Below are 57,495 nucleotides of genomic sequence, written 5' to 3'. Positions count from 1 at the left end.
CGTGAAATCGGATGATGTGAATGGCCGTACTAAGATGTATAAGAACATCGTAGATGGCAACCACAGCATGGAACCTGGCATGCCAGAATCGTTCAACGTATTGTTGAAAGAGATTCGCTCGCTAGGTATCAACATCGAGCTAGAAGACGAAGAGTAATCCCTTTCACTCTTGGCGCAGCGCCAAGAGTGAGCCAAAGAGGTTATTTGGTAGAAGGTGCTCATCGAGAGGTGGGCTCCTTTTAACTCCTTACAGGAGCTGATTGTGAAAGACTTATTAAACTTTCTAAAAGCACAGCATAAGACCGAAGAATTTGATGCAATCAAAATCGGTCTATCTTCACCAGACATGATCCGTTCATGGTCTTTCGGTGAAGTTAAAAAACCTGAAACGATCAACTATCGTACGTTCAAACCTGAGCGCGATGGTCTGTTCTGTGCGCGTATTTTTGGTCCAGTTAAAGACTACGAATGTCTTTGTGGTAAATACAAGCGCCTGAAGCACCGTGGTGTTATCTGTGAGAAGTGTGGCGTTGAAGTTACACAAACTAAAGTTCGTCGTGACCGTATGGGCCACATCGAGCTTGCATCACCAGTTGCTCACATCTGGTTCCTAAAATCACTACCGTCTCGTATCGGTCTACTAATGGATATCCCTCTACGTGATATCGAACGTGTTCTTTACTTCGAAATGTACGTAGTAACAGAGCCGGGTATGACTGATCTAGAGAAGTCTCAGATGCTTACTGAAGAAGAGTATCTAGACCGTCTAGAAGAGTGGGGTGATGAATTCACTGCGAAGATGGGTGCAGAAGCAATTAAAGATCTATTGAGCACAATGGATCTGCCTTCTGAAATCGAGCAGATGCGCGAAGAGCTAGAAACAACTAACTCTGAAACTAAGCGTAAGAAAATCACTAAGCGCTTGAAGCTAGTTGAAGCGTTCGTTCAATCGGGTAACAACCCAGAGTGGATGATCCTAACTGTGCTTCCAGTTCTTCCGCCAGATCTACGTCCTCTAGTACCACTAGATGGCGGTCGCTTTGCGACTTCAGATCTGAACGACCTATACCGTCGTGTGATTAACCGTAACAACCGTTTGAAGCGTCTTCTAGAGCTAGCTGCTCCGGACATTATCGTACGTAACGAAAAGCGTATGCTGCAAGAGTCTGTTGATGCACTTCTAGATAACGGTCGTCGTGGTCGTGCGATCACAGGTTCTAACAAGCGTCCTCTGAAATCTCTTGCTGATATGATCAAGGGTAAGCAAGGTCGTTTCCGTCAGAACCTTCTAGGTAAGCGTGTAGACTACTCTGGCCGTTCTGTAATCACAGTAGGTCCATACCTTCGTCTGCACCAGTGTGGTCTTCCTAAGAAGATGGCACTAGAGCTATTCAAACCATTCATCTACAGCAAGCTAGAAACTCGTGGCATGGCGACGACAATCAAAGCTGCTAAGAAGATGGTAGAGCGTGAAGAAGCGATCGTTTGGGATATCCTAGACGAAGTTATCCGCGAACACCCAGTACTGCTTAACCGTGCACCTACACTTCACCGTCTAGGTATCCAGGCGTTTGAACCAGTACTAATCGAAGGTAAAGCGATTCAGCTACACCCACTAGTGTGTGCGGCGTACAACGCGGACTTCGATGGTGACCAAATGGCGGTACACGTGCCTCTAACTCTAGAAGCACAGCTTGAAGCTCGTACTCTGATGATGTCGACAAACAACATTCTGTCGCCAGCGTCAGGTGATCCGATCATCGTACCTTCTCAGGACGTTGTATTGGGTCTTTACTACATGACGCGTGACAAGATCAACGTGAAAGGTGAAGGCATGTACCTTGCTGGCCCAGAAGAGGCTGAGAAGGCATACCGCACTAAGACCGCTGAACTACACGCACGCGTTAAAGTACGTATTACAGAAACAGTTGTTGATGAAGACGGCAACAGCACAACTAGCACTCAGATGGTTGATACAACTATCGGTCGTGCAATGCTGTGGCAAATCGTTCCATCGGGTCTACCGTTCAGCCTAGTTAACCAAAAACTAGGTAAGAAACAGATCTCGAACCTATTGAACGAGGCTTACCGTAAGCTAGGTCTGAAAGACACTGTCATCTTCGCTGACCAAATCATGTACGCTGGTTTCGCATACGCGGCACTATCTGGTGTATCTGTTGGTATCGATGACATGGTTGTACCTCAAGCGAAGTACGACGAAATCGAATCAGCTGAAGAAGAAGTTCGCGATATCCAAGAACAGTACCAATCTGGTCTTGTAACTGCGGGTGAGCGCTACAACAAAGTGATCGATATTTGGGCATCGACCAACGATCGCGTAGCGAAAGCGATGATGGACAACCTGAAAACTGAAACGGTTATCAACCGTGACGGTGAAGAAGAACAGCAAGAGTCGTTTAACAGCATCTACATGATGGCTGACTCGGGCGCTCGTGGTTCTGCAGCTCAGATTCGTCAGCTAGCGGGTATGCGTGGTCTGATGGCACGTCCAGATGGCTCAATCATCGAAACGCCAATCACAGCGAACTTTAAAGAAGGTCTAAACGTACTTCAGTACTTTATCTCAACGCACGGTGCTCGTAAGGGTCTTGCGGATACGGCACTGAAAACTGCGAACTCGGGTTACCTAACTCGTCGTCTAGTAGACGTAGCGCAGGACGTTGTTGTACACGAACACGATTGTGGCACTCACGAAGGTATCGACATGATGCCTCACATCGAGGGTGGTGATGTTAAGGTAGCCCTAACAGAACTTGCGCTTGGTCGTGTCGTTGCTGAAGACGTACTGAAACCTGGTACAGAAGATGTTCTGATCCCACGTAACACTCTAATTGATGAGAAGTGGTGTCAGATCATGGAAGAAAACTCTGTAGACAGAATGAAAGTACGTTCGGTTGTAACGTGTGATTCTGACTTCGGTTGTTGTGCACAGTGTTACGGTCGTGACCTAGCACGCGGTCACCTAGTGAACCAAGGTGAAGCAGTGGGCGTTATCGCTGCTCAGTCTATCGGTGAGCCAGGTACACAGCTTACGATGCGTACGTTCCACATCGGTGGTGCGGCATCTACTGCAGCAGCAGAGAACAGCATCCAAGCGAAGACAACAGGTACCGTTAAGCTTCACAACGCTAAGTTTGTAACGAACAAAGACGGCAAGCTTGTCATTACTTCTCGTGCTTCTGAAATGACTATCATTGATGAATTCGGTCGTACGAAAGAGAAACACAAACTGCCATACGGTTCTATCTTGTCGAAAGCAGACAACGATGCAGTTACTGCTGGTGATACAGTGGCTAACTGGGAAGCGCACACCATGCCAATCATCACTGAAGTGGCAGGTCGCATCCAATTCGTTGACATGATCGACGGCGTAACAGTTTCTCGCCAAACAGATGACCTAACAGGCCTATCTTCAAGCGAAGTGACTGACGCTGCAGCTCGCCCAGCAGCAGGTAAAGATATGCGTCCAGCTATCAAACTTGTTGATGAGCAAGGTAACGATGTAATGATCCCTGGTACTGATATGCCAGCTCACTACTTCCTACCTGGCAAAGCGATCGTGAACATGGAAGACGGCGCAGAAGTAGGTATCGGTGATACACTTTCTCGTATTCCACAGAAGTCTGGCGGTAACAAAGATATCACCGGTGGTCTTCCACGCGTTGCTGACCTATTCGAAGCTCGTAAGCCTAAAGAGCCTGCGATCCTTGCTGAACACACAGGTACTGTGTCATTCGGTAAAGAGACGAAAGGTAAGCGTCGTCTAATCATCACTCGTGAGGGTGGCGATACGTACGAAGAGATGATTCCTAAGCACCGTCAGCTAAACGTGTTTGAAGGTGAGAAGGTTGAACGTGGTGATGTAATTGCAGATGGTCCAGAGACTCCGCATGACATCCTACGCCTACGTGGTATCCACGCAGTGACTCAGTACATCGCGAACGAAGTACAAGAAGTTTACCGTCTACAAGGCGTTAAGATTAACGATAAGCACATTGAGACTATCGTTCGTCAAATGCTTCGTAAGTGTACTATCACACACGCAGGTGACTCTGAGTTCCTACCTGGTGAACAAGTTGAGTACGCGAACGTTAAGATTGCTAACCGCGAACTTGAAGCTGACGGCAAAGAGCCAGCACGCTTCGAACGTGACCTACTAGGTATCACGAAAGCGTCGCTAGCAACTGAGTCGTTCATCTCAGCAGCATCGTTCCAGGAAACAACTCGCGTTCTAACCGAAGCTGCGGTTTCTGGTAAGAAAGATGACCTACGTGGTCTGAAAGAAAACGTAATCGTTGGTCGTCTAATTCCAGCGGGTACCGGTTTCGCTTACCACCAAGACCGTCAAGCTAAGCGTGCTGAAGAGCAAGAAGGCCCATCAGCAGAGCAAGCTACGGATAACCTAGCAGCACTACTGAATGCTGGTTTTTCTTCAGACGAGTAATCGCTAGTTTGAGTAAATAGATAAAAGGCACCCTCGGGTGCCTTTTTTACGTCTTGCGCTTACAAAAGAAAGCCAATTCTTTAGACAATGTTCTTTGGACAATAAAAAAGCCTGTCACGAAGACAAGCTTTTATCATTACTTGAGTTTAGGCTTAAGCACCAGGTGGAATGGCCAAGCTATCGGCTATCAACTGGATAAGCTGGTCTTCTTTCTCAAACCTCAAAGTCATGATCTCACCTACCTTAGATAAGTCGTCGTCAAGATTATCCAAGTTCGTCTCTTCATTGGTGTCTGCATAGAGATCAGTAAAGCCCAAAAGAGGTTCGGTGGTTAGGACAATCTTGGCATAAGACTCATCGATCTCTTCGGTGGCCTCAAAACCGGTCGCTCGCCACTTATCCATGACCATATCGTAGATTTTGAAATGGCCCTCAGAGATGTAGTCAACAAGGTGTTGACAGAAGTTCTGCAACTCATCAGAGGTGGGGAGTTGTGACAACCCTGGGGTGTTTGAAGACGGTTGTAGGTTAGCGAGCTTGCAATACTCGACGATAAGCGACTGTCGCGTCTCTAACCAGTGGTCGATGACTTCGCTTGAGCCACCCCATTGTGCTTGTGTTTGTTTGAATTTGTTTAGCATACGCTTGCCCTCTAGCTTGGATCACCAACAAGGAGACCGATTTCCTTTGTTCCAACAGGCATCTTGTTATCGATACCGATGCTATTTCTTGTTGAGTCAAAGACCCTAGCAACAACTGAGTTTTATATATTTGGTATGAATTTAGATTGCCAGTAAAATGGTGATTCTGCAAGCGATGAGGTGCACGGATGTTAAAAAATCGTGATATAAATGAAGCAAGTTTCGTCAGTTGGATTGTGGTGAAAGACAGCACAATCTGGCTGCAAGATGGCAAGTTGCCAGAAGGTACAGCTAGTGAATTTAACTTACCCATAGAAAATGCACGACATTTGGGGGATTTTCAGGGTAAACCTTACTATTGGCTAAATGAAGTAGATGTTAGTGAATCATTGGATATGGTTTCACTAAGGGATTGTTTAGATTTTCCTGAGCCCTTATTTCTTCTTATGAGTAAGGCTATTCAGTTTGGGCACATGACTCAATCCATGCGTTATTGTCCAATCTGTGGTGGTCGAAACCATCTTAACAATAATCAGTTGGCGATGCAGTGTGGTGATTGTCGTACCTTACATTATCCACGAATATTCCCCTGTATTATTGTTGCCGTGAGAAAAGACAACCAAATTCTATTGGCGCAGCACCCAAGACATCGCAATGGCATGTATACCGTGATTGCGGGGTTCTTAGAGGTAGGGGAAACGCTAGAACAGTGTGTGGCTCGAGAAATTAAGGAAGAAACTGGCATAGATGTGACCAACATTCGCTACTTCGGCAGTCAGCCTTGGGCGTTCCCATCAAGTATGATGATGGCGTTTCTCGCTGATTATGCGGGAGGAGTGGTTAAGCCTGATTATCAAGAGTTGTCAGACGCCAACTGGTTTGGGGTCGATGACATGCCTGAGGTAGCTCCACAGGGAACGATTGCTCGCGCTCTGATTGAGAAAACACTTGATGACATCAAATCCACATCTCATGGCTAAAAAAAACCCTCCGAGAAGGAGGGGGTAAGTAAGATGTCGTTATGAGATACCGAGTTTCATAAACTCTTTATAATTGTAATTTTCGCTAGCAAACAAATATTTAACACTGATCGGAACTGGGTGCAAATTAAGCAATGTGTTAAAAGTAAATAACTTGATCCAGGGCGCAAAGCGTTGCGCTTTTTTGAACTGAACAGTGTTAAAATAACTTGGATAAAAACAGTCTATATTGGGAAGAAGTAATGACAGAATTAAAGAACGATCGTTATCTACGTGCGCTACTTAAAGAGCCTGTAGATTACACACCTGTGTGGATGATGCGACAGGCGGGTCGTTATCTACCAGAATATAAAGCGACTCGCGCTCAAGCGGGCGACTTTATGTCGTTGTGTAAGAACGCAGAGTTAGCTTCTGAAGTCACTCTTCAGCCTCTACGTCGCTTCCCACTAGACGCTGCGATTCTATTTTCAGATATCCTAACCATTCCTGATGCAATGGGTTTAGAGCTGCGCTTTGCCGCGGGTGAGGGCCCAGTCTTTGATAAGCCGATTGCATGCAAAGCGGATGTGGAGAAGATTGGCCTGCCAGATCCAGAGGGTGAGTTGCAATATGTCATGAACGCGGTGCGCCAGATTCGTAAAGACTTGAATGGTGATGTGCCGCTGATCGGTTTTTCAGGTAGCCCTTGGACGCTAGCTACCTATATGGTTGAAGGTGGCAGCTCAAAAGCATTCACTAAGATCAAGAAGATGATGTACGCAGAGCCACAAACCCTGCATCTGTTGCTTGATAAGTTGGCTGACAGTGTTATCGAGTATCTTAATGCACAGATCAAAGCCGGTGCTCAGTCTGTGATGGTCTTTGATACCTGGGGTGGTGTACTGACTCCGCGTGACTACAACCTATTCTCGCTGCAATACATGCACAAGATTGTGGATGGTTTGATTCGTGAGAATGATGGTCGTCGCGTACCGGTAACGCTGTTTACTAAAAACGGTGGCATGTGGCTTGAGCAGATTGCAGCGACAGGTTGTGACGCAGTAGGCCTAGATTGGACCATCAATATTGCTGACGCAAAAGCACGTATCGGCGATAAAGTGGCACTGCAAGGCAACATGGATCCATCTATGCTGTATGCTTCTCCAGAGCGCATCCGTGAAGAGGTCGCGGGCATTCTAGAAGGGTTCGGTGATACAGGTACAGGTCATGTGTTCAACCTTGGTCATGGCATTCACCTAGATGTACCACCTGAAAATGCGGGTGTATTCGTGGAAGCGGTTCACGAACTATCAAAGCCTTACCACAAGTAATTTCTTTTACGCCCGACGTTGCTCGGGCGTTTTTATATTTGATTTTCAAACGGTTTGTTCCTAGAGAAAAGATAACGACCGAGAAAACACTCTTGGTTAAGATTCGACATAGACTAATACCCCCATTAAATGCGGATAAAGAGAATGAAAACACGGGACAAAATTGTACTTGCTGCCCTTGAGCTATTTAATGAACATGGTGAGCGCACCATTACCACTAACCACATTGCTGCCCATATTGATATCAGTCCAGGTAACCTCTACTACCATTTCCGCAACAAGCAAGAAATCGTGCGTGAAATATTCCTGAACTATTCCCATGAACTACTAGAGCGCTTTGAGCCAGTTCAAGAGCAATCTGAGAGCCTTGTACTACTTAAGCAATACCTGGACTCTATTTTTACCTTAATGTGGAAGTACCGCTTCTTTTACGCCAACCTTCCAGACATTCTTCAGCGTGACAGTTCGCTGCATGGGGACTACATCGCCGTGCAAGCAAAGCTTCAAGCGAACTTGAAGAACATTATGCGCACGTTTCTATCATTAGGACTTATTGATGTAACAGAGGAAGAAATACCCAACTTTGTAACCTCTTTGCATTTGATCGCGAGCAGTTGGTTAGCGTACCGTTCAGCTATGAATGCTGATGAGAAGATCACAGAGCAAGTGGTGCATCAAGGTATGTTGCAGATGATTTTTATTGTTAAGCCAGTAGCTACAACTTTAGGTAAAGAACAGCTGCAAATGCTCGAAGACGGTATTCTTGCTAAGCACAGTGATTAGGCTAGTGCTCACGGGGTGGTTTACAGATAAGAACATGGTAAAGCACCGAGGCAGGTTCTTTGCCATGCATGAAGAGGTTATAGTGAACAACTGGCTAATTTAGCCAGCTTGTTGGGTTGTAGGTCTTACTATTGCGGCGTAGCTCAAAGTAGACCGACGCCTGGCTTTGTCCGCCAGTGTCGCCAGCAAGGGCAATCGCTTCTCCGGCGGCCACTTTATCCCCTTCCTTTTTCAACAGCGTTTGGTTAAAGCCGTATAGCGTCATATCTCCCTTGCCGTGGTCAAGTAATATCACGAGTCCATAGCCACGTAAGTAATCCGCAAAGACGATCGTCCCCGGATAGACAGCATTAACCTTTTGTCCATAATTGGCGTCGATGACAACACCCTTCCAGTCGATTTGCCCCGCTTGTTTACTGCCGTAGCGATGTAACACTTTGCCTTTGACTGGCCAAGGGAGTTTGCCTTTTTGTTTGGCTAGTCCATCCATAGGCACTGCTGCGCGTTTTGCTGCTTTAGCGATCTCGGCCTGAAGGCGAGTTTCATTGCGCTGGAGCTCAGCAAGATAGAGTTGATCTGACGAGATGCTTTTTTGAATCTTGCCGATGGTACCTTTACGCTGCTTTTGGCTACTTGCCAGTGTTTGCTGCTCTTTTTTCTGCTGCTCAAGTAGGGCGGTGATCTGATTTTTTTCAGCTGACAGTAGCTGTTTCGATTGGTTGAGCTCTTGGTAGGTTGTTTCGAGCTCAGCAATCGCGGCTGAACGTGCTTTCGCGATATGCTGAAAATACTGACTGATGCGATCTTCATCGGCATCGGTGCCAAGAATACTGGCGGGCGCTTTGCCTTTTTGTGTCATGTAGTAGAGTTTAAGTAACTCTGCTAACTGGGCACTTTGTGCTTCTCTTTGCTGATCGAGTTGAGCAATACGCTGATTAAGCGCCGTGATCTTCTGGTTCGTTGCCGTGAGAGATTGCTGTGTTTGACGAATCTTTTGCTCACTGGCGTTAATCGCAAGCTCTTGCTGTCTCAGTGATTGCTGGAGTTTGTCGAGCTCTTTTTGTTGATTTCCTAGGGATTTTTGCTGGCGACTGATCTCTGATTTCACCCCTTTTAGCGCATCCTGAGAGTTGGCAAGCGTCTGAGGTGAGTTGATAAGAGCAAGGGTAGCCATAGCTAAGCCTAGCCAAGTTGAGCGCAATTTGACTCGAAGAGAGACGGTCATACAGACAGCAATCCTTACTAAATGAACGAGAAGTGAGTATACCTAAAGACAGCTAATATTGGCGTCAAAGTGCTGAAAAAAGCAATAAAAAACCCTAGCACAGAGGCTAGGGTTTGAAGTCAGTCGTTGGTTAAGTTGAGATTACTTAACGAGAACGTCACCCGACATTTCTGCTGGGATCTCTAGACCGGTTAGTGACAGCATCGTTGGTGCTAGGTCAGACAGTTTACCGCCTTCTTTGAACTCAACTTCTTTGTCACCGATGTAGATTAGAGGTACAGGTAGGTTCGTGTGCGCAGTGTGCGTGCCGCCTGTTGCAGGATCTACCATCATCTCAGCGTTACCGTGGTCAGCAGTGATCAGCATTTGGCCGCCAACTTCTTTGATCGCATCAACGATTTGACCAACGCTTGCATCTAGAGCTTCGATTGCCTGCTCAGCCGCTTCGTAAACGCCAGTGTGACCAACCATATCTGCGTTCGGGTAGTTACAGATGATCGTATCGTACTTGCCTGATTTGATCGCTGCGATCATTTTTTCAGTCAGTTCAGCAGAGCTCATCTCTGGTTGTAGGTCGTATGTCGCCACTTTTGGAGAAGCAACAAGCTGACGCTCTTCACCTTCAAATTCGTTTTCAACACCACCGTTGAAGAAGAAGGTCACGTGTGCGTATTTCTCTGTTTCAGAAATACGTAGCTGAGTTTGACCTTGCTTAGATAGCCACTCACCGTATGTGTTTTCTAGCGATGCTGGTGGGAATGCCGTTGCTAGTGGGATGTCAGCAGCGTATTGCGTTAGCATCACGAAGTTGATTGCTGGGAATACAGCACGCTCGAAGCCATCAAATGCTGGAACGAATGCACGAGTGATTTGACGCGCGCGATCAGCACGGTAGTTCATGAAGATAACTGCATCGCCATCAACGATAGCTGCGTCTTCTTGACCTTCTGCTTTGATTGCTGTTGCTTTAACAAACTCATCGTTTTCGTCACGAGAGTACGCCGCTTCTAGACCGGCTACTGCTGAATCGAAAGTGAACTCTGCTTTGCCTTGAGTTAGAAGGTCGTAAGCAACTTCAACGCGATCCCAGTTGTTGTCACGGTCCATCGCGTAGTAACGGCCTACAAGAGAAGCCACACGGCCTTTGCCCAGTTTAGCGAATAGGTCTTGGAAGCGTTGTAGAGAGTTCTCTGCGCTGCGTGGTGGCGTGTCACGGCCGTCAAGGAAGCAGTGTAGGTAAATCTTCTCAGCACCGCGCGCAGCAGCCATTTCAACCGCAGCGTAGATGTGATCTTCGTGAGAGTGTACGCCACCTGGAGACATTAGACCCATGATGTGTACCGCTTTTTCAGCTTTTACTGCAGCGTCGATTGCTTCAACTAGCGCTGGAGTTTGTGCAAACTCGCCATCAGCGATAGATTTAGTAATACGAGTTAGGTCTTGGTATACAACACGGCCTGCACCGATGTTTGTGTGACCTACTTCTGAGTTACCCATTTGACCGTCAGGTAGACCTACGTCCATGCCCGAAGCAGAAATTAGAGTGTTTGGATTGTTTGCCAGTAGCGCGTCCATTACAGGTGTTTTCGCGTTAGCAATTGCATTGCTTGCGGTATCTTCACGGTGACCGTAACCGTCAAGAATAACTAGAGCCATAGGCTTCTTAGCAGACATAGTATTGACCTCGTCAAATAGTAAAAATTTTCAGTCGGATGACCTTGAAATAAATTAGCGTAATTTTACTACACTTTTAACCCAAAACTGTAGGCTAAGATCAAATTATCGCCGCCTCTTGAGCGAGAAATTTCTCTATATAACAACATTTTTGGTGAGTCTATCCAGGTTGTTACCGCCATCATTGATGATAAACCGTAAGATATAAAGCATATTGTAGCTATTGATTTGATAGGTCGTAGTTATATGTTCCAAATTAGTAGACCAAAAGTGCCGTGCCACTAACGGCAAGCAATGCCCCTATCCACGCGTAGCGATTTGGTCGTTGTTTGGTATAAATCCATAACAGAGGCAAGAGCATCACAGGGGTAGTGGACGACAGTAGTGCAACCATGCCGACATGACCATCTTTTAGGGCATAGAGAATAAGGGTCATTCCCACTGCCATGGCGATGAATCCGTTGACCGCAGTGATCACGAAGATACGACGATTCATCGGCTGAGTCGCTTTGGCAATTTTAGCTCCAGTTAAGCGAAACAGTGAGTGGGCGACAAAGGCCGAAATCATACGCATCGCTGAGGAGGCGACAGGGTCAATGTCCGTCATCATCACAGGTTTAGCGATAATACCCCCCAGGGCCTGACACAAGGCGGCAAGGAGCCCCAATCCAATGCCAAGGCTAAGCGACCCAGAAATTTGCTCCAGTTTCGAGTTGGAAGGTTTTTTACGTCCAAAGAAGATGGCACCGGCAACGCCAAAAAATACCAACAATGAGCCAGCGAGCTCAAGGCTGGTCATGGTCTCGCTGAAAATGAAATAACCTAAGATGACCGAAAACACGGCGTGACATGAGAATAACAGACCAGCCTGACGCGGCCCCATGCGATTAAGGCAAGCAAACAAAGCGGTATCGCCGATGAAGATCCCGATGAGTCCCGAGAGCACCATAGGAGTCACTGCCTCTGTAGTGACGGTAGCCCAACCGCCGGTATAGAGCGCCATGGACGTAAGAATGATGGACGTACAGCCCATTCTCCAACGGCTGTAGGCGAAAGTGCCTAAATGTGCTGCTGGAGTGACAGACATTAAGCTTGCCACTGCCCAAAGAAAGGCGGCGGCAAGTGCTAACCATTCGTATCCCATCTCTACCTCTAGAGCGATGAATTAAGAGGGGGATACTATGCCCGAGATTATTCGAGGGATAAATAGTTTAGGTGAATATCCATACTGCTAGATAGACAATCGCTAAACCAATGACACCCATGATTAATCCCGTTTTCGCCATATCTTTACTCTCAATGAGGCCAGTTGAATAGGCCAGTGAGTTTGGCGGGGTGGATACTGGAAGAATCATACCGAGAGAGGCGGAGAAGGCGACAACCACAAGCAGCCCTTGGATACCACCAACCGCAACGATGCTGTCCATTGATGCGCCAATCGCGGCAGCAATGGGCATGAGCAGGTTAGCCGTCGCTGTATTGGACATGAAGTTCGCCATCAACCAGCATACAATAGAGAGTGAAATCAGCACTGCTGCAGGTGATAAACTGTCATAAGGAATCGTATGCGCTAAAGATTCCGCCAGTCCGGTTCTGTCTAACCCAAGGCCAATGGCGATACCACCCGCAACCAACCACAGCACATCCCAGTTGATAAGTTTGAGCTCTTCTTTGCCCATAATGCCTGTCAGGGTAAAAACGGCCAATGGGATCACTGAAACCACATAGGTGTTCATGCCATGCAGTTGAGTCGTCATCCACAGCAAGATGGTCACGGCGAAGGTGGCGTAAACCACCCATGCGCGCCAGCTTTGTTCGAACTTACCACTTAGGTTGAGAACCAGCTTATCTTTCGAGCTAGGGAAGAGTTTTTGTAGCAAGAACCAAGCAATCGTGAGCTGAATGATCACGAAGGGTAAGCCCATCATCATCCAGGACAAAAAGTTTATCGTGTTTTCACCGGTAAGGTACTGAAGTGCGATGGCATTAGGTGGGGTACCAATCGGCGTAGCAATACCACCGGTGTTTGCGGCTATGGGAATACACAATACCAATGCTTTGATGCCGAGGTCGCCTTTGGGTGCAGCCGCGACAATAGGGCCGAGTAGGGCAAGCATCATCACCGTTGTTGCGGTATTGGACATGAACATGGAGAACACTGCAGTGATCAGCATCAGTCCAAGCATGATAAAGGCGGGTTTGGTGCCGAAGGGTTTTAGCAGTACGCGCGCTAAGTTGTTATCAAGATTGTACTTAGAGGCGGCAATCGCCAGGGAAAAACCACCCATAAATAGGATGATGATTGGGGAAGAGAACGCACTGAATATGTCGGTGTACGACATCAGTTCACCAAGTTCTACTGTACTGTTGTCGGCTCGAAATAGATGCAATCCCTTGTCTGATATCATGACCAGCTGCAGGGCAATAATGAGAATGGAAGTGGCGAATACTGGAACGGGCTCAAAGACCCATAGTAGGGCAGCAAGGAGGAAAATTGCTAGCAATCGGTGTTGAATAATAGTCAGCTCGGCAATCGGAATTACCTCGGTGGGTAATAGCAAAATAAAGAGAGGAATTGCCAAACAAATGAGCAGCTTAATCATTGAAGCAGAAAAACGAACAACCATGTTACCTATCCACTGAAATCAAAATCTTTGATTAGATTACAGTAGGTTAGATGAAGGTTCATCGAGCCGGATTTAATTATGAGAAGCCTATAATTACAATCAATCGATACTTTGTTTTAGGTCAAAATATCAACAGGCTGTAATGATTTTGTCCAGGGTTGAGTATTCGATCGACCAATAACAAAAAACCTCGCCGAAGCGAGGTTTATCTATTCGTTTAACAGCTCACGCTATTTCTTGTGTGCGTACGCTGTGCCCATCACGGTTGGCACCGTGTTTTGCATAGATTCATCAAACTTAATCGCGTCTTTTGCAAACAAGTTGATCACTGTTGAGCCTAGCTTAAAACGTCCCATTTCTTCGCCTTTTTCAAATGAGACCGCATTTTCACCTTCGGCAGGATAATCCCAGCGGTAAACCGTGTTACCACGCGGCGGAGTCACTGTACCTGCCCAAGTCAGTTCGATGCTGCCGACAATGGTTGCACCAACAAGTACTTGCGCCATAGGGCCAAATTCCGTGTCAAAAATACACACAACGCGCTCGTTACGTGCAAACAAGTTTGGCACGTTTTCCGCGGTGAGTGGGTTTACTGAAAACAGATCCCCTGGTACGTAGATCATTTGGCGCAATGACCCTTTGCATGGCATGTGTACACGGTGATAGTCACGCGGAGAAAGGTAGAGCGTTGCAAACTCACCATCCGTAAACTCTTGAGCCAGCGCCTCGTCACCACCAAGCAACTCTAACGCAGAGTAGTTGTGGTTTTTGGCTTGGATCAATTGACCATTTTCGATTGGACCAAACTGGCTAACACAAGCATCCGCTGGGTGTGTGATGACGTTGTCACCCTCAACAACAGGTCGCATGCCTGGTTTAAGCTCGCGAACAAAGAACTCATTGAAGGTCTTAAAGTGTTTTGGATCAGAGTGCAGCGCCTCGTCCATGTTGACTTTGTATTGCTTGATGAACCAGTTGATGATCGTGGTGGTCAAGCTGCCTGCTTTTGCTGAAGCGAGTTTACCGACTAGACGCGTCAATGCGTGTTGTGGAAGCCAGTACTGCAATCCAACTTTAAGTTTATCCATCATGGTAATCCAATCTCGTTAATTTTAATCATGTTTTGGGCGCGAGATGTTACTCAAACTCCGCTCAATTGTCAGCCACAAAAGTGTGTCGATTGTGACTGAGTTCGTTTTATAGGTCGGCTTTTTTGTTACGCGAATACTGACGATTCGCTTTGCCTTCCGCCATACTTTCGAGAATACGATGGTAGTTATCAAAGCGCACTCGGTTAATGTGCCCATCTTGAACCGCTTGCTGCAAGATACAGCCTGGGTCGTCTTGGTGCTTACAGTCTCTAAATTTGCATCCACCTAAGTATGGACGAAATTCAACAAAGGCTTTGGTGATCTCTTCGGCTTCAAGGTGCCATAGACCGAACTCACGAACACCTGGAGAGTCAATAAGGTCGCCGCCACTTGGAATATGGTAAAGGCGAGCCGCTGTCGTGGTGTGTTGACCTAAACCTGAATTCTCTGATACCGCCCCTTCTTCTACTTCCAAACCTGGCATCAGTGCGTTGACTAGGCTAGATTTTCCTACGCCAGATTGTCCGACAAAGATATTAATGCGATCAGTAAGCTCGGCTTCAAGCTCTTTGATCCCTTCGCCTGTTTGCTTACTCACAAACATCACTTTGTAGCCGATGCGCGAGTACTCATTGAGGAGTTCGGTATATTTCTCACGATCTTCTGCTTCTAGTAGGTCGATTTTGTTGAGGACGATCAGTGGCGCGATCTGCAGTGTTTCAGCAGCGACAAGGTAACGGTCGATGATATTGAGAGACAGCTCGGGAAGAACAGATGACACAATGATCATCTGGTTGACGTTTGCAGCGACTGGTTTTAAGCCGTCGTAATAGTCAGGACGAGTCAATACTGACGTTCGAGGCTCCACGGCTTCTACGACACCTGAAATACCGTCCATCGATTCTAGTCCGGCACGCCAAAGAACCTGATCGCCAGATACGAGACTCTCGATACCACGACGCAGGTTACAACGATGCACTTTTTTAGTTTCACTATCTTCAATGTCGGCATGCTGACCAAAGCGAGTAATGACTAAACCGGTTTTAACGCTGCCCAGCATGGTCTCATCCCACTGGACGGTATCTTGTTGCTTGAGCTTACGTTTCTGGTTGCTTCTTACACGTCTCACCTGACCTTTTGTCAGCTTTTTCTTTTTCGCCACTTTAACTCTCTAAATATCATGTGACCAAGTTAGAGTCGCTTTGGCGCTCTATCTTGAGGATCTTAATTTGGGTATAGTACCTTTTTTACGTGCAAACAAATAGGCAGCAGAACTATGTCTTTCAGTGATCAGAACTTAATTTGGGTTGATCTGGAGATGACAGGGCTCGATCCTGAAACTCACAAAATCATCGAAATCGCTTCAATCGTTACAGACAGTGAACTCAACATCTTGGCAGAAGGTCCTGTTTTAGCAGTAAAACAGCCACAAGAAGAGCTTGATAAGATGGATGACTGGTGCACCAACACACACACTGCAAGTGGGCTGGTGGACAGAGTGAAAGCAAGTGATGTTGATGAAGAGGACGCGGTTCGCCAAACGATCGAGTTTTTAGAAAAGTGGGTTCCCAAAGGAAAATCGCCGATTTGTGGCAATAGTATTGGCCAAGATCGTCGTTTCTTATACAAGCACATGCCAAAACTGGAAGAGTACTTTCATTACCGCTATCTGGATGTGAGTACCTTAAAAGAGCTCACCCGCCGCTGGAAGCCAGAAGTTTTAGACGGTTTTTCTAAGCAGGGTACACACCTCGCATTAGATGATATTCGAGAGTCGATTGCAGAGCTGAAATACTATCGTCAAACGATCTTTAAGATCTAATTGCACTTATTCGATTAAAATCACACCGTTACCTTAGCGGTTTGCGTGCTTTTTCATCACATAGATCAAAAATGAATTATTTTTTGAAAAAGCACTTGCATCACAAAAAAATGCTCTTATAATTCGCAGCCCTAAACGACGGAAACGTTGTTGAAAAGCGACACTAGCTCAGTTGGTAGAGCGCAACCTTGCCAAGGTTGAGGTCACGAGTTCGAACCTCGTGTGTCGCTCCAAATTTAAAGCTTTCATTGTGCTTAACAATGACTTAGATGGACGCGGGGTGGAGCAGCTTGGTAGCTCGTCGGGCTCATAACCCGAAGGTCGTCGGTTCAAATCCGGCCCCCGCAACCAAATTTAATCAATAGCATTAGCTGTTGATATGCGACACTAGCTCAGTTGGTAGAGCGCAACCTTGCCAAGGTTGAGGTCACGAGTTCGAACCTCGTGTGTCGCTCCAAATTTAAAGCTTTCATTGTGCTTAACAATGACTTAGATGGACGCGGGGTGGAGCAGCTTGGTAGCTCGTCGGGCTCATAACCCGAAGGTCGTCGGTTCAAATCCGGCCCCCGCAACCAAATTTAATCAATAGCATTAGCTGTTGATATGCGACACTAGCTCAGTTGGTAGAGCGCAACCTTGCCAAGGTTGAGGTCACGAGTTCGAACCTCGTGTGTCGCTCCAAATTTAAAGCTTTCATTGTGCTTAACAATGACTTAGATGGACGCGGGGTGGAGCAGCTTGGTAGCTCGTCGGGCTCATAACCCGAAGGTCGTCGGTTCAAATCCGGCCCCCGCAACCAAATTTAATCAATAGCATTAGCTGTTGATATGCGACACTAGCTCAGTTGGTAGAGCGCAACCTTGCCAAGGTTGAGGTCACGAGTTCGAACCTCGTGTGTCGCTCCAAATAAATAGCTTTCATTGTGCTTAACAGTGACATTGCGACACTAGCTCAGTTGGTAGAGCGCAACCTTGCCAAGGTTGAGGTCACGAGTTCGAACCTCGTGTGTCGCTCCAGATTACAGTTCTCATTGTACTTAACAATGACATTGCGACACTAGCTCAGTTGGTAGAGCGCAACCTTGCCAAGGTTGAGGTCACGAGTTCGAACCTCGTGTGTCGCTCCAGATTGCAGTTCTCATTGTACTCAACAATGACATTGCGACACTAGCTCAGTTGGTAGAGCGCAACCTTGCCAAGGTTGAGGTCACGAGTTCGAACCTCGTGTGTCGCTCCAGATTTTAGTTTTCATTGTACTTAACAGTGACATTGCGGCACTAGCTCAGTTGATTGAGCGCAACCTTGCCAAGGTTGAGGTCACGCCTTTCTGTTTATGAATAGGGAACCTCGTGTGTCGCTCCAAATAAGTAGCTTTCATTGTGCTTAACAATGATTATCGGACGCGGGGTGGAGCAGCTTGGTAGCTCGTCGGGCTCATAACCCGAAGGTCGTCGGTTCAAATCCGGCCCCCGCAACCATTTCACTCCCCTGAAATCCGATAAAGCTCTTTCTTCATGCTGTGAAGCATAATCCCCCAAAAGATATGAAACTTGATTACAAGCTAATCAGGTTCTTTTTTGTCTGTGTAAAATTCATTACATTTACCTTTCTATCGGTTGATGGAAGGGCGTTTCCCTATTCAATTCACAGAGTTATCCACATAGTATTAATTGTGGATAAGTTAGTGAATAATTAAGATCATTCCTTAAACATCAAGCCTCAATTCAGGATCATTAGTTTCCGAATGAAAAGCCCAATTTCAATGCCTTAAAATAAGTTATTGATTTTTAATGAATTTAATGGGAATTAATAAATATTAGAACTAAGTAACTTGACAAGATTATCTTGGTTTTTTGATCTTTGTCATTTTTTCTTGATGTGGCTAACTTTCATTTTCATAGGAAATTTTCTGAACTGGGAAATATTTTCCACAAAGTCAGCTTTTTAGAGCTGAGTCAAAAAATGTGCAGCTATTTCATGAAACCTAAGCATCACGAGGTAGCCCTTTTTCGACAATTCGGATAAGTCTCTGTTTCTTTCTATCTAGGTTAGGTGTTTGTGCTGCTGCCACTTGTTGTTGCTTGATGGCCCAGTTTAGATGCTCATCAAGTGTAGTGCTGATGCCAAGACGTGCAGTGAGTGCGGGGATGTATTTATCGTCATAGGGAGCGTTGCCAATAGCGATAGCGATATTTCTCAACCATTGAGTGTGGCCAATTCGACGAATAGCACTTCCTTGCATCCGGTCTAGAAATTCTTGTTCAGTCCATGCAAACAAAGTCAGTAAATCAGCATTATTGAATTCACTGCGTCGATGGAAGTCTGTGTGTTGTGTAACCTCAGCTTCTCGATTCCAAGGACAAACCAGCTGGCAATCATCACAACCGTAGATGCGATTGCCTATTGCTTGACGAAGTTCTTCTGGGATAACACCGTCATATTCAATGGTGAGGTAGGAGATACAGCGGCGAGAATCCACCACCTTATCATCAACAATCGCCTGAGTCGGGCATGACGTCATGCACGCAACGCAATGACCACATTCGTTGTCCACCCCTGCATGATCAATAGGCAAAGCAAGGTCAATCAGTAACTCTCCCAAAAAAAACCACGAACCAGAGTCTTTATTTAATAGTAGTGAATGCTTGCCTACCCAACCTAGACCTGCTTTTTCGGCAAGGGGACGCTCAAGGATTGGAGCAGAGTCTACAAAAGGTCGATATCCTAATGCATCGACTTCTTGCTCTATTTTCTGAGCAAGTTTTTTAAGTTGGTTGCGAACGAGTTTATGGTAATCACGTCCGAGGGCATAGCGGCTAATATAACCAGAATGGGTGTCTTTTAAGTTAGAAGCAAATTGGGCTTCTGGGGGAAGGTAGTCCATACGAGCGCTTATGACTCGTAGTGTTCCAGGTAGCAACTCTTCTGGTCGGGCACGCATCATGCCGTGTCGAGCCATCCAGTCCATATCACCGTGGTAGCCTTTATCGAGCCAGTTTTTCAGATAGCTTTCATGCGCCTTGAGATCGATGTCAGTTATTCCAACTTGATCAAAGCCTAGCTCTTTACCCCAAAGTTTGATGTTGTTAGCTAGTTCTGAAAGGTTCATTATGGTCTGCTCCTTTTGGCGGGCGCCGATCCTAGCGGATCTTAAGTCAAAAGAACATTAAAAAATACGCAAAGATCAAAGTTGTCTGTCAAATAATCTGCGTTTTACTATTTCCTTATGATTGAATTATATATACTTGAATTTTAGACAGCTTTTATTTCGGTGGTGAAGCGCCTTTGCTTTCCATAAAGATCGCCGAAAATAACACACTAAGTATTGCCAGAATCAAATGATTTCAAAGACATTTTTACTCGAAGATGAGCAAGCGACGATTAAGCTAGGCGATCATCTTGCTCAATGCTGTACCCAGCAAACAACGATCTATCTTCACGGCGATCTTGGCGCAGGTAAGACGACCTTTAGCCGAGGGTTTGTTCGATCTCTAGGCCACGTTGGCAATGTGAAAAGTCCAACCTATACGTTGGTTGAACCTTACCAGCTTGCGGATTGGATGGTTTACCATTTTGATCTCTACCGTTTGGCCGACCCTGAAGAGCTCGAATTTATGGGCATTAGAGACTATTTTACTGATGATGCGATCTGTTTGGTTGAGTGGCCAGAAAAGGGCGAAGGCATGCTGCCAGAGCCAGATCTGCACATCGACATTCGATATGATGGTGAGCAGCGTCAAGCGACATTGAGAGCCATGACAGTGTATGGAAACAAGTTAGTAGAACAGATGGAGTTAGCTGAGTAAATCGCTATGTGGAGACGTGGTTTTTCCTTATTACTGCTATTAGCAATGATGCCAATGGCAGTGCTAGCCAATGTGCTGGAGAGTATTCGAGTTTGGCCATCGCCAGAAGAGACTCGTGTCGTCATTGACCTGAAATCTGAAGCTGTTCATAGCTATTTCACCTTGAGTAGCCCTGACCGTATTGTTGTTGATCTCAAAGACACCACTTTATCGACAAAGCTGCCTGTGAATGTGACGGATAGCCCGGTATTGAAGCGTATACGTAAGAGCTCTCCACCCGAATCAGGTACGTTTCGACTTGTATTTGAGTTGAAGGAAAAAACTACCCCCTCAGTATTTAAGCTTGCCCCTACTCCTGGTGGGCAATACGGTTACCGCTTAGTGGTCGATATGCCACACGCCACGAAAAAGCCACCTGCTCAACCGAGTTCAAGCGCCACGCAAGTCAGTCGTGATGCCTCACAGCTAAGTGGTAATGCTGATATCGTGGTCGCCATTGACCCAGGACACGGTGGTGAAGACCCTGGCTCTATTGGTCCTACTAAAAAATACGAGAAACACGTTACTTTAGCGATCTCCAAAAAGCTTGCAGCGAACATCAACGCGATTCCCGGGATGCGCGCGGTTTTAACGCGTCAGGGAGATTATTTTGTTAACTTAAATCGCCGCTCTGCGTTAGCTCGTGAGAAAGGCGCTCACCTTCTGGTTTCCGTTCACGCGGATGCTTTCCATACACCACAGCCTCGTGGGGCGTCAGTGTTTGTTTTGAATACCCGACGAGCCAACTCTGAGCTTGCCAAATGGGTCGAGAACCACGAAGAACAGTCTCAGTTGCTTGGTGGTGCAGGAGAGCTTCTAGCGAATAACAACACCGATAGAAATGTCAGCCAAACGTTGATTGATATGCAGTTCCAGTTTTCACAGCGTGAGGGCTATAAAGTCGCGACGAAGATCCTCAATGAGATGGGTAAAGTGGCCCGTCTGCATCAGAAAAAACCCGTTAACGCGAGCCTTGCGGTACTCAAATCACCAGATATCCCATCGGTTCTAGTAGAAACGGGCTTTATCTCAAACCCAACTGAAGAGCGCCTGTTATTCCAGCGTGAGCATCAAGATAAACTGGCACGCGCTCTTTCCACGGCCATTGTTCAGTATTTTGAGAATAATGCGCCTGAGGGGACCTTGTTTGCGAATCAAAGCAAAACGATTAAGCACAAGGTGCAAAGAGGGGAAAGCTTATCGGTTATTGCGAATCGTTATGGCACATCGGTGAATGCTATCCGCAACGCGAACAACCTAAAGAGCAATAGCTTGGCAGTTGGTCAAATGCTATCGATACCGGCAACGAATCGAGCAGGTCAGGTTGCGGCAAGTGGCGCTCCTGCTACCCAGACTAAGACGATTACTCACACGGTTAAAAAAGGCGATTACTTGGGCAAGGTTGCACAGCAGTACAAGGTGTCTGTTGCCGCGATTAAGCGTGAGAATAATCTTAAGTCAGATACCCTAAAACTCGGTCAGAAGCTGAAGATCACTGTGGCAGCATCGAGTAGTTCACCGACTGTTCAGACCAAGACCATCACTCATACTGTTGGCAAGGGAGATTACTTAGGTAAGGTCGCGCAACAATATAAGGTCTCCGTTGCTGCGATTAAACGAGAAAATAACCTCAAGTCGGATACGTTAAGACTGGGTCAGAAGCTAAAGATAACCGTGAGTGTTAAGGATATACCACCGAGAAAGCATACGGTTAAGCGAGGTGAGTTCCTCGGTAAAATAGCCAATCAGTATGGGGTGTCGGTATCAAGTATTCGTTCCGCCAATAACTTGCGCTCTGACCAATTGGCGGTCGGACAAGTATTAACTATCCCGAATAAGTAGAAGAAATGACGATTAAGATTTTACCTGCTCGACTTGCCAACCAAATTGCCGCTGGTGAAGTTGTGGAGCGACCAGCGTCGGTTGTAAAAGAGCTGGTGGAAAATAGCTTAGACTCGGGTGCGACTCGTATTGATATCGATATTGAGAAGGGTGGCGCCAAGATGATCCGTGTCCGTGATAACGGTAAAGGGATCCCTAAAGATGAGCTTGGTTTGGCCCTTAGTCGTCATGCTACATCGAAAATCCACACATTAGATGACCTTGAAGCGATCATCAGTTTAGGCTTCCGTGGCGAGGCGCTCGCCAGTATCAGCTCCGTTGCAAGACTGACGTTGACGTCACGACCGACAACGCAAGAAGAAGCGTGGTCGTGCTATACGGAAGGCCGCGATATGGAGGTGAAGCTTCAACCTGCCGCCCATCCAGTTGGCACATCCGTGGAGGTGCTGGACCTTTTCTTCAATACACCAGCACGACGCAAATTTCTTAAAACGGAAAAAACAGAGTTCACGCACATTGATGAGCTTTTAAAGCGGATTGCACTTAGTCGCTTCGATGTCACGATCAACTTACGCCACAATGGTAAGATGATCCGTCAGTACCGAGCGGCGAAAACAGAGTCTCAAGCAGAAAAGCGTATTGCTGCCGTGTGCGGGGCCGCTTTTGTCCGCTCAATGCTTAAAGTCGAATTGGAACATAATGATCTCAAGCTTCACGGGTGGATTACGACCCCGGAGGGCGCAAGGCAGCAAAGTGATCTTCAGTACTGCTATGTCAATGGCCGCATGATGCGAGATAAGCTCATTAATCACGCGATCCGCCAAAGCTATGAGACAACATTGCGCCCAGACCAATTTGCGACTTATGTGTTATTTATTGAAATCGACCCGCACCAAGTGGACGTTAACGTTCATCCTGCCAAGCATGAAGTTCGCTTTCATCAGGCAAGGCTGGTTCATGACTTTATCTATCAGGCTTTAGCTGGTGCGCTAGCGCAGAGCCTAAATATTGATGAACGTAAGCCGACAGAGTCAGCGTTTCATCATGGTGAACAAGCCCAACCGACGGTGAATGATTCATCGGTAGAAAAACAACTTGAGCGAGCTGTCAAAAACACGCCCGCATACCCCAATAAGGCACCGCTATCTCAACCTTCTGAGGTCGGTGAGAGTAGAGCGAGTCATGAATGGCAATCACAAAGTCGTGCTAGCGCCAAGATGGGCGGGAGTGCTCGTGAACGTGCGCCAAGCGCTTCACCGAGCCATCGAGAGGTGCAAGCTTATCAGCAGCTAATGCAGACCCCTCATTCGGTCAGTGATAGCAAGCCAAGACCTTCCTCTGCCGCTGAGATTGACCGTACTGAGGCCGCGAGTGCACCAGCAAGGGTAAGCCAGCATAAAGCGAGAGAATTTGGTAAGGCAGTGTGTGTTGTTGAGCAGCAGTACCTATTGACTCAATATGATGGTCACTGCTTCATGCTCTCTATTCCAAGAGCGGAGTGGTGGAAGCAATATGGGCAATTGACGCCGCAACAAGGCCCTTTGACGATGCAACCACTGTTGATCCCGCTTGCGATTAAGGTTGATGCCGAGTCGCATCAGATCCAACAACAGATCCAGCCTTTGCTCCTTAAGCTAGGGATCAAAATCGTCGAAAAGGATAAGACGACGCTTATGGTCATGGCAGTGCCTCAACCAATGAGACAACAAAACCTTCAACAACTGATTCCGGATCTGTTATCGTACGCGGCTCAAAAATGTCAGACAAATGATCCTCAATCACTGGAAATGATAACCAAATGGCTAGCAAATCAGGTGACAGTTGAGAAACCTAGCTACACTTTATCTGAAGCAGTGCAAATTTTAGGGGAACTAGAACAGCTCTGGCATGGTCAATTACCTTTAGACGATTCTAATCTTATGATTAGTATCGACTTTACCGATACGATTTCTGCGTTTAAGTTATGAATGAAAAATTACCATTAGCACTGTTCTTAATGGGGCCGACGGCCTCGGGCAAGACAGATTTAGCCATCCGATTGAGACAGCGTTTTCCTGTAGAAATTATCTCAGTGGACTCGGCATTGATTTATCGCGATATGGATATCGGTACCGCCAAGCCAGATGAGAGAGAGCTTGCGTTAGCACCTCATCGTTTGATCGATATATTGGATCCAAGTGAAGCTTATTCGGCTGCTGATTTTCGACGTGATGCACTCAAAGAGATGGCAGATATTGTCGCCCAGGGTAAGATCCCGCTTCTCGTCGGGGGCACAATGCTATACTACAAGGCACTATTAGAGGGGTTATCACCTCTTCCTGCTGCCGATCCAGAGATTCGATCACAATTGGAGCAAGAAGCGAAAACGTTGGGCTGGCAAGCGATGCATGATCAACTTCGAGAGATCGATCCTGTATCAGCCGAAAGAATTCACCCTAATGATCCACAAAGATTGTCTAGGGCATTGGAAGTTTATCGAATTTCAGGTAAAACTCTTACTGAGTTGACAGCGACAAAGGGAGAGCCACTTCCTTATCGCGTCAAACAGTTTGCAATAGCTCCCAAGGATAGGGCAGAGCTCCATCGTCGTATTGAACTTAGATTCGACAAAATGATGGAAGCAGGGTTCGAGCAAGAGATGAAAGGGCTATATCAGCGTGATGATCTCCACCCGGATCTTCCTTCTATTCGTTGCGTCGGTTATCGACAGATGTGGGACTATTTGGACGGGAATGCTACGCTCGAGGAAGCGAAATTCCGCGGAGTGTGTGCGACTCGTCAATTAGCCAAGCGACAAATCACCTGGTTGCGCAGCTGGGATGATCTGACTTGGTTGGATAGCGAAAATGTTGATCTCGCTTTAGAAACTCTCTCGCAGGCAATAGCCAGCGATTGATTTTACTGTGTATAATATTTTTGCTTTTGCGCGAAAGATCATTCTTACTTAGTGAGAGTGGTCACTTGAAACTGTTTAGCTCAGATGCATAAAGCAGCGCAAATCATTGCAAAGCACCACTAGCTAAATAACAACAACATAAATACAAAATAAGGAAAATAAAATGGCTAAGGGGCAATCTCTACAAGACCCATTTCTAAATGCACTACGCCGCGAGCGTATCCCTGTATCTATCTACTTGGTTAACGGTATCAAGCTACAAGGTCAAATTGAGTCATTCGACCAATTCGTTATCTTGTTGAAAAACACAGTAAACCAGATGGTATACAAGCATGCGATTTCTACAGTTGTGCCGGCTCGTCCAGTGAGCCATCACAGCGGTGAGCGTCCTCAAAACGACCGCCCACAAGAAAAATCAGAAGATTAATCTCTGATCATCACATAGAACAAAGGAGTTGAACGCTTGTTTGACCGTTATGAAGCCGGTGAGCGAGCCGTACTTGTTCATATCAACTTCACGCAAGAGGGTGAGTGGGAAGATTTAGTCGAGTTTGAAATGCTCGTCTCTTCCTCTGGCGTACAGTCACTGCAGGTGATCACCGGCAGTCGTCAGTCGCCACACCCTAAATATTATGTCGGAGAGGGTAAAGCCCAAGAGATCGCTGAAGCAGTTCAGCGTGAAGAGGCGGATGTGGTGATCTTTAACCACGCTCTCTCCCCTGCCCAAGAACGAAATCTAGAGCAGTTATGTCATTGTCGTGTTTTAGACCGCACTGGTTTGATCCTCGATATTTTTGCCCAGCGAGCAAGGACACACGAAGGTAAACTTCAGGTTGAGCTTGCACAGCTACGACATATTTCAACTCGTTTGATTCGTGGATGGACCCACTTGGAGCGACAGAAAGGTGGTATTGGTCTTCGAGGGCCGGGTGAAACCCAGCTTGAAACAGACAGACGCCTACTGCGTGATCGGATCAAAGCGATCCTTCGTCGTTTAGAGAAAGTGTCTAAACAGCGAGAGCAAGGACGACGAGCTCGTCGACGCGCTGAAATCCCCACAGTCTCCTTAGTTGGTTACACCAACGCAGGTAAATCAACACTGTTTAACCGCATCACTGAAGCGGGCGTTTACGCCGCTGACCAGTTATTTGCAACGTTAGATCCTACACTACGTAAGATCGAGCTCAAAGAGGTCGGTCCCGCAATTTTGGCAGATACGGTAGGATTTATTCGTCACCTTCCACATGATCTTGTTGCGGCCTTTAAGGCAACGTTACAAGAAACACAAGAAGCTGACATTTTGTTACACGTTGTTGATGCCAGTGATGAGCGTTTTCGTGAGAATATTCATGCTGTTCATGAAGTACTTGAGGAAATTGACGCCTCTGAGATACCGACCTTAGTGGTGATGAACAAAATTGATAATCTCGAAGGGCAAAAACCTCGTATTGAAAGAGATGACGAGGGCATTCCAACAACGGTTTGGGTTTCTGCGATGGCAGACCTGGGCATGGATTTGCTTTTTGAAGCTCTAAAAGAACGTCTCGCCAGTCAAATGGTTGAGTACAAACTGCAGATTCCACCCGCTTATCAGGGACGAATTCGCAGTGTATTCTTCGAGAAACAGTGCATTCTGGGTGAAGGCTATGATGAAGAGGGTAATCTTCTGATTGATATTCGCATGCAGAATGCAGATTGGCAGCGACTCGAAAAAAGAGAAGGGGCAGTTTTACGTGACTTTATAGTTACTTAAATGACTGCTACAGTATAACGTCATATCAAATGATGGAGCTTACTAATGGCGTGGAACGAGCCTGGTAATAACAACGGCAATAATGGCCGCGATAATGACCCTTGGGGTAATAACAATCGTGGTGGCCAGAATAATGGCGGCCGTGAGCAAGGACCACCAGATTTGGATGAAGTTTTCAGCAAACTAAGTCAAAAGCTGGGTGGTAAGTTTGGTGGTAAAGGTGGCAATGGTTCATCGACTGGTGGTAACGGCGGATTCCTAGGATTCGGTGTGATCGCTGTGATCGCAATTGCTATCTGGGTTTTTGCTGGCTTCTACACAATTGGTGAAGCAGAGCGTGGTGTAGTTTTGCGTCTAGGAAAATACGACCGTGTGGTCGATCCTGGTCTTAACTGGCGTCCACGTTTTATTGATGAAGTCACTCCGGTTAACGTACAAGCGATTCGCTCACTGCGCTCTTCAGGTCTAATGCTGACCAAAGACGAAAACGTAGTGACAGTAGCAATGGACGTTCAATACCGTGTTGCTGACCCATACAAATACTTATATGTCGTGACCAACGCTGATGACAGCTTACGTCAGGCAACGGATTCTGCACTTCGTGCGGTTATTGGTGATTCACTGATGGATAGCATCCTAACCAGTGGGCGTCAGCAAATCCGTCAAAGCACACAAGAAACACTGAACCAGATCGTAGACAGCTACGATATGGGTCTGGTTATCGTTGATGTGAACTTCCAATCAGCACGTCCACCTGAGCAAGTTAAAGATGCATTCGATGATGCTATCGCCGCTCGTGAGGATGAAGAGCGTTTTGAGCGTGAAGCAGAAGCTTACCGTAACGATATCTTGCCAAAAGCAACGGGTCGTGCAGAGCGTCTGAAGAAAGAAGCTCAAGGTTACTCTGAGCGCGTAGTCAACGAATCGCTAGGTCAAGTAGCACAGTTCGAGAAACTGCTACCTGAATACCAAGCAGCACCAGATGTAACTCGCAATCGTCTATACCTAGACACGATGGAGCAGGTTTACAGCAGCACTTCGAAGGTACTGATTGACTCAGAGTCGAGTGGCAACCTACTTTACCTACCGATTGATAAACTGGCAGGTGAAGGAAAAACTGACACTAAACGTACTCAGCGTTCATCATCTAGCTATGATCAAATTGAGTTAGAGGCACAAGATCCTATTTCTGACTCAAGCTCTGGTTCGCGTTCTACTGGCACTCGTCAAGGGAGATACTAATAATGCGTAAGTTAATGATCCCTGTATTAGTCGTTGCGCTAGCGCTACTCCTGATGTCACTGTTTGTGGTTCAGGAAGGCGAACGTGGAATGGTTATCCGTTTCGGTCGTGTTCTTGATGATAACGGTGTGTCTCGTATCTACGAGCCAGGTCTGCACTTTAAGATGCCACTGTTTGACCGTGTTAAGACGCTTGATGCGCGTATTCAAACAATGGAAGGTCGCACTGACCGTTTCGTAACATCTGAGAAAAAAGACGTTCTTATCGATACTTACGTTAAGTGGCGTATCTCCGATTTTGGTCGTTTCTACCTAACAACAGGTGGCGGTAACAACCTAACAGCAGAAGCACTACTTGAGCGTAAAGTGATGGACGTTCTTCGTTCTGAAATCGGTGCTCGTGAAATCAAGCAAATCGTTTCTGGTCCTCGTAACCAAGATGTACTGCCGGATTCACTAGATGATGAAGAAGTCGCAACAGAAGCAGCACTTCAAGCGCTTGAGATTGATGGTGAGCGCGACAAGATCATGGAAAATGTTCTTGAGGGTACGACTGACAGTGCTTTGGCTGACTTGGGTGTTGAGATTGTTGATTTCCGTATGAAGAAAATCAACCTTCCAGACGAAATCAGTGAGTCAATCTACCGTCGTATGCGCGCAGAGCGTGAGTCGGTTGCTCGTCGTCACCGTTCTCAAGGTCGTGAGAAAGCAGAAGTTATCCGCGCTCAAGCTGAGCTAGAGGTTGCTAAGGTTCTTGCTGAAGCAGATAGAACTGCTCGTGTGACTCGCGGTCAAGCGGATGCGGAAGCTGCGAAGATCTACTCTGATGCATACAGCAAAGATCCTGAATTCTTCGGTTTCCTACGCTCACTAAACGCTTACGAGAAATCATTTAGCGACAAGAGTGATATTCTAGTGTTGGATCCGAAGAGTGACTTCTTCCAATACATGAATAACGCCAATGGCGCAGTGCAAAACTAACTAAGTATTGTACATGAATAACAAAAGGCTCCCGGTGTGGAGCCTTTTTGTTTATCACGTTCGGCAGTAACACTAAGGATAAAACTCATGAGTGAAACAATCTGGCTCGCGCTGGGTATCTTTCTGATATTGGAGGGCTTAGGTCCACTATTGGCCCCAAACGGATGGCGTAAGATGTTGCTAGAGATCATTTCTCAGCCGGAAGCTCAGCTGAGAAGAATCGGTGGGTGTTTAGTCGTCAGTGGGCTAGTCATGGTTTACTGCTTTATCTAAACCCAAACGCAGCAGTTAATAATGGGGTGGTGGTGTTTCTTCTGATGGATCCGCCAAGTTTGAGCTGTCCATGTTTTTCACTTTTCCAACCACGTATTTCATTTGGTCTTGCATCTTAGTGATGAGAAGCTGCTGTTGACTCAAGGCTTCATTGAGCTCTTCAATGGTTTGCTCTTGAAAAGCCAACTGGCACTCTAAATCATTGACGCGTTGTTCTAGTGCTTCACTGTTTTGAGACATATTACGGTTGAAACTCCCATGCTTCTGCTATCCCAGCAGATGTACCTGATACAACATGTTGCTGGCTATTAAAGGCTGCATCATACACCACAGCCCGAGGAGGGCGAGTATCTTTTTGTGGCTGCGCATCCATTTGCTGAATTTTGTCACCCGTTGCGGTATCCCAGATAGCGATACGACCAGACGGAGTGCCTGTGATAAGCCATTGACCATCATCAGAAAAACGTGCGCTGGAGAAAATTAACTGCCGAGAGAAGCTTTTCAGCTCACTCACTTTCTCGCCAGTTTTCAGATTCCAAATCACTGCCAAGTTGCCTCCATCAGAGGTAAATCCAAGTTTACCGTCTCTTTGAAGGGCGACACGATTGACTCTTTGCTCGTGCTCAAAGGTGTGGATGACGAGTCCACTTTGAGTGTCCCACAAGTAGGCTTTGTAGTCATTGCCTCCGGACAAGGCATACCGACCATTGGGTGCTATCGCAACTGAATTGACTTTTTCGTTGTGCGCAAGGAACTCTATCCGTCTGCCGGTGACTAAGTCTACGTAAATGGCTTTACCATTGGTTAGGCCAAGCAGTACCTGTTCACCATTACTGGCAATATCTGCATCCCTAATGAGTCCGTCAGAGATGGACCACAGGCCCTCTGCTTTTGTCCACCCAAGGTCCCAAACCGCAAAATTGGTTTGGCTGGTGGTGATGGCAAAGCGGCCATTGTCAGAAATGCGTATTTTCGAGACGCGACTGGCCTGCTGATCAAGCTCGCCGAGTTCGGATAGTTTTTGGTCTAAGGTTAAATCCCAGAGAACCAATTGGTTTTCTGGTGAATAGGTTAATGCAAAGCGTGCGTCGCGACTTAAGCCAAAGCTAGTCGTACCTTGTGGTTCTAGCGCCCATTGAGAGACTTGTGTCGGGCCAAAAAAACATCCACTAAGCGCTAATAAGCTGATCCATACGATGTTTTTGGTCGGAAATCGTGTAACTGACAAACTATTGACTTAATTTATAGGGAAATTTACTAAACGTGTGTCTATAGTGGTACAACTCAGTTGTACATGCCAGAGGTAATGGCATAATTGTGAACAGAATTATTATCAGATGACATCCAGATTGGTTGGAGAATTTAATGAAATCGATGTTTAAAGTTTCACTGCTTGCAGCGACAGTAATGCTAGCAGTTGGTTGCCAAAAAGAAGAAGAACCAAAAGTTGAAGTTGCGCCAGAAGCGCAAACTGAGCAAGTGCAATCAGGCGCTGCAATGAGCTTTGAATCTGACGATGACAAAGCAGCATACGCAATCGGTGCTTCTTTCGCGTCTTACCTTTCAACCAGCATTGAGAAACCAGCAGAGCTAGGTATCGAACTGAAAAAAGAGTTGGTACTGAAAGGTATTGAAGACGTATTTACAGCAGAGTCTGTGCTTTCTGAAGAAGAGACTCGTGCAGCGCTAGAGTCTCTAGATAAGCGTGTAGCAGAAACGCTAGAAGCTCAAGCAGCTGAGCAAGCAGCAGAAACACAGCAAGCGGGTGATGATTTCCGTGCTGAGTTTGAGAAGGAAGACGGTGTGGTTAAGACCGACTCTGGTCTACTTTACCAAGTACTAACGCCAGCTGAAGGTGACAAGCCAGCAGAGACGGCAACGGTAGAAGTACACTACAAAGGTACTCTGATCGACGGTACTCAATTTGATAGTTCATACGATCGTGGTGAATCTGCAACATTCCCACTAAATCGTGTGATTGAAGGTTGGACTGAAGGTGTTCAGTTAATGCCTGTAGGTTCTAAATTCAAATTTGTTATCCCACCAGAGCTTGCTTATGGCGATCAAGACACGCCAACAATTCCAGCAAACTCAACACTTATCTTTGAAGTCGAGCTAGTGCAGATTGTCGAAGCCGCTCAATAATTGAGTAGCAGCGAGTAAATCTTTGAAAACCCGGCTGATGAGCCGGGTTTTTTTATGCGTGTAGTGTGGCTAAAGTCGAAATTTACGCAAAATCACAAAGAGTTTGATCGAATACATGAGCGCTAGATTAAAATTATCTGATAAACTTACATCAATTTGTTGAGTTTATATCCAACGGTCATCGTTGCTGCTTTGTGGAGCACCCAATAAAAAAACGATGTATCAGTGTGGGAGTAATGAGCAGGAGTGAGAGAAGTGACATCAACAGAAGCGATTAATGTCGATGCTCTTATGGAAATGGAGTCGGTGAATACACTGCCATTTAGTGAGCATGACCAGATTATCTTGAAGTCTTATGAGGCAGTGGTAGATGGTATCGCAAGCCTGATAGGACCATTTTGTGAAATCGTTTTGCACTCATTGGAAAATCTAAATACCTCGGCGATCAAGATTGCCAATGGTGAAAATACTGGCCGTCAGGTGGGTTCCCCTATTACAGATTTAGCACTGAAAATGCTTAAAGACATTGAAGGTTCAGAGCGAAACTTCTCGCGTTCTTACTTCACTCGAGCGAAAGGTGGCGTTTTGATGAAGTCGATTACGGTTGCAATCCGTAATGGCGACAATCGTGTTATCGGCCTATTGTGTATTAACGTCAATTTAGATGCCCCTTTCTCGCAAGTGTTGAACTCATTCATGCCAACGGAAGAGGCCAAGCAAGCGGCATCATCAGTTAACTTTGCAAGTGATGTAGAAGAGCTGGTGGATCAAACCGTTGAGCGCACCATTGAAGAGATCAATGCAGATAAGTCGGTATCAAATAACACCAAGAACCGTCAAATCGTCATGGAACTTTATGATAAAGGGATCTTTGACATAAAAGATGCAATCAACCGTGTTGCTGATCGTCTGAACATCTCAAAGCACACTGTTTACCTGTATATCCGTCAGCGCAAAACTGAGGATGAAGAGATTTGAGTTCATTGAGCTACACACTTGTGGTCAATAGTGGTGCGTATGGCAAACAGTCATCGCGCAGCGCCTACTTGTTTGCCAAAAGCCTGCTTAAGCAAGGGCATACTTTGACAAGTGTGTTTTTCTATCAAGATGGTGTCCATAACGGCTCGGCTCTGACTGTTCCGGCAAACGATGAATTTGACTTGGTGAAAGCCTGGCAAGTGCTGGCTCAAGAGCATTCAGTACGTCTCGAGACGTGTGTCGCCGCAGCGTTGAGACGTGGCGTTCTTGGACAAAGTGAAGCTGAACAACATGGCCTAGAGCAAGCTAATTTAGCTGCCGGCTTTTCTCAAGCGGGGCTGGGCAGTCTAGCTGAAGCAATGCTGACGCAAGATAGGGTGGTGCAATTTTGAAAACGCTCGGCTACCTATTTACTCAAGCGCCTCACATGACCAGTGGTGGTCGTGAAGGTATTGATGCATTGCTGGCGGCATCCGCTTATTGTGAATCGATTAAAGTTGTTTTCGTTGGCGACGGTGTACTGCAGCTGCTTGCGGGGCAGTCTCCAGACATGATCTTAAGCAAAGACTATGCACCTATGCTTAAACTCTTCGACTTGTATGACATCGAAGAGGTCTATGTGTGTAAGAGCTCATTAGAACAGCGTGGCTGTTTACATGCTGATCTCGTGATTGGTGCGAGTCTCATCGATGCTAATGAGATTCGACACCAACTGTCACAATGTCAATCTGTGCTGAGTTTTTAGGAGTTCGACATGCTTTTTATTGTTAAAACACTGTCGGCACTGACTCAGGCTCAAGCGTTAGCTAGCCATAGCGATGCTGTTCTGCTGGTGGAAAATGCGGTGTATAGTGCGGTCAGCCAACATCATGCCTTTCCCCAACTCAAAGATATGACTGTCTGGGTTCTTAGCGAAGATGCTTTGGCTCGCGGTATTGAAAGCCGTGTGAGTCCGTCGGTGCAAAAAGTCGATTTTGATGGTTTTGTTGCGCTTACTGTGCAGCACGAACAGTCGATCACCCTCGAATAACCCTCTTGATTGCTTTATAAGCAAAAAAGATCTGTATATTTCTTGACACACCTCCCACCTCTGAATAAAATTTTGCGTCCCTAATTACCACATGTGATTAGGGATAGATTTTTCACAAAGCTTACTTTTAAGTAAATCAGGAGCTAGTTAATGGCAACTATTAACCAGTTGGTACGTAAGCCTCGTGCAAAGCAAGTTGTTAAAAGCAACGTGCCTGCACTAGAAGCGTGTCCACAAAAACGTGGTGTATGTACTCGTGTTTACACTACTACACCTAAAAAACCTAACTCGGCACTACGTAAAGTATGTCGTGTACGTCTAACAAACGGTTTCGAAGTAACTTCGTACATCGGTGGTGAAGGTCACAACCTTCAAGAGCACTCAGTTGTTCTAATCCGTGGCGGTCGTGTTAAAGACCTTCCGGGTGTACGTTACCACACAGTACGTGGTGCACTTGACTGTGCTGGCGTAAATGACCGTAAACAAGGTCGTTCTAAGTATGGTGTTAAGCGTCCTAAGTCTTAATCGTCTTTTCTTTTAGAGAAAAGCGTTAAGTAAGGCCAAACACTAAAATTAATATTAATTTTTGAAGAAACTGTAAAGTTTTGGATAACCTGAAGAATAAGACAACGGAGAAATTCCATGCCACGTCGTCGCGTCATCGGTCAGCGTAAGATCCTTCCAGATCCAAAGTTCAAATCTGAACTGCTGGCAAAATTCGTTAACATCCTAATGGTTGACGGTAAGAAATCTACTGCAGAGAAAATTGTTTACACTGCACTAGATGCAATGGCTGAGAAATCTGGTAAAGATCACTTAGCTGTATTTGAAGAAGCTCTTGAAAATGTTCGCCCAGCGGTAGAGGTTAAATCTCGCCGTGTAGGTGGTTCAACTTACCAAGTACCTGTAGAAGTTCGTCCGGTTCGCCGTAACGCACTTGCTATGCGTTGGTTGGTTGAAGCTGCGCGTAAGCGTGGTGAAAAATCTATGGCTCAACGCCTAGCTGCTGAAATGCTAGACGCGTCTGAGAACAAAGGTACAGCTGTTAAGAAACGTGAAGACGTTCATAAAATGGCTGACGCGAACAAAGCGTTCGCACATTACCGCTGGTAATGTCTTTGCCGTGCTGCGAGTTTTCTCGCAGCACCCCAATAGTTCCTATGCGCAAGCTAGGAACTATTGCTATATCTGAAGCATAGTATTTTTCATTTATCGTCATGCTTCTCGACATAGCAATAGTCCCTATGTCCCATTTGAAGAGGATTTAATTGTGGCTCGCAAAACACCAATCGAGCGCTACCGTAATATCGGTATTGTTGCTCACGTAGACGCTGGTAAAACAACCACCAGTGAACGTATTCTGTTCTACACAGGCCTTTCTCACAAAATTGGCGAAGTGCACGATGGTGCAGCGACAATGGACTGGATGGAACAAGAGCAGGAGCGTGGTATTACTATCACTTCTGCAGCAACAACAACATTCTGGCGTGGTATGGAAGCGCAATTCCCAGACCACCGTGTCAACATCATTGATACCCCAGGGCACGTAGACTTCACGATCGAAGTTGAACGTTCACTGCGTGTTCTCGATGGTGCGGTTGTTGTGTTCTGTGGTTCGTCAGGTGTTGAACCTCAATCTGAAACCGTATGGCGTCAAGCTGATAAATACCACGTTCCACGTATGGTGTTTGTTAACAAGATGGACCGTGCTGGTGCTGACTTCCTTCGTGTTGTTGATCAAATTAAAAACCGCCTTGGCGCAAATCCAGTGCCTATCCAACTGAACGTTGGCGCGGAAGAAGACTTCAAAGGTGTTATCGACCTTATCAAAATGAAGATGATCAACTGGAATGAAGAAGATCAAGGCACAACCTTCACATACGAAGAGATTCCTGCTGACATGCAAGAACTTGCTGAAGAGTGGCGCAACAACCTTGTTGAGTCAGCTGCTGAAGCAACAGAAGAGTTAATGGATAAGTACCTTGAAGAAGGTGAGCTGTCTGAAGCGGAAATCAAAGAAGCGCTACGTATTCGTACACTAAATAATGAAATTGTACTCGCTACTTGTGGTAGTGCTTTTAAAAACAAAGGTGTTCAAGCTGTACTCGATGCCGTTGTTGAGTATCTGCCTTCTCCAATCGATGTTCCTGCTATTAAAGGTATCGATGACAACGAAAACGAAGTTGAACGTCACGCTGACGACAACGAACCGTTTGCCGCTCTTGCATTTAAGATCGCAACAGACCCATTTGTAGGCACACTGACGTTCATGCGTGTTTACTCTGGTGTGGTTAACTCTGGCGACGCAGTGTACAACTCTGTGAAGCAGAAGAAAGAACGCTTTGGTCGTATCGTACAGATGCACTCAAACAAGCGTGATGAAATTAAAGAGGTTCGCGCAGGTGATATTGCAGCAGCAATTGGCCTGAAAGACGTAACGACTGGTGACACTCTGTGTGATGCTAACCACAAGGTTATTCTAGAGCGCATGGAATTCCCAGACCCCGTCATTCAGATTGCTGTAGAGCCACGCTCTGTAGCGGATCAAGAAAAAATGGCTATCGCACTAGGTAAACTAGCTGCGGAAGATCCATCTTTCCGCGTGGAAACGGACGACGAGACAGGTCAGACTCTGATCTCTGGTATGGGTGAACTTCACCTAGATATCATCGTTGATCGTATGAAGCGCGAATTCAGCGTTGATTGTAACGTTGGTAAACCTCAGGTTGCATACCGTGAAACGATCCGTGGCACTGCGGAAGTTGAAGGTAAATTTGTACGTCAATCTGGTGGTCGTGGTCAGTACGGTCACGTTTGGATTAAACTTGAGCCATCTGAACCTGGCGAAGGTTTTGTCTTTGTTGACGAAATTGTGGGTGGTGTGGTTCCTAAGGAATACATCAGCTCGGTATCGAAAGGTATCGAAGAGCAAATGAACAGTGGTGTAGTAGCGGGTTACCCGGTACTCGATGTGAAAGCAACGCTGTTTGATGGCTCTTACCACGATGTTGACTCTAACGAGATGGCATTTAAGATTGCTGGCTCGATGGCATTCAAGAAAGGTTCACAGGAAGCACAACCAGTACTTCTTGAGCCAATGATGAATGTTGAAGTAACTACCCCTGAAGATTGGATGGGTGATGTCGTTGGTGACCTAAACCGTCGTCGCGGCTTGATCGAAGGTATGGAAGAAGGCGTGGCTGGCATTAAGATCATCCGTGCTCAAGTTCCACTATCTGAGATGTTTGGTTACGCAACAGACCTACGTTCTGCAACCCAAGGTCGTGCATCTTACTCTATGGAGTTTAACGAGTACGCTGAAGTACCGAAAAACTTTGCAGATAAGATCATCGCAGAGCGTGGTTACTAATCTGGTGGCTTGATCTTTAAAAAGTCTGTGCTTTTTTTTTAAGATCAAGGCGTCCAAATATTGCGCTGACGGACGTTGGCGCATAAAATAGCAAATTCTGGCGCGTCTCGGTCAATTCAGACCGTGACGAATCATAACTAGGAAGGAACACGATCGTGTCTAAAGAAAAATTTGAACGTACGAAACCGCACGTTAACGTTGGTACTATCGGCCACGTTGACCACGGTAAAACAACTCTAACTGCTGCAATCTGTACTACTCTAGCTAAAGTGTACGGCGGTGAAGCGAAAGACTTCGCATCTATCGATAACGCTCCAGAAGAGCGTGAGCGCGGTATCACAATCGCTACTTCTCACGTAGAGTACGACACTCCATCACGTCACTACGCACACGTAGACTGTCCAGGACACGCGGATTATGTTAAGAACATGATCACAGGTGCTGCACAGATGGACGGTGGTATCCTAGTTGTTGCTGCAACTGACGGCCCAATGCCTCAGACTCGTGAGCACATCCTACTAGGCCGTCAGGTTGGTATCCCATACATCATCGTATTCATGAACAAATGTGACATGGTTGACGATGAAGAGCTACTAGAACTAGTAGAAATGGAAGTTCGTGAACTTCTTTCTGAGTACGAATTCCCAGGTGATGACCTACCAGTAATCCAAGGTTCAGCTCTTGGCGCACTAAACGGTGAGAAGCAATGGGAAGACAAGATCGTTGAGCTAGCAGAAGCTCTAGATTCTTACATCCCAGAGCCAGAGCGTGCTGTAGACCAGCCGTTCCTACTACCAATCGAAGACGTATTCTCAATCCAAGGTCGTGGTACAGTTGTAACTGGTCGTATCGAGCGCGGTATCCTAACTGTAGGTGACGAAGTAGAAATCGTTGGTATCAAAGACACTACTACTACTACATGTACTGGTGTTGAAATGTTCCGTAAGCTTCTTGACGAAGGTCGTGCTGGTGAGAACGTTGGTGCACTTCTACGTGGTACTAAGCGTGACGAAGTTGAGCGTGGTCAAGTTCTTGCAGCTCCTGGCTCAATCAACCCACACACTAAGTTCGAGTCTGAAGTATACGTACTTTCTAAAGACGAAGGCGGCCGTCACACTCCTTTCTTCAAAGGCTACCGTCCACAGTTCTACTTCCGTACAACTGACGTAACAGGTGACATCCAGCTTCCAGAAGGCGTAGAAATGGTAATGCCAGGCGATAACGTTCAAATGACTGTTGAACTAATCGCTCCTATCGCTATGGACGAAGGTCTACGTTTCGCAATCCGCGAAGGTGGCCGTACTGTAGGTGCTGGTGTTGTTGCTAAGATCTTCGACTAATTTTTAGTTGAATCTAAGCTGCACTCTTCATTATTGAAGAACGCATCTGAAAAGAGGAGCTTCGGCTCCTCTTTTTGCGTTTTAGAGATAAAGAAAAATACCTAGGATAGAGCGCTCAACTTGTCCCATGATTTTTGACACCTTTGTCCTATTTACTTGAACCTTGAACCTTGAACCTTGAACCTTGAACCTTGAACCTTGAACCTTCCCTCTCAACTCCCCGAAACATTTCTCTTGCCAATCCTGCTGCTATTCTGTACTATTCGCGTTCCTTAATTCTCGGTCACTTTTATTAGTTCCTTGCTTCCTCTGGACGACCGAGCCACTCGTGGAAGCTACTAATCCGTAAGGAGCAACCTATGCGTCATTACGAAATCGTATTCATGGTGCACCCTGATCAAAGCGAGCAAGTTGCTGGCATGATCGAGCGTTACACTGGTACTATCACTGAAGCTGGCGGTACTATCCACCGTCTAGAAGACTGGGGTCGTCGTCAACTGGCTTACCCAATCAACAAGCTTCACAAAGCTCACTACGTTCTAATGAACGTTGAAGCTGACCAAGCTGTAATCGATGAGCTAGAAACTGCTTTCCGTTTCAACGATGCAGTTCTACGTAACATGATCATGCGTACTAAAACAGCTATCACTGAGCAGTCTATCATGCTTAAGCAGAAAGAAGAGCGTGCAGAGCGTGCTCCTCGTCGCGAAGAGCGTGCTGAAGCTAAGCCAGAAGCAGCTGCTGAGTAATTGATTTTATGACCAATCGGATGGAGCTGAGTGGCACTATTGTCAAGCCGCCTATTCGATCAAAAAGCCCCAGTGGCATTGAACACTGTCGATTTTGGTTAGAGCATCGCTCAACCGTTATTGAAGCTGACCTACCGAGACAAGTTTTTTGTCGTATGCCGATAGTAGTTAGCGGGACGAGGTCACAAACATTAACTCAGAATTTAGTTCAAGGCAGTAGCATTAAGGTAAGCGGTTTTGTCGCTTATCAAACCGGCCGAAATGGTTTGGGAAAATTGGTGCTTCATGCCGACAACATTACTCAAATTTAAGATCAGGAGATAGCCCATGGCTCGTTTCTTCCGTCGTCGTAAATTCTGCCGTTTCACTGCAGAAGGCGTACAAGAGATTGATTACAAAGACGTAGCAACTCTTAAAAACTACATCACTGAAGCTGGTAAAATCGTTCCTAGCCGTATCACTGGTACAAGCGCTAAATACCAACGTCAACTAGCTCGCGCAATCAAGCGTTCACGCTACCTAGCACTACTACCGTACACTGATAAGCATCAGTAATCGGTCGGTTTATTAAGAAAGAGGATTAAACAATGCAAGTTATTCTACTTGATAAAATCGGTAACCTAGGTGGTCTTGGCGATACTGTAAACGTTAAATCTGGCTACGCTCGTAACTTCCTTATCCCTCAAGGTAAAGCAGTTATGGCTACTAAAGCTAACGTTGAAATGTTCGAAACTCGCCGTGCTGAACTAGAAGCTAAAGTTGCTGAGCAACTAACTGCTGCTGAAGCTCGCGCAGAGAAAGTTAACGCACTAGAAGCGGTTGTTATCGCATCTAAAGCGGGTGACGAAGGCAAACTATTCGGTTCTATCGGTACTCGTGACATCGCTGAAGCTATCACAGCTGCAGGCGTTGAAGTTGCTAAGAGCGAAGTTCGCCTTCCTGAAGGTGCTCTACGTAACACTGGTGAGTTCGAAATCAGCATCCAACTTCACTCTGAAGTTTTCGCTGCTATCAACCTACAAGTTGTTGCTGCTGAGTAATTCAGTATTAGCTGACACTGTAAGTGCAGATTTTAAAACACCAGCCTTCGGGCTGGTGTTTTTTTATGTCTGGAATTTCACTTTAAGTGATGAGGTGAGCTTTAGAAGGCGACGACAATACTGACAGAAACGACACTGTCGGTTTGGCTGAGCCCTTCTGGAACCCGATCATGATATTCACGGTAGTGGCTGATTTTTAGCGCAATATCATCGGTGATGGTATTGGTAAAGCTAAGGTCACTGTCGATACGTGTATTACTCTGCCCTGATACGAGAGTGATTTCAGCCGCAAAGGTGACGGTATCTAGTGGGCTCCACTGTGTATTCAAATTACTTCGAAAAATGGCTTCCTCTACGAGGTCAGGAAAGATGATGTCATCGTCATCAATCTCATCGAGGTTCGGTTCTTGATAACGGTAACCAGGACCAACTTCGAGTTCCAGTATAAATTGGTCGGTATTATAGAACTGGTAACCAAGACCGCCTGAAAGAGTATAGTCTTTGAAGTAGGCACTGTATTTGGAATCTACGCCGCGAAAACTACCGTACAAGTAGGTCTTAGGGCCCAACTTGTAGTCGCTTTGTAGTGAGTAAGTTGATTGACGTTTATCTTCATCACCGTCTTTGTAAAGTAGGTAGTACTTCCACTCACCGTAGGTACGATGACGTCCGGAGATATACTCCACATCTAAGCGTGAATTGAGCGATTGAGTGTCGGAGTTACCTGTGTGTGCCTGGTAGCCAAACTCTACCTCACTGCTCCAGGGTGAAGGTATAGTGATGGTCTCAAATTCTGGGTTATCGTCTGCAAGTGCGACAGTACTTGCGAGCACACTGGCACTAACAAGCAGTAATTTGAACACCGACCTTACCTCTCTATGATAAAAAACGTGGATTCTAGGCTAAGAAAAAGACTGGTTAGTCATTAGACGGTCAATTCTACACAACTTATCGATAAACATCTTCATTGCTACTTACAATTACTGGATTACCGTTATAATGATGCACCAAGAGAATATATCTGAGTAATAACATGGCTGATAGACAAGCGGACTTTCGAGCGTCTTCAAACTCGAAAAAGAAAAATGATGCCCAAGTGGAAGCAATTAAAGTTCCACCACACTCAATTGAAGCAGAGCAATCGGTTATCGGTGGTTTGCTGCTAGACAACGAGCGTTGGGATACCGTTGCAGAGCGTGTTGTTACTAATGACTTCTATAGTCGTCCTCACAGACTCATTTTTGAGTCGGCAAGAGATCTACTCGAGGCAGGTAAACCGCTCGATCTTATTACGCTGTCTGAGTTTTTAGAACAGCGTGAACAATTGGAGGATGTGGGTGGTTTTGCTTACCTTGCAGATCTCGCGAAAAATACCCCTAGTGCAGCCAATATTAATGCTTATGCTGATATCGTAGCCGAGCGCGCGTTGGTACGTAACCTCATCGGTGTAGCGAATGAAATTGCGGATGCGGGCTATGACCCACAGGGCAGAAGCTCCGAGGATCTTCTTGATCTTGCTGAGAGTAAGGTTTTCAAAATTGCTGAGGATCGTACTAGCGAAAATGAAGGTCCGCAAAACGTTGATTCGATCCTCGAGAAAACGTTAGAGCGAATCGAGATTCTATACAAAACACCGCAAGATGGTGTCACGGGTGTCGATACAGGCTTCAACGACCTCAATAAGAAAACAGCAGGTTTACAGGGCTCAGACTTGATCATCGTCGCCGCTCGCCCATCGATGGGTAAAACCACTTTTGCGATGAACTTGTGTGAGAACGCAGCGATGCAGCAAGAGAAGCCAGTATTGATCTTCTCTTTGGAGATGCCAGCCGAACAGATCATGATGCGTATGTTGGCGTCACTTTCTCGAGTTGATCAAACTAAGATTCGTACCGGTCAGCTTGATGACGAAGATTGGGCTCGTATCTCTTCGACGATGGGGATCCTCATGGAGAAGAAGAACATGTTCATTGATGATAGTTCGGGTTTGACGCCAACAGAAGTGCGCTCCCGTGCTCGTCGTATTGCTCGTGAACATGGTGGCCTTTCGATGATTATGGTCGACTATTTGCAGCTGATGCGTGTGCCTGCACTATCAGATAACCGTACATTAGAAATTGCGGAAATCTCCCGTTCTCTTAAAGCGCTTGCGAAAGAGCTTAATGTGCCCGTTGTGGCTCTGTCTCAGTTGAACCGTTCCCTGGAGCAACGTGCAGATAAACGTCCTGTAAACTCGGACTTGCGTGAATCGGGCTCTATCGAGCAGGATGCCGACTTGATCATGTTTATCTATCGTGATGAAGTGTATAACCCTGACAGCTCATTGAAAGGTATCGCGGAAATCATCCTTGGTAAGCAACGTAACGGTCCTATCGGTTCGGTCCGCTTAACCTTCCAAGGTCAGTTCTCTCGTTTTGATAACTACGCAGGTCCAGCATTTGACGATGAGTAACTCAATCAGTTCATCTAGCACCTACATGAAAGCGGCGAGGGCGTGTATCGACCTGTCCGCATTGCAACATAACCTACGACAATTGCGCCAGCAAGCCTCGAAAAGTAAGGTGCTTGCTGTGGTTAAGGCGAATGGTTATGGCCATGGTTTACGTCATATCGCTCAGCATGCTCAGGGTGCGGATGCATTCGGTGTCGCCCGTATACAAGAGGCTCTGCAGTTGCGAGCCTGTGGCATTGTTAAGCCGATACTGCTGCTAGAGGGGTTTTATTCCGCAATGGACCTTCCGGTGCTGGTGACCAACAACATTCAGACAGTGGTGCACTGTGAAGAGCAGCTCGATGCGCTTGAGGAGGCAGAGCTTGATGCGCCCGTTGTTGTTTGGCTTAAGGTCGATAGTGGTATGCATCGTTTAGGGGTCCGCCCAGAGCAGTATCAGGATTTTGTACAGCGTTTACACGCCTGTAAAAATGTCGCTAAACCACTGCGCTATATGAGCCACTTTGCCAGTGCTGATGAGCCAGAGAAACCTGTTACTCAACAGCAGATTAACCTGTTTGATTCTTTAACGCAGGGCTGCGAAGGTGAGCGCTCTCTAGCGGCCTCAGCAGGAGTGCTTGCTTGGCCTTCGAGTTACCATGACTGGATTCGTCCTGGCATTATCATGTACGGGGTTTCACCTTTCTCTGATAAAACAGCGCAACAGCTCGGCTATAAGCCGGTGATGACGTTAAAGTCTCACCTTATTGCTGTGCGAGAGGTGAAAGCTGGCGAATCTGTGGGCTATGGCGGTATTTGGACCAGCGAACGTGATACCAAAGTTGGCGTTATTGCTATCGGCTATGGCGATGGGTATCCACGCGTCGCACCGAATGGAACCCCCGTTCTAGTGAATGGCAGGCGAGCGCCGATAGCTGGTCGAGTTTCAATGGATATGCTCACTGTCGATTTAGGGCCGGATGCTCAGGATAAGGTCGGCGATGAAGCCGTTTTGTGGGGAGAAGGCCTTCCAGTCGAAGAAGTTGCTCAACACATAGAGACAATAGCTTACGAGTTAGTCACGAAACTCACCTCTCGTGTCGATATGGAATACATAAGCGAATAAAGAATGAAATGGATTCTGATAACAGGTGTGCTGTTTGCCTGTTGGAGTAGCTTGATTCAAGCGAAAGAAAAGGACTTGGCGGTTGTTCCCTTCTATTTTCAAACTGAAAGCCTGGGTAACTCTTTCGGTGTTGCAGGGGTTGCGAAAGGCGTTGGGCAACCACAAGCCGCCTTATTTGGTATGGGCTTGTACACGGATAAAGACAGCTATATCGGTTTCCTCTCTGCCTTTAATTATGCGCTCTCTTCAAATATCACCACCTCAGCTCAGTTCTATCAAGCCCGCTTTAACGACAACAAATACTATGTTGGTGACCAGGGTAACAGTAGTTCAGACATCGATAACGTGACTCTGACTGATGGGTTAGAGGATCAGTACAAACTGGAGTTTCGTTATCTACTTCCATGGGGCGGCATCGCTGAACATGGCTTAAAAGGCGCGTTTCTGCCAGAAAGAGCAGTCAGAACCGCTTCTCCATTTGAGAGTGGTATCTCATCGATATACATAAAACCATTTTACAGTTCGCGTGAGCTGTCGATAGACGGTAATAAAGAGCAAGCGAAGGCCGTTGAGGTGAGTTTTGATTGGGATAACCGAGATTCGTCGCGCCGAACAACGACGGGTTCACATACCGCTTTGAATGTTACTGTCGGGGCCGATAACTGGTCGACGGATGATATGTGGGTCAAAACTGAGTTTGAGAATAGCCACTATTTTTCTTTAGGCGAACTGGGTGATTGGTTCGATCAACAAGTCGTCGCTTTTAACTTCTATACGGCAGACACACCTACATGGAAAGATTGCCAACCAAACCAGGCCAATAACCAGTGTGGTCGCCCGCCAGAGCATGAGCAAGTGAAGTTAGGTGGACTGTATCGCCTTCGCAGCTATAGCGGTGGACGCTATCATGGTCGTTCAGCGATCCACTACTCAGCTGAATATCGAGTCATTCCTGACTGGCAGCCTCTGGGTGATGTGCCTTTGATCAATTATTATGATTTGCCTTGGTGGCAATGGGTGGTTTTTGCCGAGGTTGGACGAGTTGCGGATGAATATGATTTAAAAGAGCTCCATAGCGACATGAAATGGAGCTTAGGTGGTGCAATTCGTTTTCAAGTTGAAGGGATTGTTGTGCGTACGGAAATTGCGCAATCTGAGGATGATCGTACCTTTAGGGTTATGATTAACCAGCCTTTCTAGCTGGTTTATTAGCCTTGCAAGGTGGCGATAATAGTGCGGCTTCCCGCGTGGTTTCGGTGCTCGCCCAAGTAAATGCCCTGCCATGTACCTAAAGCTAATCGACCATGGCTAATCGGTATCGATACGCTTGCTCCGAGTAGAGACGATTTGATATGTGCTGGCATGTCATCATCCCCTTCATAGGTATGGCGATAGTAGGGGGCGCGCTCAGGAACAAAGTGATTGAAGTGCCGCTCCATATCACTGCGCACGGTAAGGTCGGCATTTTCATTTAAGGTTAAACTTGCTGAAGTATGTTGGATAAATAGGTGTAGTATTCCGACATCCAGCTGAGATATTTGTGGTAATTGTTGTTCAATTTCATCAGTAATCAGATGAAATCCGCGTGATAATGGCGGTAAATGGATGGTTTTCTGTGACCACATAGATTAGCCTCTTTGGTTACTGAATACAGCAGCGAAGCGCAGACTGTAGCTATACTTCGACAATTTCTGCTGGCATTTGAAGGGTTCGTGACTTAACTCAATAACATAACGAGTGACGTGATTCATAATGCCAACACTGAAAATTAATTACAATTTGCCTAAATGGCATCGAATTTTTATATTTGCTAAATCGGGGATTCTACTGGCTTGGGGGAAACAATAGCCAGTTAGAATGAAACCTACTGTAACATCGGGATAGATGACATGTTAAAAAATATCAACCCAACTCAAACGCAAGCCTGGAATGCACTGACTGCTCATTTTGAAGCAGCTCAGGACATGGATCTTAAAGCACTATTCGCTGAAGATTCTGCGCGTTTTGATAAATTCTCAACTCGTTTTGGTTCTGACTTTCTAGTCGACTACTCAAAGAACCTAATCAACGAAGAGACGCTAAAGCACCTATTCGCACTGGCGAACGAAACGGAGCTAAAGAGCGCAATTGAAGCGATGTTCAAAGGTGACGCGATTAACCAAACAGAAGGTCGTTCTGTTCTTCACGTAGCACTGCGTAACCGCAGCAATACACCGATTATGGTGAACGGCGAAGACGTAATGCCAGCGGTTAACGCGGTATTAGAGAAGATGAAAGGTTTCTCTGAGCGTGTGATTGGCGGTGAGTGGAAAGGCTACACGGGTAAAGAGATTACTGACGTAGTCAACATCGGTATCGGGGGGTCAGACCTAGGTCCTTACATGGTGACAGAAGCGCTAGCACCATACAAAACCCGTCTAAACATGCACTTCGTGTCTAACGTTGATGGTACACACATCGCAGAGACACTAAAGAAAGTGAATCCAGAGACAACGCTATTCCTAGTTGCGTCGAAGACATTCACTACGCAAGAGACAATGACCAATGCTCACTCTGCACGTGATTGGTTCCTAGCTTCTGCTGGTGACGAAGCGCACGTAGCGAAGCACTTCGCTGCGCTATCTACGAATGCGGGTGCGGTTTCTGAGTTCGGTATCGACACAGACAACATGTTTGAGTTCTGGGACTGGGTTGGCGGTCGTTACTCTCTATGGTCTGCAATCGGCCTATCTATCATTTTGGGTGTAGGTTACGACAACTTCATTGAGCTTCTAACTGGTGCTCACGAGATGGATAACCACTTCCAGTCGACAGATCTTGAAAGCAACATTCCAGTCATTCTTGCTCTAATCGGCATTTGGTACAACAACTTCCATGGCGCTGAGTCGGAAGCGATTCTGCCTTACGATCAGTACATGCACCGTTTCGCAGCTTACTTCCAGCAAGGTAACATGGAATCAAACGGTAAGTTTGTTGACCGTACTGGCGAAGCAGTAACTTACCAAACGGGTCCAATTATCTGGGGTGAACCAGGTACAAATGGCCAGCACGCTTTCTACCAGCTAATTCACCAAGGTACTAAGCTGATTCCTTCAGACTTTATTGCTCCTGCAGTGAGTCACAATCCAACTGGCGATCACCACCAGAAGTTAATGTCTAACTTCTTTGCACAAACCGAAGCACTGGCATTTGGTAAGACGGCAGAGACAGTGAAAGCTGAGTTCCTAGCAGCAGGCAAAACAGAAGAGGAAGTGGCTGAGCTTATCCCATTCAAAGTATTTGAAGGTAACCGCCCAACGAACTCTATCCTAGTGAAAGAGATCAACCCTCGCACTCTAGGTAACCTGATTGCAATGTACGAACATAAAATCTTCGTACAGGGTGTTATTTGGAACATCTTTAGTTTTGACCAATGGGGTGTAGAACTAGGTAAGCAACTTGCTAACCAAATTCTTCCTGAGCTTGCAGATGCATCTGAAGTGTCATCTCACGACAGCTCAACCAACGGTTTGATCAATGCATTTAAAGCATTCAAAGCCTAATTAGCGTTAGGAATGAAAAAAGGTTGGCGATTGCCAACCTTTTTTGTGTCTGCTAAATGCGGGTATCTGGTGTATTCGATTACTCGAAACAGATCTCAATGAAGGCATTACCCCACTCAGAGGTGAACGGCATAATGATGATTGAGCCTTCACACTTGTGACGAATAGTATGGCCCTTACCAGAAACAACCACAGGTGTTGCCATATCAAAATCAAAGCCATTGTCTGCCAGAATACGTTTTGCGCCACCGGTGACCATATTGGTAATTTCCCCCACCATGTCGGTGACCTCTTCATTCACACCATGTGGGCGCTCACCCAACATTTTTTCCATGATCTCTAAGGCGAGTTTCTCATCGAAGGTAATAGACATCGAACCACGGGTTTGATTGCCAACCATACCAATAAGGCCTGAGACATCACCCCGAGCAATTTCATCTTTTTTTACTCGCGGCTTAAGAGGTTTAAGTTCTAATGAAGCCATTGTTTTTAAAACATTCATTAGTGAAGCTAGAAATGGGTTTACAAATTCGGCGCGCATTATTTTTACTTCTTATATTTCTTAATCTATGAATAAGATTACTTTTTACACGATGGGCAGGTTCCGTGTGATTCAATGACGTGGTTATGAATAGCAAAATTGTGCTGTTTGGCATGCTCCGCTAATAATGCAATTAAATCACTGTCTTGAAGTTCAATAACGCTGCCACACTGATCACAGATAAGAAGGTGGGAAAAGTGTTTCTTGTCATGGCAACTGTTGCATGACACATAGCTGTTAGTGGACTCCACTCGATGGATAAATCCTTGCTCCATCAGAAAATCGAGAGCTCGATAGATAGTAGGTGGCTTGGCGCTTGGCTCAGTTTCTCGCAGAGAATCGAGAAGCTCATAAGCACTAGAAGCTTTTGGACTATTGCAGATTAACTCGTAAACGCGCTTTCGTTGCGGGGTGAGTCGCACCCCTCGTGTATTACAAATGTCTTCAATCTGCTGAATGAGCGTTGCTTTCAAAATCACTACCACCTAAATAATCGAACTTGGGAGTATACCACTAACTACTCATTATCTAAGCGATTTGAATGAAAATATTGAAATCACTCCATTAACTGTGAAGGTTATGTTGTTGCTTTGGGGTGAGGTATAAGGATAGATAATAGTGTTTGCTTTGGTTGTATATGGGGTTTATTAAACTTAGAGGTTAGGGTGCGCACTATTTGTTAGGTCAGTTACACACCCAGTTATGATCAATTACTTGCCATTGGTACAACTAATATATCGACGGGGGATTTATGAATGAGATGGCGAGAATAAGAGATGATTTTACTCCAAAAATCTTGATGGTGACCGCAAATAAGTAGGTCAACATTATGGTCTGCTACGGTTTCATGGATTTTATCACCCAGATCCCCCGTGCCGACTAAAAAGCTTCTTAGTGGATAATCCATATAAGCTTCAAATTCTTTAAGTTGGTCCATTGCGTTGACTGAGAGTGGTCTTTGAGCCCCTTCTTGTTTCATATCGACAAGCTCATGATAAATCTCACCATGAGTGCCATCGATATGGATAAAAGAGATTCGCGCATCGAACTGTTTAGCGAGATACACCGCTTTGTCGATTAAAACATGGCTTTCGTCAGATAGTTCGAGTGCGACTAATATATGCTTGTAATTCATGATCATGCCCTCTAGTTGAAGAGACTAAAATAAGCATAGATGTTGTGTGGTTAAAATTGTGTCGACTGGATCGCGATATCGATAGATGAATCCACTTTGAACTGCATCTGTGACCAAATTAAATATGCAGTTTGATGTCAGCTAGTCAGCCTTGAGAAAGTGGGATGTCGGCAATACTTGGGTCTGTGACTTTCTTGATGTAGAATCCCCGCTCTTTAGTCATGATTGGTCAAAGACTAATCATTGCCAAATATGGTTATTTGTATGCTGAGCAAGCCTTTGGTGTACGATGAATGAAATTTAGTAAGATGGGTAACGTGATGCAAGATAGTGCTACACAGTCAAATAATGAAAACAGAGAACTTAAAGGTCAGAATGCAGACTTTTTCCATTCGCGCCTCTCTGTTGCGCCAATGCTCGATTGGATCTTATTCCTTTAAAGGTCTTTCAAATCAGTTAGCTACATCGGTTCTAGAAGGTTGGGGGACATTTAGGGACATTCTTTGCTTCCATCAACACCCTCAAGTTAATCATACCTCTCTAGACATAACTCATCAATTAACCTCACAACAGTTTAAAGCTTCAGTTTCTTCTGCCCAATTTTTGCCTTTAGATTCTCTATTTTTTGACTTTGCTTGTCGGATAGAGCACTAGTTGATAACTCCTCAAAAGACTTGATCAGTCGATTCAATTGCCTGTTTTGCTGTCGATGATCTTGACTCTCTAGTGCCTCAAACCATTTATCAGTCTGTTTTTGAAGCTTGATGAGCAACTTCTCTATATGTACAGCCTCAGCAGCTTTTTGCTCTCGATACTTCCATGTCTCTAATCTCTCCCCACGATTAAGCTCATAAGGCTTGTAATCAAGATGATTTAAGCCTGTGTGCGCCAACACAGCAGCGTTAAAGGCCTGTTTTAATAATGAGGTACATTTCTTTTGTTGTAACTGCTTGAGGACTTTTCCGTTGAGAACCTTACCGATCAAGATATGAACATGATCTCCACTTCCTCTGGTTCCTTGCTGTTGTTGTTGATGAAGCACTGCTCTTATTTGTGTTCTGAAAACCCTAACTTCATCAGACTGTAGTTCGAGTTGAGCTTCAATCGCTTTGCAGCAGTCTCTAACAATACACTTCCATTGATGTGTACTTGGGCGGTGCCCTTTAGGTAAGGTCAGACAGTAACTCATTGCGTAGGATGACAAGGGACGCCCCCCTTTTCTGTTTAGATGCTGCTTTACTCGAAATTGCTCACCAACAAGAGCTATACGTTGTGAGGTTTTTGTAGTTCCAATTAAAGGAATTATTGCTTCGGTTTGCTTATGATTTGGGTGCCTGTCGGAGAGCAAGTACCTCTCTGTAGTCATCACACCATCAGCCCCGTTTTTTATTGGTTCAGTAGTTACAGTCCAGTTTTTTATCATTGTTTATTAATAGGTTAATAACTTTGTTCGATAAAGTGCAAAATAAGTTGAGGTCAAAGCAGCTTTTTCTCATGTATTCCAGATAGGACAACCTCATTGCATGAGCATTGTTGTCCACTGGTGATATGGGGTTTCCCCCTCTCAACTCCCCCTGATTACTTGATGTATATAGATGAAATTTATACCTTTAAAGTAAACATGAATAATCAATCGTTTGATAGCCGACTGGTGAACCAGCTCAGTTCCATTAATCTGAAAAGAATACAAGTGGAACATCTAGTGTTTAAACATTGTTTGGAAGCAGGGTTTCTTAGCCAAAGTGATCAGGATAAAAACACTAAAGCCTATCAGTGGTATAAGTCGGTTCTGAAGCTCAACATCCAAGCTTTAAGCCTGCTAGAAAGAATCATTGTTGATAGTGATATGATGGGATCTTTAGAAGACTTTGAAGAAGAACTTGAAGCAAAGGCTGCCGCTATCGTCAGGGACATAGCACAAAGAATTATGAATACAGACATAATGGATGCTGAAACCTCTTCAATGCAAGAGCAAGAGTCTCTGACACTCCCATCGATATAAAGCACCAATAGTTCAAAAAATAGGTGATAACTAAAACCAATAACAGCAGCCCATATTAAAGATATGTGGCTGTTTCAGGTTTGAGCGGTATATACTGGAGCTAATTTTTTACTAGTTCTAGGGATGGGAAAATGTCATATCTATCAAAGATATCAAGTTCAACAAGGAACTTTTTTGTCGATACGCTTATAGCTAAAGGCCCTTCAATTTTAGTAGCAGCTTTAGGTGCTGGTGGCATGGGCTACCTTGCAAAAATCTCGGCAAAAATAGAGCCCTATGGCGCGATAGCTTGGGGGGGAGTAACCCTAGTATCTTTTGTATTGATTTGTTGTTCTCTTGCTTTATTGGGAGTTTGGCTGCAAAAAAAATCAATAGCAGCGTTCACAGGTAAAATGGTTGAGACTGCTAGTGTAAATCCTTTGGAGCCACTCCATAAAAATAAGAGAATTCAGCTAGCAGATTTTTTCCATCCATTTTATAAGCCAAGTCAGAACCTGCGTTTTGAAGAGTGTGACCTAATGGGGCCTGTAAACCTTTATGCGGAAGGAGGGGCGTTTCATGACTGCGGTTTTATTGATTGTGAGATAATCATCGTTAGGGATGATAGGCCAGTCAGAGGAGTAGTTCCTATGAGGCACCCGACTTTTTTGAAGTGCCATTTGTATCGGGTTACATTGCTAATGCCTTTCGCCCAGTACAATACTCTCCCTGAACCTATGAAAAAAGGGGTGCCTGTCATTAGTGATGGTAGAGTTGGTGATGTTTAGTTCTTGAGTTTGAAAACAAGGAATATTAACCACGTTCCCCTTATAAAAAATAAAGAGGTACGTGGCTATATTATTCTTCTCATTATTACTGTGACTATGTGACACACTATATAGGTGTGTCACTCAGTCACAGTATCAATGAGCCAGACTAATTATATCTTTATCGGACGCTCTAGAAGGGGACTCCTGCTCAACGGAGATGCGACCAGACTCCTGTAGCTTTGCAATAGAGCGACTTAGAGATTTACGTTGTGCTGCGGTTGGCTTACTGTCCGTCGGGTAAATCGCTTGGCGTAAATCCACTCGTTTGGCTCTTCCTCCAAATGTTTCACCAAGTATCTTCAAGATTGGATGGTCAGGTTCGGCTTCCATTGTATTCTTGATAGTCGGTTCTTTGAGCCTTGCTAAGGAGGTTATCGGTTTATTATCTTCGCATGTTAGCCCTAATTCTACAGTATCGAATTCGAGCTCAAGGTCTGGAGCTTCCTCTCCCTCTTTCTGTTTGGTGTTAACAAACTTGAGCAATTTAGTTTTACCGTTTCTTTTAGTCTGAAACTCATAATCACAAGCTGCTCTAAGAGCACTGCTGCCACGTGCTCCTTTAGACTCATCTCGACCACAGTGATGAATGCAAAGTACACCCGACTGAGTTTCCGCCTTTACCCTGTCGCATCCTTGGATAAAACTGGTCATGTCACGAGATGTATTTTCATCACCAATAAAGCAGCGCGATAATGTGTCAATCACCACAAGTTGAACTTTTTGCTGGGTAAACGCTTCAATTTCTTGGATCGCTTCAATTAACTCATCCTGAGCATTACGTTCGGAAATAAACATGTTCTGTGGCAACACAAATACATTGTCGGCAGTTGTTTCATTTGCTAATTCCCATGCCTTAATCCTTCGTGATACCCCTAGTTGTCCTTCGGCTGCCACATATACAACAGGGCCAGAAGTCGTTGTCTTGCCCAGCCATGACTTTCCTGAAGCGATACTGCAACAAAGGTCTATTGCCAGAAATGATTTCAGGCTTCCACTAGGGCCATAGATTACGCCAAATCCTAAAGCAGGGATTAAGTCTTTAACTGCCCAGTTAAATGGAGAGTCATAACCTGTTGACCCGATTGAGAATTTAAGTTTCCCAAACCTTTGTAGCTGATTAGTGCTTTGCTTGGCAAACCCCAGTTCACCAAATAGATCTAGTTGTTCGTGTTTCATTGTTATCTCCTCAGATTAAGTCAGGTGATTCTGACTTGTATTGAAATTAGGCTGCCTCAGGTAAATAGGTACACAGTGGCAAATAGTGTTTGTTTAAAACGTTCAGGTCTTGATGGCCTGTGATTTTCGAAATCTCTACGACATTCATCCCTGCTTCAAACATACGGCAAGCTGCTTCAGTTCTAAGGTCATGGAAATGAAGGTCATGGATCCCTAGTTCTTTGGTTAACTTGCGCCAGTTTGTCCCGATGGTATTTGGGGAGTATGGGAATAATTTCCCACCTTCTGTTTGTTGTCGTTTTATTAGGATATTCATTGCCTTATGCGTCAATGGGATCACATTCGTATGTTTTTTTCTTTTGTTCGGGCTCTTGCGTTGATGCACGGTTAAAGTTCTTGTTCGTTTGCAGATATCATTACCTTGGATTCGACTTATTTCGCCAAGCCTCAAACCCATTTCGACTGCTAGCTCAAAGATCTCCAGAAGAGGTATAAGCTCTCCTTTTGAGCTAATGCTCTTTACTTTTAGAGATGCAGTGACCTTTTCAGATTCTCCTGACATCAGTCGTCGGTGACGAGCTTCACTTCTAGCAATAAAACCATGCCTCTGAAGAGAGGAACGAGCATCATTAAAGATCGATGTATCAGAGGGCACACCGAAAAATGTTTTCGCATCTCTAAGAGCTGTACATAAGTTTGATATGTCATGTGATACAGATTGCGGCTTTACTGACTGACGTCTTAATTTGCAATGCTCGTACAGTACGGTTGCAGTTAGGCTCTCTAATGGAGTGCTTGCAATCGGATATTTGAGTAACATTTTTAGATTCGATTTTTTTGAGCGTCCCAAATTTTGGGCTGTAGGCTCATTGTTCAAAATCATAAGAATTACGTCACCGACGGTTATTGTTCTGTTACTCTTCAGTCGCTTTAATCCTTCAGCTCCTTCTCTATCAGCAATTTTCGCTACTCTATCAACCCACCTTTTTGCTTCTGGGTATGTATCAAAGGTTCGACAACATTGAGCAAGCGTTTTCCCTTTGTACGTAACACGAACACGAGCTTTGTATCTCGTGTTGAGCTGGTTACATACTGGTTCGATTGCTTTAGTTGCCAAAAGATTCAAGCCTCAGAAAACTGAAAATTAATTGAGTTGTGTTTGCTGTTGTTTGAATACTATGGGGGCAGGAAAAAGTCCGCAATGGGGGTACTAAGGGTGTAAATTGCGGACTCTTTTTTATGGTTTTTGGAAGAGGCATTGAGCAAAAAGTCAGTTGCACTCTGCGTTTGTGAAGGCTCACAAATGGTGAAATTGGAAATTATAAATTTTTTGAATTTACATTAAACATTCACCAATTCCACCTTAAAAATTGTGATGCACGTCACCTTAATTTTTGCTGGATGGTACTTTTTTGATTGAATTGTGAGCAGTGTAGGTCTTTGACACCTAGTCGAAGATAAACATTGTTTAATACATTTATATCCCGATGTCCGGTAATTTTTGATACTTCAACAATGTTCAAACCTCTCTCAAATAGCTGACAGGCTCCCTCAGCTCTTAGGTCGTGATAACGGAGATCTTCAATGCCTTCTTCTTTGCATACTCTTTGCCATGCAGCACCAATAGACTCTTTTTTGAATGGGAAGATGCGAGAGTTTCCTTTGGGTTGGCGCATTAATATCTCCTTTGCCTCATTAAAGAGCGGGATAGTGCAATCATTACCTTTCTTATTTCTTGGGTCTTTACGATTGCGAATAGTTAATGTTGATGAAGCTAAATCTAGGTCATCCCACGTAATACGGGTGATTTCCCCTAACCGCATACAGGTGTAGATAGAGAGGTGAAAGATATCGACCAAAGGGATATGGGCTGCACGATGAGACTGTCGTTTTTTCAGTCCTTCTTCCATGATATGTAACTCTTCTCTGGTAGGTCTGCGTTCCCGACGCTGACTACGACCAATTAACCCATATCGAACTAAGGTCGGAATAGCCTCTCCATGCGCATTAGTATTAGCACTGTAGCCAAACATTGGTCCAGCAACATCAATTACGGACTTTAGGTAGGTAATGTCATGATAGACGGTTTGTGGTGATGGAGTAGTTGCCTCACTTTTACGGGTTCTACAATGAGTCACTAAGTCATTTGCTGTTAGGTGATCTGCCCTAACAAGAGCTATGTCATAAGTCCGTAAGCGACTGAGGACCGCGAATTTAGAGCGTCCGAGATCAGTAGATGTAATCGGGTCATTTAGATATATGGTAATCAAATCTCCTATAAGGATCGTTTTATCCTTTGGTTGTTCAACAGGGATCCCTTCAGTATCTAGCTGACAAACAAGTTTTTTTGCCCATATCTTTGCTTGTTGTTCTGTATCTAGCGTTTTTGACTTTTCGAATAGCTTTTTGCCGTGATCTGTCAATCGCACTCTAGCTTTGTACCTAGTAGCCTTTTTTCCTATGACCTTTTCAATTGTAACTGTTGCCATGAATGTTTCCTCTCGGTGATCTAATACTGAGAGGGTGTTGATTGTTTGCCTATAGCGTTCAATTGAAGCATTGGCAGGCAGTATGTATAATCCCGCCCCTAGCTATGCCTTGCATCCTTATTGTCCCTAAAAATATCCCTTAGGGGACATTTAGGGGTACAAAGGAGGTAGTTTTACTGAATGTAACCCGTTTTGCCGTCATGGATTGTATGGCTAAAACCTTGAAAATTAGAGAGATTTTAACCATGTATCCATCTTCACGCTTATCTGTCGCCCCGATGCTCGATTGGACTGATCGCCATTGTCGTTACTTCCATCGTAAGCTATCAACCCAGACTTTGCTCTACACCGAGATGGTGACAACCGGCGCAATTATTCACGGTAAAGGCGACTTTCTTGCTTATAACCAAGAAGAGCATCCATTAGCGCTTCAGTTAGGTGGCTCTAACCCACAAGATCTTGCGCGTTGCGCCAAACTTGCTCAAGAGCGTGGTTATGATGAGGTGAACCTTAACGTCGGTTGCCCATCAGACCGAGTACAGAATGGTCGCTTTGGCGCCTGCCTGATGGGGGAGCCGCAACTGGTAGCAGACTGTGTTGCGGCAATGCGTGATGTGGTGGATATTCCAGTTACCGTGAAAACGCGTATTGGTATTGATGATCAAGACTCCTATGAGTTTTTGACAGACTTCGTTTCTACCGTGTCAGAAAAAGGCGGTTGTGAGCAATTTACGATTCACGCGCGTAAAGCTTGGCTGAGTGGTCTTAGTCCGAAAGAGAATCGCGAGATTCCACCTTTGGACTACCCACGCGCTTACCAAATTAAGAAAGATTTTCCGCATCTAATGGTTGCGGTGAATGGTGGTGTCAAAACATTGGATGAAACGCTTGAACATCTGCAGCACCTTGATGGTGTGATGATTGGTCGCGAAGCGTATCAGAACCCATATATTCTGGCCGAAGTAGACCAAAAGGTGTTTGGGCTTAATACACCAATCAAGAAACGCAAGCAAATCGTGGAAGAGATGCTGCCATATATTGAACAACAGTTGGCAAAAGGCGCGTATTTAGGTCATATTACTCGCCATATGCTAGGGCTTTTCCACAATATGCCTGGTGCGCGTCAGTGGCGTCGTCATATCAGTGAAAATGCTCACAAACCAGGTGCTGGCATTGAAGTCGTGACAGCAGCCTTGGCAAAAATTCCAGCAGACTTAGATGTATAACGTAGCTGATGTATAACGAGTGCGAAATAGGACAGAAGTAACACATGAAGACGATGCATAAAATTTGTGGTGGTTTATTAAGTGCAGGCATGCTGGTATCACCAGTGGCACTGGCGCAAGATGACTCAGTGTTTAAATTCGGTTTAGATTACTGGTGGGGCCAAACCAAAGTAAACGAAATTAAACGTGATGATAGCAACACGCCATCGTTCTCATTGGCCTACGAGCATTCAGCAAAGTACTGGCCCAATGTCGCATTTCGTTACACCACGGTGGATGCAGACTTCATGGCATTCGATAAGTCAGACTTAATGTTTTACTACAACCTTCTGACGCATGATGCTTTGCATTTTGATGCGGGTATTGCGTTTACTAACTACTCGAATACGAAGTTTGTTAATGGCGCTACAGGTGAAAATGTAGATTTCGATAAGAATACTTGGAACCTGTTCGCTAAAGCTGAAATCAACGTGCCGAATACTAACTTTGATGTAATCGGTGCAATGGAGTTCAGTGACCGTAATGATCTTAAAACCACGGATCTAGAAGCAGGTATCCAATACCGTATCGTCTTCCAGCAGCAGCGTCAGCTAGCATTAAAGGGCGGTTACCGTGCGATCGATATTGAGTCACGAGACTTTACCGTTAATGCTGAAGACTATGGCAAAGAGTTTATCTTTGTTAGCGGCTGGTTCATCGGTGCTGAATACCAGTTCTAATTGACAAAAAACATTTTAAAAAGCGCTATCTGTTACAGATGGCGCTTTTTTTATTCGCTCAATTTGAAAATATGCACCATGCTTATTCTTACAAGTAAGTAAGAGTGGGCGAAAGGACATGACAATATCAGAGCTGCGAGCTCTATATCGCACCGACCAGTTGGTGGAGGCGATCATAGAGCCATCAATTCAAGAAGGG

General features: G+C 45.5%; 57 protein-coding genes and 12 tRNA genes (2 of these 69 running past the window's edge). 50 read left to right on the top strand and 19 right to left on the bottom strand.

Annotated features, from left to right (window positions below):
* Together rpoB and rpoC are read left to right on the top strand one after the other, a co-directional pair.
* Nucleotides 1–157, top strand: the 3' end of a protein-coding gene (rpoB, locus tag GT360_RS13135; protein ID WP_164649287.1) for a DNA-directed RNA polymerase subunit beta. The gene continues 3,872 nt to the left of window position 1, outside the view; only the last 157 of its 4,029 coding nucleotides appear in the window; the start codon falls outside the window, past its left edge; the stop codon is at nt 155–157.
* Between the two features lie 105 nt (nt 158–262).
* On the top strand, nt 263–4,465 hold the full coding sequence (gene rpoC / locus GT360_RS13130) for a DNA-directed RNA polymerase subunit beta' (protein WP_164649286.1): 4,203 nt from the start codon (nt 263–265) through the stop codon (nt 4,463–4,465).
* A 152-nt stretch (nt 4,466–4,617) separates the two neighbouring features.
* On the opposite strand, the gene rsd is transcribed toward rpoC, so the two are convergent.
* Entirely contained in the window at nt 4,618–5,106 is a 489-nt protein-coding gene (gene rsd, locus GT360_RS13125) for a sigma D regulator (protein ID WP_164649285.1), read from the bottom strand.
* A 188-nt stretch (nt 5,107–5,294) separates the two neighbouring features.
* On the opposite strand from rsd, the gene nudC reads away from it, so the two are divergent.
* The 3 genes from nudC to GT360_RS13110 all read left to right on the top strand — a co-directional run bounded on the left by nudC (nt 5,295) and on the right by GT360_RS13110 (nt 8,179).
* Nucleotides 5,295–6,086 carry an NAD(+) diphosphatase gene (gene nudC / locus GT360_RS13120; RefSeq protein WP_164649284.1) on the top strand — a complete coding sequence of 264 codons (792 nt, stop codon included), beginning with the start codon at nt 5,295–5,297 and terminating at the stop codon, nt 6,084–6,086.
* Nucleotides 6,087–6,328: 242 nt separating this feature from the next.
* On the top strand, nt 6,329–7,396 hold the full coding sequence (gene hemE / locus GT360_RS13115) for a uroporphyrinogen decarboxylase (RefSeq protein WP_164649283.1): 1,068 nt from the start codon (nt 6,329–6,331) through the stop codon (nt 7,394–7,396).
* Nucleotides 7,397–7,540: 144 nt separating this feature from the next.
* The gene (locus GT360_RS13110) at nt 7,541–8,179 is read left to right on the top strand and encodes a TetR/AcrR family transcriptional regulator (protein WP_164649282.1); all 639 of its coding nucleotides are present in this window, start codon (nt 7,541–7,543) and stop codon (nt 8,177–8,179) included.
* Between the two features lie 94 nt (nt 8,180–8,273).
* Here the strand turns inward: GT360_RS13110 and GT360_RS13105 are convergent, their stop codons facing one another.
* From GT360_RS13105 to rsgA, 6 genes are all read right to left on the bottom strand, one after another.
* Nucleotides 8,274–9,404 carry a murein hydrolase activator EnvC family protein gene (locus GT360_RS13105; RefSeq protein WP_164649281.1) on the bottom strand — a complete coding sequence of 377 codons (1,131 nt, stop codon included), beginning with the start codon at nt 9,402–9,404 and terminating at the stop codon, nt 8,274–8,276.
* A 141-nt stretch (nt 9,405–9,545) separates the two neighbouring features.
* Complete coding sequence (gene gpmM / locus GT360_RS13100; RefSeq protein WP_164649280.1) at nt 9,546–11,078, bottom strand: 2,3-bisphosphoglycerate-independent phosphoglycerate mutase; 1,533 nt, start codon at nt 11,076–11,078, stop codon at nt 9,546–9,548.
* 256 nt (nt 11,079–11,334) lie between these two features.
* The gene (locus GT360_RS13095; RefSeq protein ID WP_164649279.1) at nt 11,335–12,222 is read right to left on the bottom strand and encodes a DMT family transporter; all 888 of its coding nucleotides are present in this window, start codon (nt 12,220–12,222) and stop codon (nt 11,335–11,337) included.
* Nucleotides 12,223–12,289: 67 nt separating this feature from the next.
* Nucleotides 12,290–13,705 carry an SLC13 family permease gene (locus GT360_RS13090; RefSeq protein WP_164649278.1) on the bottom strand — a complete coding sequence of 472 codons (1,416 nt, stop codon included), beginning with the start codon at nt 13,703–13,705 and terminating at the stop codon, nt 12,290–12,292.
* Nucleotides 13,706–13,935: 230 nt separating this feature from the next.
* The gene (asd, locus tag GT360_RS13085) at nt 13,936–14,793 is read right to left on the bottom strand and encodes an archaetidylserine decarboxylase (protein ID WP_164649660.1); all 858 of its coding nucleotides are present in this window, start codon (nt 14,791–14,793) and stop codon (nt 13,936–13,938) included.
* Between the two features lie 109 nt (nt 14,794–14,902).
* Entirely contained in the window at nt 14,903–15,958 is a 1,056-nt protein-coding gene (gene rsgA / locus GT360_RS13080; protein WP_164649277.1) for a small ribosomal subunit biogenesis GTPase RsgA, read from the bottom strand.
* 114 nt (nt 15,959–16,072) lie between these two features.
* Here rsgA and orn point away from each other — a divergent pair, with 114 nt between their 5' ends.
* The 13 genes from orn (at nt 16,073) to GT360_RS13015 (ending at nt 18,095) form a co-directional block, all read left to right on the top strand.
* Entirely contained in the window at nt 16,073–16,618 is a 546-nt protein-coding gene (gene orn, locus GT360_RS13075; RefSeq protein WP_164649276.1) for an oligoribonuclease, read from the top strand.
* Between the two features lie 157 nt (nt 16,619–16,775).
* A tRNA-Gly gene (locus GT360_RS13070) sits at nt 16,776–16,851 on the top strand.
* 41 nt (nt 16,852–16,892) lie between these two features.
* Nucleotides 16,893–16,969, top strand: a tRNA-Met gene (locus GT360_RS13065).
* Nucleotides 16,970–16,999: 30 nt separating this feature from the next.
* A tRNA-Gly gene (locus tag GT360_RS13060) sits at nt 17,000–17,075 on the top strand.
* Nucleotides 17,076–17,116: 41 nt separating this feature from the next.
* A tRNA-Met gene (locus GT360_RS13055) sits at nt 17,117–17,193 on the top strand.
* A 30-nt stretch (nt 17,194–17,223) separates the two neighbouring features.
* Nucleotides 17,224–17,299, top strand: a tRNA-Gly gene (locus GT360_RS13050).
* A 41-nt stretch (nt 17,300–17,340) separates the two neighbouring features.
* Nucleotides 17,341–17,417: transfer RNA gene (locus GT360_RS13045), tRNA-Met, on the top strand.
* Between the two features lie 30 nt (nt 17,418–17,447).
* Nucleotides 17,448–17,523, top strand: a tRNA-Gly gene (locus GT360_RS13040).
* Nucleotides 17,524–17,558: 35 nt separating this feature from the next.
* A tRNA-Gly gene (locus GT360_RS13035) sits at nt 17,559–17,634 on the top strand.
* 34 nt (nt 17,635–17,668) lie between these two features.
* A tRNA-Gly gene (locus GT360_RS13030) sits at nt 17,669–17,744 on the top strand.
* Between the two features lie 34 nt (nt 17,745–17,778).
* Nucleotides 17,779–17,854, top strand: a tRNA-Gly gene (locus GT360_RS13025).
* Between the two features lie 34 nt (nt 17,855–17,888).
* Nucleotides 17,889–17,979: transfer RNA gene (locus tag GT360_RS13020), tRNA-Gly, on the top strand.
* A 39-nt stretch (nt 17,980–18,018) separates the two neighbouring features.
* A tRNA-Met gene (locus GT360_RS13015) sits at nt 18,019–18,095 on the top strand.
* 506 nt (nt 18,096–18,601) lie between these two features.
* Here GT360_RS13015 and queG read toward each other — a convergent pair.
* On the bottom strand, nt 18,602–19,726 hold the full coding sequence (gene queG / locus GT360_RS13010; RefSeq protein ID WP_164649275.1) for a tRNA epoxyqueuosine(34) reductase QueG: 1,125 nt from the start codon (nt 19,724–19,726) through the stop codon (nt 18,602–18,604).
* A gap of 229 nt (nt 19,727–19,955) precedes the next feature.
* Here queG and tsaE point away from each other — a divergent pair, with 229 nt between their 5' ends.
* From tsaE to GT360_RS12965, 9 genes are all read left to right on the top strand, one after another.
* On the top strand, nt 19,956–20,423 hold the full coding sequence (gene tsaE / locus GT360_RS13005; RefSeq protein ID WP_164649274.1) for a tRNA (adenosine(37)-N6)-threonylcarbamoyltransferase complex ATPase subunit type 1 TsaE: 468 nt from the start codon (nt 19,956–19,958) through the stop codon (nt 20,421–20,423).
* A 6-nt stretch (nt 20,424–20,429) separates the two neighbouring features.
* Nucleotides 20,430–22,304, top strand: a complete 1,875-nt coding sequence (locus GT360_RS13000; protein ID WP_164649273.1) for a LysM peptidoglycan-binding domain-containing protein — start codon at nt 20,430–20,432, stop codon at nt 22,302–22,304.
* A gap of 5 nt (nt 22,305–22,309) precedes the next feature.
* Nucleotides 22,310–24,271, top strand: a complete 1,962-nt coding sequence (gene mutL, locus GT360_RS12995; RefSeq protein ID WP_164649272.1) for a DNA mismatch repair endonuclease MutL — start codon at nt 22,310–22,312, stop codon at nt 24,269–24,271.
* Complete coding sequence (miaA, locus tag GT360_RS12990) at nt 24,268–25,200, top strand: tRNA (adenosine(37)-N6)-dimethylallyltransferase MiaA (protein ID WP_164649271.1); 933 nt, start codon at nt 24,268–24,270, stop codon at nt 25,198–25,200. The genes mutL and miaA overlap by 4 nt, the downstream gene beginning before the upstream one ends.
* Nucleotides 25,201–25,363: 163 nt before the next feature.
* On the top strand, nt 25,364–25,627 hold the full coding sequence (gene hfq / locus GT360_RS12985; protein WP_164649270.1) for an RNA chaperone Hfq: 264 nt from the start codon (nt 25,364–25,366) through the stop codon (nt 25,625–25,627).
* Between the two features lie 36 nt (nt 25,628–25,663).
* Nucleotides 25,664–26,953, top strand: coding sequence for a ribosome rescue GTPase HflX (hflX, locus tag GT360_RS12980; RefSeq protein WP_164649269.1), 1,290 nt, complete (start codon nt 25,664–25,666; stop codon nt 26,951–26,953).
* A gap of 45 nt (nt 26,954–26,998) precedes the next feature.
* Nucleotides 26,999–28,195: an FtsH protease activity modulator HflK gene (gene hflK / locus GT360_RS12975; RefSeq protein WP_164649268.1), complete on the top strand. Its 1,197-nt coding sequence runs from the start codon at nt 26,999–27,001 to the stop codon at nt 28,193–28,195.
* A 2-nt stretch (nt 28,196–28,197) separates the two neighbouring features.
* On the top strand, nt 28,198–29,175 hold the full coding sequence (gene hflC, locus GT360_RS12970) for a protease modulator HflC (RefSeq protein WP_164649267.1): 978 nt from the start codon (nt 28,198–28,200) through the stop codon (nt 29,173–29,175).
* A gap of 87 nt (nt 29,176–29,262) precedes the next feature.
* A complete protein-coding gene (locus tag GT360_RS12965) occupies nt 29,263–29,448 on the top strand; it encodes a DUF2065 domain-containing protein (RefSeq protein WP_164649266.1) in 186 nt (61 codons plus the stop codon).
* 15 nt (nt 29,449–29,463) lie between these two features.
* Here the strand turns inward: GT360_RS12965 and GT360_RS12960 are convergent, their stop codons facing one another.
* A complete protein-coding gene (locus GT360_RS12960; protein WP_164649265.1) occupies nt 29,464–29,688 on the bottom strand; it encodes a SlyX family protein in 225 nt (74 codons plus the stop codon).
* Nucleotide 29,689: 1 nt separating this feature from the next.
* Complete coding sequence (locus GT360_RS12955) at nt 29,690–30,676, bottom strand: WD40 repeat domain-containing protein (protein WP_239502556.1); 987 nt, start codon at nt 30,674–30,676, stop codon at nt 29,690–29,692.
* 137 nt (nt 30,677–30,813) lie between these two features.
* Between GT360_RS12955 and fkpA the strand changes: the two genes are divergently transcribed.
* The 13 genes from fkpA to rplI all read left to right on the top strand — a co-directional run bounded on the left by fkpA (nt 30,814) and on the right by rplI (nt 40,100).
* Nucleotides 30,814–31,593 carry an FKBP-type peptidyl-prolyl cis-trans isomerase gene (fkpA, locus tag GT360_RS12950; RefSeq protein ID WP_164649264.1) on the top strand — a complete coding sequence of 260 codons (780 nt, stop codon included), beginning with the start codon at nt 30,814–30,816 and terminating at the stop codon, nt 31,591–31,593.
* A 255-nt stretch (nt 31,594–31,848) separates the two neighbouring features.
* Nucleotides 31,849–32,571 (top strand): helix-turn-helix transcriptional regulator, encoded by a 723-nt coding sequence (locus GT360_RS12945; RefSeq protein ID WP_164649263.1) that lies wholly within the window; start codon nt 31,849–31,851, stop codon nt 32,569–32,571.
* Nucleotides 32,568–32,963, top strand: a complete 396-nt coding sequence (gene tusD, locus GT360_RS12940; RefSeq protein WP_204274532.1) for a sulfurtransferase complex subunit TusD — start codon at nt 32,568–32,570, stop codon at nt 32,961–32,963. The genes GT360_RS12945 and tusD overlap by 4 nt, the downstream gene beginning before the upstream one ends.
* On the top strand, nt 32,960–33,316 hold the full coding sequence (gene tusC / locus GT360_RS12935; RefSeq protein ID WP_164649262.1) for a sulfurtransferase complex subunit TusC: 357 nt from the start codon (nt 32,960–32,962) through the stop codon (nt 33,314–33,316). The genes tusD and tusC overlap by 4 nt, the downstream gene beginning before the upstream one ends.
* Before the next feature lie 9 nt (nt 33,317–33,325).
* Entirely contained in the window at nt 33,326–33,601 is a 276-nt protein-coding gene (tusB, locus tag GT360_RS12930; protein ID WP_164649261.1) for a sulfurtransferase complex subunit TusB, read from the top strand.
* Between the two features lie 150 nt (nt 33,602–33,751).
* Nucleotides 33,752–34,126 (top strand): 30S ribosomal protein S12, encoded by a 375-nt coding sequence (gene rpsL, locus GT360_RS12925; RefSeq protein ID WP_004399892.1) that lies wholly within the window; start codon nt 33,752–33,754, stop codon nt 34,124–34,126.
* Between the two features lie 117 nt (nt 34,127–34,243).
* Nucleotides 34,244–34,714, top strand: coding sequence for a 30S ribosomal protein S7 (gene rpsG / locus GT360_RS12920; RefSeq protein ID WP_164649260.1), 471 nt, complete (start codon nt 34,244–34,246; stop codon nt 34,712–34,714).
* A gap of 157 nt (nt 34,715–34,871) precedes the next feature.
* Complete coding sequence (gene fusA / locus GT360_RS12915; RefSeq protein WP_164649259.1) at nt 34,872–36,971, top strand: elongation factor G; 2,100 nt, start codon at nt 34,872–34,874, stop codon at nt 36,969–36,971.
* 155 nt (nt 36,972–37,126) lie between these two features.
* Nucleotides 37,127–38,311 carry an elongation factor Tu gene (gene tuf, locus GT360_RS12910; protein ID WP_164649258.1) on the top strand — a complete coding sequence of 395 codons (1,185 nt, stop codon included), beginning with the start codon at nt 37,127–37,129 and terminating at the stop codon, nt 38,309–38,311.
* 359 nt (nt 38,312–38,670) lie between these two features.
* Nucleotides 38,671–39,060, top strand: a complete 390-nt coding sequence (gene rpsF, locus GT360_RS12905; protein WP_164649257.1) for a 30S ribosomal protein S6 — start codon at nt 38,671–38,673, stop codon at nt 39,058–39,060.
* 8 nt (nt 39,061–39,068) lie between these two features.
* A complete protein-coding gene (gene priB / locus GT360_RS12900) occupies nt 39,069–39,371 on the top strand; it encodes a primosomal replication protein N (protein WP_164649256.1) in 303 nt (100 codons plus the stop codon).
* Nucleotides 39,372–39,387: 16 nt separating this feature from the next.
* Nucleotides 39,388–39,615, top strand: coding sequence for a 30S ribosomal protein S18 (gene rpsR, locus GT360_RS12895; RefSeq protein ID WP_000090472.1), 228 nt, complete (start codon nt 39,388–39,390; stop codon nt 39,613–39,615).
* Between the two features lie 32 nt (nt 39,616–39,647).
* The gene (rplI, locus tag GT360_RS12890) at nt 39,648–40,100 is read left to right on the top strand and encodes a 50S ribosomal protein L9 (RefSeq protein ID WP_164649255.1); all 453 of its coding nucleotides are present in this window, start codon (nt 39,648–39,650) and stop codon (nt 40,098–40,100) included.
* Between the two features lie 101 nt (nt 40,101–40,201).
* Here rplI and GT360_RS12885 read toward each other — a convergent pair whose 3' ends face one another.
* Nucleotides 40,202–40,963 (bottom strand): DUF481 domain-containing protein, encoded by a 762-nt coding sequence (locus GT360_RS12885; RefSeq protein WP_164649254.1) that lies wholly within the window; start codon nt 40,961–40,963, stop codon nt 40,202–40,204.
* A 170-nt stretch (nt 40,964–41,133) separates the two neighbouring features.
* On the opposite strand from GT360_RS12885, the gene GT360_RS12880 reads away from it, so the two are divergent.
* From GT360_RS12880 to GT360_RS12870, 3 genes are read left to right on the top strand one after another with little or no spacing between them, the layout of a single operon-like run.
* On the top strand, nt 41,134–42,552 hold the full coding sequence (locus tag GT360_RS12880) for a replicative DNA helicase (RefSeq protein ID WP_164649253.1): 1,419 nt from the start codon (nt 41,134–41,136) through the stop codon (nt 42,550–42,552).
* 25 nt (nt 42,553–42,577) lie between these two features.
* A complete protein-coding gene (gene alr / locus GT360_RS12875; RefSeq protein WP_164649657.1) occupies nt 42,578–43,657 on the top strand; it encodes an alanine racemase in 1,080 nt (359 codons plus the stop codon).
* Nucleotides 43,658–43,660: 3 nt separating this feature from the next.
* A complete protein-coding gene (locus GT360_RS12870) occupies nt 43,661–44,857 on the top strand; it encodes a BamA/TamA family outer membrane protein (protein WP_164649252.1) in 1,197 nt (398 codons plus the stop codon).
* Between the two features lie 8 nt (nt 44,858–44,865).
* Here GT360_RS12870 and GT360_RS12865 read toward each other — a convergent pair whose 3' ends face one another.
* On the bottom strand, nt 44,866–45,282 hold the full coding sequence (locus tag GT360_RS12865; RefSeq protein ID WP_164649251.1) for a secondary thiamine-phosphate synthase enzyme YjbQ: 417 nt from the start codon (nt 45,280–45,282) through the stop codon (nt 44,866–44,868).
* Nucleotides 45,283–45,546: 264 nt separating this feature from the next.
* On the opposite strand from GT360_RS12865, the gene pgi reads away from it, so the two are divergent.
* Nucleotides 45,547–47,199: a glucose-6-phosphate isomerase gene (pgi, locus tag GT360_RS12860; RefSeq protein WP_164649250.1), complete on the top strand. Its 1,653-nt coding sequence runs from the start codon at nt 45,547–45,549 to the stop codon at nt 47,197–47,199.
* A gap of 79 nt (nt 47,200–47,278) precedes the next feature.
* Here the strand turns inward: pgi and GT360_RS12855 are convergent, their stop codons facing one another.
* The 3 genes from GT360_RS12855 to GT360_RS12845 form a co-directional block, all read right to left on the bottom strand.
* Nucleotides 47,279–47,740: a chemotaxis protein CheX gene (locus GT360_RS12855; protein WP_164649249.1), complete on the bottom strand. Its 462-nt coding sequence runs from the start codon at nt 47,738–47,740 to the stop codon at nt 47,279–47,281.
* Between the two features lie 38 nt (nt 47,741–47,778).
* Nucleotides 47,779–48,213 carry a zinc uptake transcriptional repressor Zur gene (gene zur, locus GT360_RS12850; RefSeq protein ID WP_164649248.1) on the bottom strand — a complete coding sequence of 145 codons (435 nt, stop codon included), beginning with the start codon at nt 48,211–48,213 and terminating at the stop codon, nt 47,779–47,781.
* Between the two features lie 233 nt (nt 48,214–48,446).
* A complete protein-coding gene (locus tag GT360_RS12845) occupies nt 48,447–48,875 on the bottom strand; it encodes a universal stress protein (RefSeq protein ID WP_164649247.1) in 429 nt (142 codons plus the stop codon).
* A 293-nt stretch (nt 48,876–49,168) separates the two neighbouring features.
* Between GT360_RS12845 and GT360_RS12840 the strand changes: the two genes are divergently transcribed.
* Nucleotides 49,169–49,315: a hypothetical protein gene (locus GT360_RS12840; protein WP_164649246.1), complete on the top strand. Its 147-nt coding sequence runs from the start codon at nt 49,169–49,171 to the stop codon at nt 49,313–49,315.
* A gap of 134 nt (nt 49,316–49,449) precedes the next feature.
* Here GT360_RS12840 and GT360_RS12835 read toward each other — a convergent pair whose 3' ends face one another.
* Entirely contained in the window at nt 49,450–50,298 is an 849-nt protein-coding gene (locus GT360_RS12835) for a hypothetical protein (protein ID WP_164649245.1), read from the bottom strand.
* A 279-nt stretch (nt 50,299–50,577) separates the two neighbouring features.
* On the opposite strand from GT360_RS12835, the gene GT360_RS12830 reads away from it, so the two are divergent.
* Together GT360_RS12830 and GT360_RS12825 are read left to right on the top strand one after the other, a co-directional pair.
* A complete protein-coding gene (locus tag GT360_RS12830; protein ID WP_164649244.1) occupies nt 50,578–50,877 on the top strand; it encodes a hypothetical protein in 300 nt (99 codons plus the stop codon).
* A 131-nt stretch (nt 50,878–51,008) separates the two neighbouring features.
* Nucleotides 51,009–51,644 carry a hypothetical protein gene (locus tag GT360_RS12825; RefSeq protein WP_164649243.1) on the top strand — a complete coding sequence of 212 codons (636 nt, stop codon included), beginning with the start codon at nt 51,009–51,011 and terminating at the stop codon, nt 51,642–51,644.
* Nucleotides 51,645–51,779: 135 nt separating this feature from the next.
* Here the strand turns inward: GT360_RS12825 and GT360_RS12820 are convergent, their stop codons facing one another.
* The 3 genes from GT360_RS12820 to GT360_RS12810 all read right to left on the bottom strand — a co-directional run bounded on the left by GT360_RS12820 (nt 51,780) and on the right by GT360_RS12810 (nt 55,351).
* Nucleotides 51,780–52,862 carry a helicase RepA family protein gene (locus tag GT360_RS12820; RefSeq protein WP_164649242.1) on the bottom strand — a complete coding sequence of 361 codons (1,083 nt, stop codon included), beginning with the start codon at nt 52,860–52,862 and terminating at the stop codon, nt 51,780–51,782.
* 46 nt (nt 52,863–52,908) lie between these two features.
* Nucleotides 52,909–53,979, bottom strand: a complete 1,071-nt coding sequence (locus GT360_RS12815; protein ID WP_164649241.1) for a site-specific integrase — start codon at nt 53,977–53,979, stop codon at nt 52,909–52,911.
* Between the two features lie 265 nt (nt 53,980–54,244).
* The gene (locus GT360_RS12810) at nt 54,245–55,351 is read right to left on the bottom strand and encodes a site-specific integrase (protein ID WP_164649240.1); all 1,107 of its coding nucleotides are present in this window, start codon (nt 55,349–55,351) and stop codon (nt 54,245–54,247) included.
* A 245-nt stretch (nt 55,352–55,596) separates the two neighbouring features.
* Between GT360_RS12810 and dusA the strand changes: the two genes are divergently transcribed.
* From dusA to GT360_RS12795, 3 genes are all read left to right on the top strand, one after another.
* Nucleotides 55,597–56,577 (top strand): tRNA dihydrouridine(20/20a) synthase DusA, encoded by a 981-nt coding sequence (gene dusA / locus GT360_RS12805; protein WP_164649656.1) that lies wholly within the window; start codon nt 55,597–55,599, stop codon nt 56,575–56,577.
* A 44-nt stretch (nt 56,578–56,621) separates the two neighbouring features.
* The gene (locus GT360_RS12800; RefSeq protein WP_164649239.1) at nt 56,622–57,296 is read left to right on the top strand and encodes a TIGR04219 family outer membrane beta-barrel protein; all 675 of its coding nucleotides are present in this window, start codon (nt 56,622–56,624) and stop codon (nt 57,294–57,296) included.
* Between the two features lie 118 nt (nt 57,297–57,414).
* Nucleotides 57,415–57,495, top strand: partial view of a hypothetical protein gene (locus GT360_RS12795; protein WP_164649238.1) — the start only. 150 nt of this gene lie beyond the right edge of the window; the window shows 81 of its 231 coding nt (coding positions 1–81); its start codon is at nt 57,415–57,417; its stop codon lies beyond the right edge, outside the window.

It is taken from the genome of Vibrio astriarenae (assembly GCF_010587385.1).
Taxonomy (GTDB): domain Bacteria; phylum Pseudomonadota; class Gammaproteobacteria; order Enterobacterales; family Vibrionaceae; genus Vibrio; species Vibrio astriarenae.
The sequence above is the reverse complement of the archived record's forward strand: the minus strand, read 5'-3'. Positions and strand labels throughout refer to the sequence as shown.

Coding starts and splice junctions, on each gene's coding strand:
- rsd (WP_164649285.1), bottom strand. CDS start 5,106: ATGCTAAACAAATTCAAACAAACACAAGCACAATGGGGTGGCTCAAGC.
- nudC (WP_164649284.1), top strand. CDS start 5,295: ATGTTAAAAAATCGTGATATAAATGAAGCAAGTTTCGTCAGTTGGATT.
- hemE (WP_164649283.1), top strand. CDS start 6,329: ATGACAGAATTAAAGAACGATCGTTATCTACGTGCGCTACTTAAAGAG.
- GT360_RS13110 (WP_164649282.1), top strand. CDS start 7,541: ATGAAAACACGGGACAAAATTGTACTTGCTGCCCTTGAGCTATTTAAT.
- GT360_RS13105 (WP_164649281.1), bottom strand. CDS start 9,404: ATGACCGTCTCTCTTCGAGTCAAATTGCGCTCAACTTGGCTAGGCTTA.
- gpmM (WP_164649280.1), bottom strand. CDS start 11,078: ATGTCTGCTAAGAAGCCTATGGCTCTAGTTATTCTTGACGGTTACGGT.
- GT360_RS13095 (WP_164649279.1), bottom strand. CDS start 12,222: ATGGGATACGAATGGTTAGCACTTGCCGCCGCCTTTCTTTGGGCAGTG.
- GT360_RS13090 (WP_164649278.1), bottom strand. CDS start 13,705: ATGGTTGTTCGTTTTTCTGCTTCAATGATTAAGCTGCTCATTTGTTTG.
- asd (WP_164649660.1), bottom strand. CDS start 14,793: ATGGATAAACTTAAAGTTGGATTGCAGTACTGGCTTCCACAACACGCA.
- orn (WP_164649276.1), top strand. CDS start 16,073: ATGTCTTTCAGTGATCAGAACTTAATTTGGGTTGATCTGGAGATGACA.
- queG (WP_164649275.1), bottom strand. CDS start 19,726: ATGAACCTTTCAGAACTAGCTAACAACATCAAACTTTGGGGTAAAGAG.
- tsaE (WP_164649274.1), top strand. CDS start 19,956: ATGATTTCAAAGACATTTTTACTCGAAGATGAGCAAGCGACGATTAAG.
- GT360_RS13000 (WP_164649273.1), top strand. CDS start 20,430: ATGTGGAGACGTGGTTTTTCCTTATTACTGCTATTAGCAATGATGCCA.
- mutL (WP_164649272.1), top strand. CDS start 22,310: ATGACGATTAAGATTTTACCTGCTCGACTTGCCAACCAAATTGCCGCT.
- miaA (WP_164649271.1), top strand. CDS start 24,268: ATGAATGAAAAATTACCATTAGCACTGTTCTTAATGGGGCCGACGGCC.
- hfq (WP_164649270.1), top strand. CDS start 25,364: ATGGCTAAGGGGCAATCTCTACAAGACCCATTTCTAAATGCACTACGC.
- hflK (WP_164649268.1), top strand. CDS start 26,999: ATGGCGTGGAACGAGCCTGGTAATAACAACGGCAATAATGGCCGCGAT.
- hflC (WP_164649267.1), top strand. CDS start 28,198: ATGCGTAAGTTAATGATCCCTGTATTAGTCGTTGCGCTAGCGCTACTC.
- GT360_RS12965 (WP_164649266.1), top strand. CDS start 29,263: ATGAGTGAAACAATCTGGCTCGCGCTGGGTATCTTTCTGATATTGGAG.
- GT360_RS12960 (WP_164649265.1), bottom strand. CDS start 29,688: ATGTCTCAAAACAGTGAAGCACTAGAACAACGCGTCAATGATTTAGAG.
- fkpA (WP_164649264.1), top strand. CDS start 30,814: ATGAAATCGATGTTTAAAGTTTCACTGCTTGCAGCGACAGTAATGCTA.
- tusB (WP_164649261.1), top strand. CDS start 33,326: ATGCTTTTTATTGTTAAAACACTGTCGGCACTGACTCAGGCTCAAGCG.
- rpsL (WP_004399892.1), top strand. CDS start 33,752: ATGGCAACTATTAACCAGTTGGTACGTAAGCCTCGTGCAAAGCAAGTT.
- rpsG (WP_164649260.1), top strand. CDS start 34,244: ATGCCACGTCGTCGCGTCATCGGTCAGCGTAAGATCCTTCCAGATCCA.
- rpsF (WP_164649257.1), top strand. CDS start 38,671: ATGCGTCATTACGAAATCGTATTCATGGTGCACCCTGATCAAAGCGAG.
- priB (WP_164649256.1), top strand. CDS start 39,069: ATGACCAATCGGATGGAGCTGAGTGGCACTATTGTCAAGCCGCCTATT.
- rpsR (WP_000090472.1), top strand. CDS start 39,388: ATGGCTCGTTTCTTCCGTCGTCGTAAATTCTGCCGTTTCACTGCAGAA.
- rplI (WP_164649255.1), top strand. CDS start 39,648: ATGCAAGTTATTCTACTTGATAAAATCGGTAACCTAGGTGGTCTTGGC.
- GT360_RS12880 (WP_164649253.1), top strand. CDS start 41,134: ATGGCTGATAGACAAGCGGACTTTCGAGCGTCTTCAAACTCGAAAAAG.
- alr (WP_164649657.1), top strand. CDS start 42,578: ATGAAAGCGGCGAGGGCGTGTATCGACCTGTCCGCATTGCAACATAAC.
- GT360_RS12870 (WP_164649252.1), top strand. CDS start 43,661: ATGAAATGGATTCTGATAACAGGTGTGCTGTTTGCCTGTTGGAGTAGC.
- GT360_RS12865 (WP_164649251.1), bottom strand. CDS start 45,282: ATGTGGTCACAGAAAACCATCCATTTACCGCCATTATCACGCGGATTT.
- pgi (WP_164649250.1), top strand. CDS start 45,547: ATGTTAAAAAATATCAACCCAACTCAAACGCAAGCCTGGAATGCACTG.
- GT360_RS12855 (WP_164649249.1), bottom strand. CDS start 47,740: ATGCGCGCCGAATTTGTAAACCCATTTCTAGCTTCACTAATGAATGTT.
- GT360_RS12845 (WP_164649247.1), bottom strand. CDS start 48,875: ATGAATTACAAGCATATATTAGTCGCACTCGAACTATCTGACGAAAGC.
- GT360_RS12840 (WP_164649246.1), top strand. CDS start 49,169: ATGAAATTTAGTAAGATGGGTAACGTGATGCAAGATAGTGCTACACAG.
- GT360_RS12835 (WP_164649245.1), bottom strand. CDS start 50,298: ATGATAAAAAACTGGACTGTAACTACTGAACCAATAAAAAACGGGGCT.
- GT360_RS12825 (WP_164649243.1), top strand. CDS start 51,009: ATGTCATATCTATCAAAGATATCAAGTTCAACAAGGAACTTTTTTGTC.
- GT360_RS12820 (WP_164649242.1), bottom strand. CDS start 52,862: ATGAAACACGAACAACTAGATCTATTTGGTGAACTGGGGTTTGCCAAG.
- GT360_RS12810 (WP_164649240.1), bottom strand. CDS start 55,351: ATGGCAACAGTTACAATTGAAAAGGTCATAGGAAAAAAGGCTACTAGG.
- dusA (WP_164649656.1), top strand. CDS start 55,597: ATGTATCCATCTTCACGCTTATCTGTCGCCCCGATGCTCGATTGGACT.
- GT360_RS12800 (WP_164649239.1), top strand. CDS start 56,622: ATGAAGACGATGCATAAAATTTGTGGTGGTTTATTAAGTGCAGGCATG.